The sequence below is a fragment of the Faecalibacterium butyricigenerans genome, assembly GCF_020687345.1.
Classification (GTDB): Bacteria; Bacillota; Clostridia; order Oscillospirales; family Ruminococcaceae; genus Faecalibacterium; species Faecalibacterium butyricigenerans.
The window spans coordinates 57,672-102,328 of the sequence record NZ_JAJEQL010000007.1 but is presented as its reverse complement, the minus strand read 5'-3'; the positions used below and the strand labels follow the sequence as shown (position 1 = coordinate 102,328).

The following is a 44,657-nucleotide window of genomic DNA, read 5'->3' as shown; positions in this document are numbered from 1 at the left end:
CGCCCCCCCCCCCCCCCCCCCCCCCCTTTTCGATGATCTCAGGTCAGCGCTTCACGTTGAAAGCCGCCATGCCGGGGTAAACGGCGCTGTCGCCCAGCTGCTCCTCGATGCGCAGCAGCTGGTTGTACTTCGCCACACGCTCGGTGCGGCTGGGCGCGCCGGTCTTGATCTGACAGGTGTTCAGGGCCACGGCCAGATCGGCGATGGTGGTGTCCTCGGTCTCGCCGGAGCGGTGGGAGCTGATGGCGGTGTAGCCTGCCTTGTGGGCCATCTTGATGGCCTCAAGGGTCTCGGACACAGAGCCGATCTGGTTCAGCTTGATGAGGATGGCGTTGCCCGCGCCCAGAGAGATGCCCTTGGCCAGACGCTCGGTGTTGGTGACGAACAGGTCGTCACCAACCAGCTGGACCTTATCGCCCAGCTCGCGGGTCATCTCCTGCCAGCCCTCCCAGTCCTCTTCGTCCAGACCGTCCTCGATGGAGATGATGGGGTACTTTTCCACCAGCTTCTTCCAGTGGGCGATCAGCTCGCTGGAGGTGAACTCGGTGCCCGCCTTGGGCAGTTTGTAGAAGCCCTTGCCCTTGGGGCTTTTCCACTCGGAGGAAGCAGCGTCCATGGCCAGCATGAAGTCCTTTCCGGGAACATAGCCGGCCTTTTCGATGGCGGCCAGAATGGTCTCGATGGTCTCCTCGTCGCTGGACAGATTGGGGGCGAAGCCGCCCTCGTCGCCGACGGAGGTGGCCAGACCCTTGGCCTTCAGGATGGAGGCCAGAGCGTGGAAGACCTCAGCGCACCAGCGCAGGCCCTCCTTAAAGGAGGGGGCACCCACGGGCATGATCATGAACTCCTGCGTGTCCACGGTGTTGGTGGCGTGTGCGCCGCCGTTCAGAATGTTCATCATGGGGACAGGCAGACGGTTGCCGTTCACGCCGCCGAGGAAGCGGTAGAGGGGCATATCCAGCGAAGCGGCCGCAGCGCGGCAGGCGGCGATGGAGACGGCCAGAATGGCGTTGGCGCCCAGCTTGGATTTGTCCTTGGTGCCGTCGGCGTCGATCATGGCCTTGTCGATGGCATAGGTGTCGGAGGCATCCATGCCGATGACGGCATCAGCGATGACGGTGTTGATGTTCTCCACGGCCTTGGTGACGCCCTTGCCCAGATAGCGGCCCTTGTCGCCGTCGCGCAGCTCCAGCGCCTCGAACTCGCCGGTGGATGCACCGGAAGGGGCGCAGCCCCGGGCTACCGTGCCGTCGGCCAGCGTGATCTCGGCCTCTACAGTGGGGTTGCCGCGGGAGTCCAGGATCTCACGGCCCAGAACGTCTACGATCTCAAGATAGTTCATACTCTGTACCTCCATATATAATAGGAATGGATGCTTTCTTCTCATTTGGATAGTATACGCTAACTAACCGACATTATCCTACCATGATTCGGCCCGGGATGCAAGAGAAAACGATAATGTTAGTCAAAACAAACTTCAATGCAGGAAAGTTGTGTCATCTTTTTGTTACTTGTGAATCGATTTCATGTTCTGTTTTTCTCAGGTGAACAATTTGAAAAAGTAACCAAAAAGCAACCGGTGATTTTGTGAAAAATAGCAAGTTTTGCCGGAAAGCCCTCGGAAACTATGGACGATTTGTGAATTGCAGACTTGCACCGGAGTGCTTATAATAAGACTCAAGATAGCAGAGCCGCTTTGAGGGAAGGGAACTTTGCTTCCTTAGCGGCTTTTCCGGATACCGGCAGCAGGCCGGGCAGGAAAGCCGCCAAAAACACGAATGCTTCCAAATATCAGGAGGATATAGACTTATGAAAAACATGATCTCTCGTCGTAGCTTTCTGGCTGCTGCCGGTGTTGTGACTGCTGCCGGCGTTCTGACCGCCTGCGGCGGCTCTTCCAGCACCGCTGCTTCCACCTCCACCGCTGCTTCCGCAGCCGGTTCCACTGCCGCTTCCGGCGACACCATCAAGGTCGGCGTCATCGGACCTCTGACCGGCGATGTCTCTGTCTACGGTCAGGCCGTCGTCAACGGCGCTACCCTGTACCTGAAGCAGGTCAACGAAAAGGGCGGTGTCAACGGCAAGCAGCTTGAGATCATCACGATGGACGAGCAGGGTGATGCTACGCAGGCTGTCACCTGCTTCACCAAGATGTGCGATCAGGGCATCACCGCTCTGGTGGGCGACGTCACCACCACCCCGACTCTGGCTGTCGTGGCCGAGAGTCAGGATTACAATATGCCCATGGTCACTGCTTCTGCGACCGCTGAGGCTGTCACCTACGATGCCGAGACCGACACCGTCTATGAGAACGTCTTCCGTGCTACCTTCACCGACCCGTTCCAGGGCATCAAGATGGCAGACTACGCTTACCAGAAGCTGGGCTACACCAAGGCCGCCGTTATCTTCAAGAAGGGCGCTGACTACAACGAGGGTCTGGCCGAGAACTTCGTCAACGAGTTCGAGGCACAGGGAGGCACCATCGTCGATCAGGAGAGCTACTCCGACGGCGACGTCGATTACAAGACTCAGCTGACCACCATCCTCGGCAAAGCCCCCGAGACGGTCTTCTGCCCCAACTACTATCAGGAGGTGGGTCAGATCCTGTCTCAGGCAGAGAGCATCGGCCTGACGGTCCCCTTCCTCGGCGGCGACGGCTGGGATGGTCTGGAGGGCTACGCTTCCAACGACCAGCTGACCGACACCTACTTCTGCGCCAACTATGCAAAGGGCTCTAACACCGACTTTGAGGATGCCTACAAGGCAGAGTACGGTGAGGAGTACCCCAACGGCTTCTCTCCGCTGGGCTACGATGCAGCAATGACCATTGTTTACGGCATTCAGGCCGCAGAGGATGCCGGTCTTGAGGCTGCCTCTGACGACTACAAGCAGGCTGTCATCGATGCCATCAAGGGTGGTACGATCAATGGCATCACCGGCACCTTCACCTTCGACGAGCACAACAACCCCGTCAAGCAGACCGCTATCCTGACCTATGTGGACGGCAAGCCGGTCCTGAAGGAGATGTTCTGATCCTGCTCTGGTTCTGCGCACCGGTGTGCGGCATAAGAGCGAGATCCAGAAAGTAAATGACCCATTTGCGGAGACCGCCGGAACAGGTTTACTCGGCAGCCTCCGCTTTTTGTTATATCCGTCCACGACCTCAGAAAGGAAGTATCAGACAATGACAGTGTTTTTCAGCCAGCTCATCAACGGCTTGTCGCTGGGCAGCATCTACGCACTGATCGCACTGGGCTACAGCATGGTGTACGGCATCATCCTGCTGTTGAACTTTGCCCACGGTGATGTCATCATGGTGGGTGCGTATATGTCATGGTTCGTCATGAACCAGCTGGGTCTTGGCCCGGTAACTGCCGTCTGCGCCACCATCATCACCTGTACGCTGCTGGGCGTGGTCATCGAGAAGGTGGCCTACACCCCGCTGCGCAGCGCGCCCCGCATCTCTCTGCTCATCACGGCCATCGGTGTGTCGTTTTTCCTTGAGTACACTGCAGAGCTGGTCATGGGCAGCGGCGCAAAGGTCATCCCCTCCTATTTTGATGCCAAGACCTTCTCGGTCGGCAAGGTGCCTCTGGGCCTGACCTCCATCATCACGCTGGTCGTTACGGTGCTGTCCATGCTGGCGCTGACCTTCCTCGTCCAGAAGACCAAGCTCGGCAAGGCCATGCGCGCCGTCTCGGAGGATATGGATGCTGCCCGCCTGATGGGCATCAACGTCAACAGCACCATCTCCTTCACCTTTGCGGTCGGTTCGGCGCTGGCCGGCATCGGCTCGGTGCTGTACTGCTGCTCCTACCCGCAGGCCACCCCCACGATGGGCTCCATGCTGGGCCTGAAAGCCTTCGTCGCCGCCGTTCTGGGCGGCATCGGCTCCATCCCGGGCGCTATGGTCGGCGGTATCGCCATCGGCCTGTGCGAGTGCTTCGTCTCGGCCATCGGCCTGTCTGCATGGAAGGACGCCGTCACATTTGCCATCCTCATCATCGTGCTGCTGGTCAAGCCCACGGGCTTCCTCGGCCGCAAGGTGCAGGAAAAGGTGTAAGGGGGACTGTAACATGAACAAACTGAAACGCAAGACCCTGAAGATGCCGGTGCGCTATCTGATGAACACCGTGCTGGTGGTGCTGCTGTTCGTTCTGCTCTCCTTCATGACGCAGAATGTCCTCTCCACCTATCAGAACAAAGTCCTGCTCACCGTGGGCATCAATATCATCCTCGCCGTGTCCCTGAACGTGTCCACCGGCTATCTGGGTCAGCTGCCGCTGGGCCATGCCGGATTTATGGCTGTGGGTGCTTATACCTGCGCCCTCTTCACCAAGTACAGCCCGCTGCCCTCCGGCGCGGCGTTTGTCATCGGTCTGGCGCTGGGCGCTGTGATGGCCGGCATCTTCGGCGTCCTCATCGGCATCCCGGCCCTCCGCCTGACCGGCGACTATCTGGCCATCCTGACGCTGGGCTTCGGCGAGATCATCCGCATCACCCTGAACAACATCGACGATGTGCTGGGCTTCAAGCTGTTCTACGGCGCAAAGGGCCTCAAGAACATCCCGAAATACTCCAATTACTGGAACGTCTTCCTCTGCGTGGTCATCACCTGCTTCGCCATCCACGCCATGATGAAGAGCCGCCATGGCCGGGCTGTCCTCGCCATCCGCGACAACGAGATCGCAGCCGAGAGCTGCGGCATCCAGACGACCTATTATAAGGTCATGGCCTTCGCCTTCTCTGCGGCCTTCGCCGGTCTGGCCGGCGGCCTGTACGCCTGCTATCTGGGCGTCCTCGACCCCTCCACCTTCGGCTTCATGAAGTCCATCGAGATCCTGGTCATGGTGGTTCTGGGCGGCATGGGCTCCATGCTTGGCTCCATCCTCTCCGCCACCGTCCTGACCATCCTGCCCGAGGCCACCCGCAGCTTCGAGAGCTACCGCATGGTGGTCTACTCGCTGGTGCTGATCCTCATGATGATCTTCCGCCCGGGCGGACTGCTGGGCAGCTATGACTTCTCGATGAGCCGCATTGTGGAAAAGGCCATGAACGGCGAACTGTTCCGCAAAAAGAATGCTGATAAGGAGGGCGCAGACCATGAGTGAGTTTCAGACGAAGTTACACAGCGTCCCTTCCGGCGGCTTTCTGACCGACCGCGACAAGGACAAGAAGCCCATCCTCGACGTCCGTGAGCTGGGCATCGACTTCGGCGGTCTGACCGCCGTGGACGGCTTCAACCTGATGATCGGCCGCAACGAGATCACGGGCCTCATCGGCCCCAACGGTGCCGGTAAGACCACGGTGTTCAACCTGCTGACCAACGTGTATCAGCCGACCCGCGGCTCCATCCTCATCGATGGTATGCCCACCGCCGGGAAGAAGACCTATCAGGTCAACCGGATGGGCGTGGCCCGCACCTTCCAGAACATCCGGCTGTTCAAAGAGCTGTCCGTCATCGACAATGTGAAGGTGGGCCTCCATGAGTCCATGAAGTATAATCTGGCCTCCTCGCTTCTCCGCCTGCCCAACTACTGGAAGGAAGAGAAGAAGTGCACCGAGCGTGCACTGGAGCTGCTGGACATCTTCCACATGGCCGACCTTGTCAATGCACAGGCCGGCAGCCTGCCCTACGGCGCACAGCGCCGTCTGGAGATCATGCGTGCTCTGGCCACCAGCCCGAAGCTGCTGCTGCTGGACGAGCCTGCCGCCGGCATGAACCCCTCCGAGACTGCGGAGCTGACCGAGACCATCCGCCGCATCCGCGACGAGTTCAACATCGCTGTCCTGCTCATCGAGCACGATATGAGCCTTGTCATGGGCATCTGCGAGGGCATCGCCGTGCTGAACTTTGGCCGTATCATCGCCAAGGGCACGCCGGACGAGATCCGCAATAACCCGCAGGTCATTGAAGCCTATCTGGGCAAGAAGGAGGGCTGAGCGATGGCACAGACTTTACTGAAGGTTGATAACATCAACGTCTTTTACGGCAACATCCACGCAGTCAAGGATGTTTCCTTCGAGGTGAACGAGGGCGAGATCGTCACCCTCATCGGCGCCAACGGCGCAGGCAAGTCCACCACCCTGAAGACGGTGTCCGGCCTGCTCCACCCCAAGACCGGCGATGTGCTCTATAAGGGCAAGAGCATCAAGGGCGTCCGCGCCCATAAGATCGTCGAGGCCGGTCTGGCACAGGTGCCGGAGGGCCGCCACGTCTTCCTGCATATGACCGTGGAGGAGAATCTGGACATGGGCGCTTACACCCAGCCCAACTCCACCATCGCCCCCAACAAGGAAAAGGTCTTCGAGCTGTTCCCCCGCCTGAAGGAGCGCCGCAAGCAGCTGGCCGGGACCATGTCCGGCGGCGAGCAGCAGATGCTGGCCATGGGCCGCGCCCTGATGAGCAACGCCTCCATGCTGATGCTGGACGAGCCTTCGATGGGCCTGTCCCCCCTGCTGGTGCAGGAGATCTTCGACATCATCCGGAACATCCACAAGGAGGGCATGACCATCCTTCTGGTGGAGCAGAACGCACAGATGGCCCTTTCTGTGGCCGACCGCGCCTACGTCCTCGAAACGGGCCGCGTGGTCATGGAGGGCACCGGTGCCGAACTGCTGACCAACGAGCGTGTCCGCAGTGCATATCTGGGCGGCTAAAGTACAGAACGAGGGGCTGTTGCATATGCGACAGCCTCTATTTTTGTACGAATAGGCGTAAGAATCAAACGGTATCAATACCAGAAACAGAAGCATGTGCAACAAATTTTCTCGAAAATCAGAAATTTTCGATGGATTTATGACGCGCATACTCTTTTAAATTGTTTGATTATACGTTTGATTTTGAAAATGGATGCTGCACTTTCGGCTAAAACAATATGTAACAGCTCCATCTATTATCCAAAAGCAAACGCCCTCGGTGCACTGCTGCACAGGGGGCGTTCTGAAGAAGATGAGATGGAAACTTAGTTGTTGTCTTGGGTGGCAGCGAGCTTCTTGGCCCGCTTTTCCTCGAGCTTGGAGACGAGGACGGTACCGGCCAGGTCGCCGAGGCAGTTGTTGGTAGTGGTGCCCATATCGAACAGGCGGTAGAATGCGGCGATGATGCCAACAATCTCAGTGGGAAGGGAGAAAGCTTCGACCATGACTAGCAGCTTGACGATGCCACTGCCCGGGATGCCGCCGCCGCCCGTGGAGAGGATGGCGGAGAGCAGGACGACGCGGAGCATCATTTCGAGGCTGACGCTCTGGCCGCAGACTTGACTGATGAACATAATGACGCAGCCGTAAAGGATGACGCTGCCGTCGTAGTTCATCTGAGAGCCGAGGGGTACGGTGAAGCTGGAGATGCTGTCAGGGACATTGAACTTCTCGCGGGCGACTTTCATGTTGACGGGGATAGCGGCCACACTGGAGCAGGTGGACAGGGTGTAGACCCACAGCTCAGCGCTGTCGCGGATGAAGCGGAGGGGAGAAATGCCTGCTGCAAACCAGAGCACGAGGCCGTAAACCAGCAGCACCTGCAGGATGCAGGCCAGATAGTAGGTGCCCAGCAAGGTGGCCATGGAGGTAAAGATGCTGGTGCCGTACTTGCCAAAGGAGGCACCCATCAGGAAGAAGATTCCGATGGGGGAGGCCTTCATGATCATGCCGATGAGGGAGAAGACCATGCTGCACAGGGCGTTCGCGCCAGAGATGAGCTTTTCACGGTGCTCGTCGTTCTTCACCAGCATGATGGCGACGCCCAGCATCACTGCGATGACGACGGTTTGCAGGATGTTGCTCTCAGAGAAGGTGACGAACATATTGGAGGAGAACATATTCGTGAAGAACTGCGCGATGGTGATGTCAGTCGAGCCGGAGACCTCCTTACTAGCGAGGCCGGTGAAGTTGGCGTGGACGCCGGGCTTGAGGACGGAAGCGGTGGCGAGGCCGATGACGGTAGCCACCAGCGTGGTGAGGACATAATAGACCATGATGCGGACGGCGATGCGACCCAGCGACTTCAGGTCCTTCTGGGAGGTGATGCCGGTGATGATGGTCATGAGTACCATGGGCACGACGATCATCTTGATGCAGTTGAGCCAGATGGTGCCGATGAACTCGAGCTTGACCATGACGCCGCCGAAAAGCAGACCGAAGACAGCGCCAAGGATCATGGCGGAGAAGACCTGCGTGCTCAGGCCGATTTTTTTACCTACGATATTCATACGTTCCTCCTTTTCTGTTGTCTAATGTTTACAACTCGCTGTCAAGCGCCAGCAGGATGGCTGCGGCCTCCTCGGCGTCCTTCCGGGTGATGCCTTTGTAGAAGACGAGGCGGACGCGGTACTGGTTGCGGATGGGGCGGATGAGCAGCCCGCGCTCCTTGGCCCGTTTGCAGAACTCATCGGCAAGGATGCCCGCGTCGGTGAGATTTAGCATGAGGATGTTGGTCTGGACTTCTTCTTGAAGCCTGACCTTGTGCAGCTTACCGCTGAGCTGTTGGTGGACATACTGGGCGTTCTCGATGTCCTCAGTCAGGCGCTCTACGTTATGCTCCAGTGCGTAGATGGCGGGTGCCGCTACGACGCCGGCCTGCCGCATCACGCCGCCGAATAGCTTGCGGTTGGCCCGGGCCTTGGCACAGAACGCCTCGGTGCCGCAGAGCAGAGAGCCAACGGGTGCGCCGAGGCCCTTGGAAACACAGAACATCACTGTGTCCACATACTGGCAGACCTGTTTCACTGTGGTGTGCAGATGGGCCGCTGCGTGGAAGAGCCGTGCACCGTCCATGTGGATGGGGACGCCGTGTCGGTCGGCCACCTTGCGGATAGCCGCCATCGTGGGCAGGTCGATGCAGTAGCCGCCGGAGAAGTTATGGCTGTTTTCCAGACAGATAAGGCTCGCGCCGCTCTCGGTCAGCAGTTTATCCAGCTCGTCGGGGTCGGGCATGTGGCGGCTGTCCTGATGGTAGCAGACCGGGGTAAGACGGCCAAGGTCCTGCTCAAAGGCGAACTTCTCAGTGAGCAGCATATGCTGCTCCTCGTCCACCAGAACGGTCTGCCCCGCGTGGCAGTGGGTCATGACGGCGATGGTGTTGCCGAAGGTGCCGGTGGGCATCAGGATAGCGGCCTCCTTGCCGACCAGTGCAGCGGCCATATCCTCCAGACGGTTGATGGTGGGATCCTCGCCTCGGCCCTTGGCGTCGGTTCGACCGTCGTCGCCCAGCCGTGCCGTCAAAATCGTTTCCAGCATGGGGTAATCGGGCATCGTCAGGGTATCGCTTCGTAAATCGACCATAGTTTTCTGTGTGCCTCCTTTTTTCGAATGTGTTTATGATTTTATTTAATCAACTTCTTGACAAATAGTCAAATATATATGTAAATATAGAAATATAGATAAAAATCTATAATTGATAGCTGTGCATGGAGGAAATACAACGATGTTCCGGAATATGGAGTATGTTTATTGCGTTTACAAGGAGCGCAGCTTCAGCAAGGCGGCCGAAAAGCTGCACATCGCCCAGCCCTCGCTGAGCGCGATGATCCGCAAGGAGGAGGAGCAGGCCGGTGCGCCCATCTTTGAGCGGAAGACCCGGCCCGTCTCCCTGACCCCTTTCGGGATCGAGTTCATCCGGGGAATCGAGCAGATTTACGAGCTGGAAAACCATCTCCACGACATGGCGGACGAGTTGCGCACCCTGCAAAGCGGCATTGTCTCCATCGGCGGCAGCAACCTGAGCAGCGACTACATCGTGCCTGAGCGCATCGCGGCCTTTAAGACCAAGTATCCCAACGTGACACTCCGGGCCAGCGAAGCATCCACCATCCAGTGCAAGCAGATGTTGGACGCGGGCGACCTCGACCTCGTCATCACCAACCGCCCGCTGGACACCGAGAGCTACGAGCGCATCGTCTGCTACCGAGAAAATCTCCTGCTGGCTGTCCCGTCGCATTTCGCCGTTAATGAGGGCCTGCGGAACTACCAGCTCACACAGGCCGAGCGGGGCGAGATGATTTTTCTACTGCCCGAGGAGCGCTGTGCCCCGCTGGAATATTTCTACGACACGCCCTTCATTCTGCTCCACGACGGCAACTATCTGCGATTGTGTTGTGAGCGGATGTTCGAGGAGAACCACTTTCAGCCCCGCCTCGTTATGGAGATGGATCGCTCGATGGTGGCGTACAACTTCGCCCGCTATGGCCTCGGCGCGGCCTTCATCAGCAATGTACTGGTGGAGCACCAGCCCGACGACGGTAGTTTGGTCTTCTATAAGCCCCGCAGTCGCCACGCGGTGCGCGACGCCTATATCTGCTATAAAAAGGGCCGATTCGTGACCTCGGCCATGAGAGGCTTTATCGAGATGATGGTGCGAAAATAAAAAGCGTCCCGAGGGTGTTCTCTCGGGACGCTTTGCATATTAAATCATCATCAGCCCGGATACTTGTGGACTTCCAGCAGCTCCTCGGCCCGCCTGACCTGTTCCGCCGTGGGCGGGACAGCGTCGGGCAGGGGATAGGGGATGCCGAGCTTCTGCCATTTGAAGAGGCCCAGCGTGTGGTAGGGCAGCACCTCCACCCGATGCACCGTCCTGAGGGACGAGATGAACTCCGCAGTCCTCCGCAGGCCCTCCTCGTCGTCGGTCAGGCCGGGCACCAGCACATGGCGGATCCAGAGGGGGACACCGAGGTCGGAGATGTGGCGCGCCATTGCAAGGATGTTGGCGTTGTCTTTTCCGGTGAGCTGGCGGTGCTTCTCCGGGTCGATCTCCTTCAGGTCGAGGATGACGAGGCTGGTGGAGCGCATCAGCCGGTCAAAGTCGGCCAGATAGGCCGCATCGTCGGGGCGGAAGGGCTGACCGGCGGTGTCGAGGGCCGTGTGCACGCCCTTGGAGCGGGCCAGCTCGAAGAAGGCCGTCAGGAACTCCATCTGGCGCAGCGGCTCGCCGCCGCTGACCGTGATGCCGCCCTTCTTGCCCCAGTAGTTGCGGTAGCGCCACACCCGCTGGAAGAGCTGCTCCACCGTCCATTCCTCACCGCCGTCCGCCCATGTCTCGGGGTTATGGCAGTATTTGCACCGCAGGGCACACCCCTGCAGAAAGACGACGAACCGGACGCCGGGGCCGTCCACGGAGCCGAAGGTCTCCAGCGAGTGGACGTACCCGACGGGGGAGTTACAGAGCTGCATGGCAGGTACGGGAGATGACGTCCATCTGCTGCTCGCGGGTCAGGTCGATGAACTTGACGGCGTAGCCGGAGACACGGATGGTGAAGTTGGCGTACTCCTCCTTCTCGGGGTGCTCCATTGCATCGATGAGCTTCTCCTTGCCGAAGACGTTGACGTTCAGGTGGTGTGCGCCCTGATCGAAGTAGCCGTCCATGACCTGCACCAGATTCTCGATCCGCTCGCCCTCGCTGTGGCCCAGAGCGTCGGGGTTGATGGTCTGGGTGTTGGAGATGCCGTCCAGTGCCCAGTGGTAGGGCAGCTTTGCCACGGAGTTCAGAGAGGCCAGCAGGCCGTTCTGCTCTGCGCCGTAGCTGGGGTTCGCACCGGGTGCGAAGGGGGTGAAGGCGGCACGGCCATCGGGCAGAGCGCCGGTGTACTTGCCGTAGACCACGTTGGAGGTGATGGTCAGGATGGAGGTGGTGGCCTCGGAGTTGCGGTAGGTGTGGCGCTTCTTGATCATCTCGAGGAAGGTCTTCAGCAGCCAGACGCCGATCTCGTCGGCGCGGTCGTCATCGTTGCCGTACTTCGGGAAGTCGCCCTCGATCTCGAAGCCGGTAGCAAGGCCAGCCTCGTCGCGGACGACCTTGACCTTGGCGTACTTGATGGCGCTCAGGGAGTCGATGACGTGGGAGAAGCCGGCGATGCCGGTGGCGAAGGTGCGGCGGACATCGGTGTCGATGAGGGCCATCTCAGCCTCTTCGTAGTAGTACTTGTCGTGCATATACTGGATGAGGTTCAGCACGTTGACGTACAGACCGGCCAGCCAGTCCAGCATCTGGACGTACTTGGGCAGGACCTCGTTGTAGTTCAGATACTCGCCGGTGATGGGGGCGTAGTTGGGGCCGCACTGCTCGTGGCTCTTCTCGTCCACGCCGCCGTTGATGGCGTAGAGCAGGCACTTGGCGAGGTTGGCGCGTGCGCCGAAGAACTGCATCTCCTTGCCGGTCTGGGTAGCAGACACGCAGCAGCAGATGGAATAATCGTCGCCCCAGACGGGCTTCATGACGTCGTCGTTCTCGTACTGGACCGAGCTGGTGTTGATGGACACCTTGGCGGCGTACTTCTTGAAGTTTTCGGGCAGGGCAGAGGAGTACAGAACGGTCAGGTTCGGCTCAGGTGCAGGGCCCATGTTCTCGAGGGTGTGCAGGAAGCGGTAGCAGTTCTTCGTGACCATGCTGCGGCCGTCCATGCCGATGCCGCCCACTTCCAGAGTTGCCCAGACGGGGTCGCCGGAGAACAGCTGGTTGTAGCTGGGGATGCGGGCGAACTTGACCATACGGAACTTCATGACCATGTGGTCGATAAGCTCCTGAGCCTCGCTCTCGGTCAGGATACCCTTGTCCAGATCGCGCTGGATGTAGATGTCGAGGAAGGTGGAGATGCGGCCCACGCTCATGGCGGCGCCGTTCTGGGTCTTGATGGCGGCCAGATAGCCGAAGTAGAGCCACTGGCAGGCCTCTTTTGCGTTCTTTGCGGGCTGGGAGATGTCGTAGCCGTAGGCCTCGGCCATCTTCTTCATGCCCTTCAGGGCGCTGATCTGGCGTGCGATCTCCTCGCGCAGGCGGATGACGTCATCGGTCATGGTGCCGTCGCCGCAGTTGGCGAGGTCCTCCTGCTTGAACTTGATGAGGGCGTCGATGCCGTACAGGGCCACACGGCGGTAGTCGCCCACGATGCGGCCGCGGCCATAGGTGTCGGGCAGGCCGGTGATGATGTGGGTGTGGCGGGCGGCCTTCATCTCGGGGGTGTAGGCGTCGAAGACGGCCTGATTGTGGGTGCGGGTGTAGTCGGTAAAGATCTTGTGCAGCTCCGCAGAGGGCTGGTAGCCGTAGGTGGTGCAGGCCTGCTCTGCCATCTTGATGCCGCCGTAGGGCATGAATGCACGCTTCAGGGGCTTGTCGGTCTGCAGGCCGACGATCTGCTCCAGATCTTTCAGGCTCTCGTCGATGTAGCCGGGGCCGTATGCGGTCAGGCTGCTGACGACGTCGGTCTCCATATCCAGCACGCCGCCCTTGGCGCGCTCGGCCTTCTGCAGCTTCTGCAGTGCGCCCCACAGCTTATTGGTCGCTTCAGTGGGGTCGGCGAGGAAGCTTTCGTCGCCGTTATAGGGCGTGTAGTTCTTCTGGATGAAGTCGCGGACGTTGACCTCCTCTTTCCAGATGCGGCCCTCAAAGCCTTCCCACTGTTCAAAATCGATCATTGGAACCTCCTTGCTCCTATCGCAATCCAACACCACAGCTGCTTTGCAATAGCTGGTTAGGATTGCCTAACTAATCTGTCTTAAAAAAGCCGCCGATTGCGGTCTTTTGAAGGCAGGGCGGTACTTCACGCAGAGGTATTTGGATGGCAACCTCCACGCTGCAAAAGCGGCTGCGGGCGGGCAATCGAGTCGGCCAGCAGCGGCTTTGACACTATAATAACAGTGATTCTCAGAAAAAGCAAGAGGAAACCTGTGGATTTTCCACAAGCGCGGGTACTTTTTGTTATGAAAAATGCTCATGGAGGCCATGGATAAAAAAATTGCAGAAAATTTGAAAAACAGGCTTGACAGTCATGACAAACTATGGTATCCTGTTGTCACGGCGAGGTTAGTTAAATCTAACCGAAGCTCCTCCGACTCCTCCGAAGAGATGCCTGCAACTCTCTTTGCGGAGGGCCGGTTCCTCCATTCCATTCTCCTATTCATAAAAAGGAAAGCGGCTTATGGTTTGCTCCGCTTTCCCTGCGCGCAGCGCAGGCGCTCTGGTACGGCGTCCTGTGCAAAAAAGAAACAAAATGCGGGACACACAGACTTGACCACCTGTGCGTCCCGCTTTTTGTTTGCCAAGGCTCTCCCTTTGGGGGAGGCTTTTTGCTGCGGAGGGGTTGTCTCTTGACACCCAAAGGGAGAGTACTATAATAAAGTATATCGGAAAAACGAGAAAAGTCGTTTTTCTCTGAAACGGCGAAAAAATGCTCTTTGGGAGGAAATGAATGAAAAAACTAGCGCGGGCCATCGTGCGGATGCGCAGGCTCATCCTCATTGCGGCGGTGCTGCTGCTCATCCCGGCGGCAGTGGGGGCCGTCGCCACGCCCATCAACTACGACATCCTCTCCTATCTGCCGCAGGAGCTGGACTCCCGGGTGGGGCAGCTGCTCTTAGAGACGGACTACCATCTGGCGTCCACCAACATGATCACCGTGGAGGGGATGCCCACAAACGACCTGCTGGCCATGAAGGCCGAGATCGACGAGGTGCCGGACGTGCTGAACACCTTCTGGCTCAGCGATGTGCTGGACCCGGCGGTGCCGGTGGAGATGCTGCCGGCAGACCTTCAGCAGTTCCTGTTCGGCAAGAACGACTCCACCATCCTCATCGTCCAGCTGGGTGGTTCCAGCGTCAGCGAGGAGACGATGGGGGCCGTGGCTCAGATCAAAAAAATACTGCGGAAGAACTGCTTCTTCGGCGGCATCAGCGTCATCCTGAGCGACACCAAGGAGCTGGTCATGGGGGAGATGCCCCTTTATGTGCTCTGCGCTGTGGCGGGGTGTCTGCTGGTGCTCTTCCTCTCGCTGGAAAGCTGGCTCACGCCCTTCCTCTTCATGCTGGGGCTGCTCTTCCCGCTGGTGTATAACTTTGGTACGAATATTTTTCTGGGGCAGGTCTGCTTCATCACCGAGGCGCTGGCGGCAGTTTTGCAGCTGGGCGTGACGATGGATTTTTCCATCTTCCTGCTCCACCGCTACGAGGAGGAAAAAGCCTCCTGTGCCTCCAACGAAGAGGCGATGGAGAACGCCATCTGCAAGACCATGAGCTCCATCGCGGCGTCCAGCCTCACCACCATCGCGGGCTTTCTGGCCCTCTGTGCCATGCAGCTGACGCTGGGCGCAGACCTTGGCGTCGTCATGGCGAAGGGCGTGGCGCTGGGCGTTCTCTGCACCATCGTCATCCTGCCCTCGCTCATCCTCTTCTTTGACCGGTGGGTGGAAAAATACCGCCACCGCACCTTCATGCCGCGGCTCACCCATCTGAGCCATTTTGTCTCCAAGCACCCGGTGCCTGTGGTGGCGGTCTTTCTCCTGCTGATGATCCCCTTCGGGCTGGCCCAGAGCAGGACGGACATCTACTACAATATTTTTGCAGCTCTGCCGCAGGATATGCCCGGCATCGTGGGCACGAACAAGCTGGGCGAAGACTTTGGCATGATGACCAACCACTTCATCCTCGTCCGGGAGGAGCTGACGGCCTCGCAGGTATCCGGCCTCTGCGACGAGATCAAGGGGGTGGACGGCATCACGCAGGTGGTCAGCCTCGACTCCATCGCAGGCCCCGGCTTTGAGACGGAGCTTTTGCCTGACGAACTGATGAACATCGTGCAGAACGGCGGCTATAAGCTCATCCTCGCCAACGGCTGTTACAAATCCGGCAGCGACGCCCTCAATGCGCAGGTGGACGAGCTGGTCCGCCTCGTCAAGACCGCAGACCCCGAGGGCCTCGTCACCGGCGAGGGAGCCATGATGAAGGACCTCGTGGAGATCGCGGACGAGGACTTCAAAAACGTCAACATCTGGTCCATCGCGGCGGTGCTGGTCATCATCGCGCTGTCCTTCCGCAGCCTGTCGGTGCCGGTGCTGCTGGTGGCCAGCATCGAGGCGGCCATCGCCATCAATATGGGCATTCCTTATTTCATCGACGACTCACTGCCCTTCATCGCCAGCATCGTCATCGGCACCATCCAGCTGGGCGCGACGGTGGACTACTCCATCCTCATGACCACCCGCTACCGCGAAGAGCGGCTGGCCCTCCGCTCGCCCAAGGCCGCAGCCCAGCAGGCGCTGGAACATTGCAGCCAGAGCATCCTGACAAGCGGCCTGACCTTCTTCGCAGCCACCTTCGGCGTCGCGGCCATCAGCAAGGTGGAGCTGCTGGAAAGCATCTGTATGCTCATCTCCCGAGGCGCGCTCATCAGCATGGCGGTCATCCTGCTGGTGCTGCCCGCCGCGCTGATGCTGCTGGACGGCCTCATCTGCCGCACGACATACCACTGGCTCACCGCCCCCAACGCTGCAAAGGAGTGAATCATATGAAAAAAACGCAGGATCTTCTGCGCCGCGCTGGCGCTGCGGCGCTTGCCCTGACCATGACGGTCGGCCTCTGTCGGCCCGCTTTTGCGGCGACGAAAGCCCCCTTTTCGAAGGATGAGACGGTCTACGCCGTCATGGCAGCAGACGGCTCGGTCCAGAAGACCACCGTCAGTGAGCACCTCTACGCTGCCGACGGCCTCGCCGGAGTGGAGGACAAGTCCACCCTGAAGAACATCGTGAACACCGAGAGCTTCGCCGAGTATACCCGGAACGGCGACACGCTGGTCTGGAACACCGACGACACCGACGTCTACTATAAGGGCGACACCGACCGGCAGCTCCCCATCTCCGCGAAAGTGACCTATACGCTGGACGGCAGGACCGCCCCCCTGAGCGAGCTTCTGGGCCGGAGCGGCCACCTCGTGCTTACCATCGACCTGACCAACAACGAGAAGGGAACGCTGACGGTGGACGGAAAAGAGCGCACCGTCGTCACCCCGCTGGTGACAGCGGTGGGTGTCGTGCTGGGCGGGGACGCCCGCAACGTCAACGCCGTGAACGGCCTGCTGGAAAGCGCGGCCAAGAGCAGCGTGGCAGCCTTCGTTGCCCTGCCGGGCGTGAGGGCGTCCCTCGACGGCCTTCTGCCCCAGCAGGTGGACGGTGTGACCCGGTACTTACAGGACAGCGTGACCGTGGAGGCCGATGTAGAAGAGCTGACAGCACCTCAGATCCTGCTGGCCTGTGCTGCCACCGCCGAGGCGCTGGGGCAGGGGGATGAGGTCTTCGACCTCGACAGCCTCAACGGCCTGACCGACGGCATCGCGGCCCTGAACGATGCCATGAGCCAGCTTCTGGACGGTGCTTCCCAGCTGAAGGCGGGCGCGGCCCAGCTTGCCGCTGGTTCGCTGGCCCTACTGGATGGCGTGAATCAGCTGGACGGCGGTCTCGGCCAGTTGACGGAGGGGCTGGACACCCTGACCTCCAACAATGCCGCCCTGACCTCCGGCGCACAGCAGGTGGCCGACGGCGTGCTGGACTCCGCCAACCAGACCCTCATGGAAAATGGTCTCATCGACACCCCCATGACGTGGGATACCTACGAGGCCGTCATCGACGACATCCTCTCGCTGGGGGAGAAAACGCTGGCGGCAGGCCGCAAAAAGATGGTGCGCACCATCTGGGAGCAGGCTCCTCAGTTCAAGGCCAGCCAGCTGGACATCGCCCTCTACCTCGCGGCCACCAAAACGGGGCACGACCTTGAGGCTGCGCTGCGCCTGATGCAGAGCTTCTCCCCCGATTTCATCGTGGGCTGGCTGAAAAAGCTCACCGACAGCGACGCCCAGCAGAAGATCCACGATGAGCTGGTCTACCAGACCGCCAACAGTGAGGACATGGCCAGCGTCCGCGCCTTGAAAGAGAATCTGGGACAGATCCGGCTCTTCGTGTCCAGCGTCGGCCAGTACGCCGACGGCGTGGCTGCAGCCGCCGAGGGCGCTCACATCGCCAAGGAGGGCAGCGCCCGGCTGGCCGGCGGCGCATCCGCCCTGTATGACGGTGTGCTCCAGCTCCAGAACGGCACCGACCAGCTCAACGGCGGCCTCGTGCAGTTCAATGAGGAGGGCATCTCTCAGCTCACCGGCGCACTGGACGCCGACCAGCTCCACGCTCTGCAAGCCGTAGTGGAAGAGATGACCAGCCGCCTCGCCGGTTACACCAGCTTCGCCGGTGCGCCCGAGGGGGCAGAGCAGAGGGTGAAGTTCATCTACAAGACCGCCGAGACGCCCGCCGAAACGGCCCCGGTGGAGACGGCAGCAGACAACGCCTCGGAGGGCAATTTCTTCGTCCGCCTGTGGCACCGCCTGCTGGCGCTGTTCGGGCTGTAAAAATCAGAATAACGTAAAAAACAAGCCCCCGGAGAGTGAAATCTCCGAGGGGCTTGTGCGTTATATGGTCAAAGCTTTTTGATTAGCGGTCTACGATGGAGCCGTCCTCGTGCTGTACAAACTTGCCGTATCTTCCTTTGAAGGGGAACACTGTGCCAATGTCGTCCAACAATTCGATGCCAAGACCCGGGCCGTCCGGGATTTGGATGTAGCCATTTTTGATGGCAAACGGCTGCTTCATTTCTTTGTCCAGACGGCAGTGACCCTCGTCGTCCACCGGATATTCCTGAATCTCAAAGTTGGGGATGCAGGCATCCAGCTGCAAGCAGGCTGCGGTGGAAATCGGACCAAGCGGGTTGTGCGGGATAATGTAGATGGATTTTGCCTCAGCCAGCGCAGCAATTTTTTTGCCAGCCGTGATGCCGCCTGCAACGCACATATCCGGGCGCACATAGCGCACATGGGAGGCAGTCATAAACTCGTCGAACTCCATCAGATTGATAAAGCGTTCGCCCGTGGCAACCGGTAAATCGATTTCCTCGGTCAGCTTGGTCATCGCCGCCATATTGTCGGGGATGGGGTCTTCGTAGAAGTAGGGGCGGTACGGTTTCAGAGCGTGTGCGCACTCGATGGCTTGAGCCGGAGTCAAGCCGCGGTGGCACTCAATGGCAATGTCCGTCTCCCAGCCCACAGCCTCGCGGATAGCGGCCATCTGACGCTCCATACGGTACACGACCTGCGAGAAGTTCTCGCCGCACCGACCGTTTTCGTCCTCGGGGTGGCCGATGGAGTACCGGATGGCAGTGTAGCCCTGATTTTTCAAATCCAGTGCCTTCAAAGCGAAGTCTTCGGGAGTCTTCGCTTTGAAGTTGACATAAATGCGTGCCTTGTCGCGCACTTTTCCGCCCAGAAGCTCATAGATGGGGGCGTTGTAATATTTGCCCTTCAAATCCCACAGAGCAATGTCGATGCCGGAAATCGCCGCCATGACCACGGAGCCGCGGAAATGCATACAGCGGGTCAGGCCATTGTTGATATATTCGATGTTCAGCGGGTCGAGGCCGATGAGGTGGTGCTCCATTGCGTGGATACACTCGGCGGTTGCTTCCTGATAGCACCATGCACCGCATTCGCCGTAGCCCACAAGTCCGGTGTCGGTATGAACTTTGACGAAAAGATAGCGCTGTCCTGCCAGAATTGTTTCGATATTTGTGATTTTCATAGAGTTGCTCCTATCAGAATGCCGGGAACACGGTCATGATGAAGAAGATATAGCCGACGCACAGCAGCACAGAAATCAGCCAGCCCTGCTTGAGCAGAGACTTCTGGTCGTAACCGCCTGCGGCCATTGCCATAGGAATGGCGGGGGTAGCCATAGGAGTCAGAATGGCGGACATCGAGCCGGAGAAGCAGAGCAGGATGGGGCCGATGGGATTGGCGCCCAGAGCCTGACAGGTCATGATGGCAATGGGGATAAAGATGCCGTAAACTGCCTTGTTCAGCATGAGTTGGGTGAACAGGAAGCTGACAATGAAGAAGGCTGCGCCCAGCAGATAGCCGTTCTGGGAGTTGGCCAGCAGGCCGGAAACGGCATTACCTACAATATCACCGGCACCAGTGTTGGTCAATGCGGTTGCCATTGCAAGGCAGCCCACATAGATGCAGGAAGTGGAAACAGGGATGGCTTTGATGGCTTCTTTCTCACTCAGAACGCCGCAGAGAACAGTCAGAAGCGCAGCGGTAAAGGTGATTTTCCAAGTGGCGATGCCGTGGAACTCGCGGGTGATGAGCAGCAGGATGGTGCCAAAGAAGATGACGACACCGGCAGTCTCGGAGAACTTGCTCAGGGGCTTTTTGTCTTCACGCTTCTGCGCTTTGACCTCGATGGGGATAATCGGCTGCTCGGGAGCATTCTTGTAGCCGTAAAAATAAGCCCACAGCAGCGTCAGAATTGCCAGGGGCAGACGGGCAATCATAAAGTCCATCGGAGTCAGAGCCACATCGGTGATGCCGTAGCCTTCCAGATAGCCGTTGAACATACCGGCGTCGGTGATTGCAGCGCTGAGGGGCAGTGCGCAGCAGCAGACGATGGATACGACGCACAGGGGATACATGGTTTTGGACGGGCTGACGCCGAAGGATTCGCTCATGGCAAAGCACATGGGGAAGACGATGGCATAAACGGTCAGCGGGCTGTTGAGGAAGTTGGTCAGAAGGAATGCGATAATCAGATAACCGAGATAGGCTCGCTTGAAGGAGCCGCCGGAAATCTTCACGATTTTGTCAGAGAGCTTGTCAATAAACTGGGTACGGTTCAGGCCGGCGGCCACGACGAACATCGTGACAATTACGATGTTGTTGGTGTTGCTGAAACCGGCTAGAGCGTCCTTGCCGCTGATGCATCCGGTGAACACCAGAACAATCAGAGTAGCCAGTGCAGTGATGCCCATAGGGAACTTGTTCCATGCAAAACAGAGCATGGAAAGCACGAATACGATGATACAGATGGTCAGTGTGCTCATAATTGCCTCCAATTTTTTCCGTTCAGAGCAGAGACCCCTGCTGGCGCCCGCCGGGGAGCTTGTTGCCGCAAAACGTATTTTATGGCATTATTTTACCGTATCTTCGTGCCTTTGTCTTTCCGCTTTTTTAGGCTTGTCCAAAAATAAACAAAGTTTTCATCATGCGGTCTTTGCAGAGCCGCTCACAGAAAAAAGCCATAAAATCACCCACCGAAATCTATGCTTGGGCAGAAAAAACAAGAATTATGCCACAAAATGAAACATTCTTGTGCTTTTTCCGCACCAAAGAAATCGGGTGGGGGATTTTTCAGATTTTGCGGTTCTGAATCTGCTTTGTGATTTTCTCGAGTTGCAATGCAATTTCGTCCAGAAGCTGTCTGTCCAGCTCAAGCGACCGCAAGGGAGGAAAGGCGTTTTCAGAGGTGGACATATCAACGGATTCCAGATGAAGATAACTTTTCAGCTTTTGCTCCACAAAGGAATTTTCCCGTTCCACATAGGCGTGAGAGCTTTCCGACCAGCGTGGAACGGTAATCTCGGTAAGGGAGCGGCGGTATTCGGAAGGTGTGCGCCCGAATACTTCTTTGAATTTGGTGTTGAACGCTTTGATGTCCTGAAAACCGCTGTCGGCAGCAATGTCCAGTATTTTTTTGTCGGTCTGCTGCAGGGCAAATATTGACTCCCTCAGACGCTTCCGGGTGACATAATCGTAAAAATTGACACCGACATTATCCCGGAACAGCTGAGATAGATAACTCGGGTTATAGCCCATCTGCTCGGCGAGGCTGTTCAGCATGACTTTTTCCTGATAGTGCTTTTCAATGTATTGAATCATCTGCTGTACCAACAGCCTGCTTCGGCTGCTGCTGATGCCCGATTTGCCGGAAGCAGTCTGTCGAAACTGGCTTTGCAGCAGCTCCAAAAGCGGGTACAAGCCGCTTTGCATCTGAAGAAGATTTTTCTGTTCATCCGTTTCCATCGCAAGCAGCATTTTGGTCATGTACATTCGCAGCAGCCGATATGGCAGCTGTGCGCGGGAGCTGCTGTCTGTGAGCAGCTGAAACCGTAATGCACGATAATTCGCATCATATGCTTCAAAGACCGTCGGCGAAAAACGAATCAGAAAGGCGAGACAGTCTGCACTGCGTGCCAGTGTTGCATGACCTTCGTTGGAATTAATCAGAATCATGTCGTCTTCTTCCAGCTGATAGACACAGCCTCCGGTGCAGATGTCCGCTCTGCCGCGCAGAATGACGAGAAGTTCGATTTCATCGTGCCAATTATAATGGAAGGTTCCGAGCGCATAAACGTATTCCCGCAGGAACAGTTTCTGTGCGTCGTCTCTGTATTGGAAGAAATACTTTGGCGTTTCCATCGTCGGCCAGCTCCTTTTTATTGTCTAGGCTGCTTTTTCTTCTCCGGTGTCATTCTGGACAGGGCACATACCACCTCACAATGAGCGCTGTGGGGGAACATATCCACCGGGGTAAAGCCCTCGGCACGGTAGCCCTTCTGGGTCAGGAGGGCGAGGTCGCGGGCCATCGTCTCGGGGTTGCAGCTGACGTAGACGATCCGCTTCGGGGCCATGCGGGCTACGCTCTCAATAAAAGCGGGCGTCGAGCCTTCCCGGGGCGGGTCCATGAAGACGACATCGGCCTTCTGGCCCGCGTCGGCGGCTTCCCGGATCCATGCTGTGGCGTCGGCGGCGAAGAAGCGGGCGTTTTTCACGCCGTTGTGCTTTGCGTTGCCGATGGCATCCCGGACGGCGTCCCGGTTCAGCTCCACACCCACCACCTGACGGGCCTTGTCGGAGGCCGTCAGGCCGATGGTGCCGATGCCGCAGTAGGCGTCGAGGACGACCTCTCTGCCGGTGAGGCGGGCGGCGTCCACGGCCAGCCCGTAGAGCACGGCGGTCTGGATGGGGTTGACCTGATAGAAGCTGCGGGGGCTGAGGGCGTAGGTCTTGCCGCAGAGGGTGTCGAGGATGAAGCCCTTGCCGTAGAGGACTTTTTCGTCCTCGCCCAGAACGACGCTGGTGCGGCGGGGGTTGTAGTTCTGGACGACGGTGGTGACGGGGACGCCCCGCTTTTCGGCCTCGGCCAGCAGGGCCTTGACGAAGTTCTTTGCGCCGGGCAGGACGGGCTGGGCAGTGACCAGCACGACCATCACCTGACCGGTGGCGACGCCCCGGCGGAGCAGACAGTGGCGCAGCAGGCCGGTGCCCTTGTCCTCGTGGAAGGGCTGGTAGCGGCAGGCGTTGGCGGCGGCGCGGACGGCCAGCATCACCTTGTCCAGCACCTCGTCCTGAAGCAGGCAGCTCTCCACCGGAAGCACCTTGTGGGTGCGGGCCGCGTAGATGCCGGAGGTGAGTTTTCCACCGGGGGCGGGTGCAAAGGTGGAGATCACTTTATTGCGGTAGTGATAGGGCGTCTCCATCCCCCGGATGGGGGCGACAGGGCCGTATTTGCCCAGCAGGGCGCGGACGGCGGATTCTTTCTTTTTGAGCTGTTCGGCGTATTCGGTGCTCAGCATCGGGCAGCCGCCGCAGTTTTGGGTGCGCAGTTTGCAATCCATAAATAATATCCTCCAAAAAAGCCAGACCGGAAGGCCCGGTGCCTTACGGATGGCAGTACATTGGCTCGACCTCTGGGAGAGGGCTAACCGTAGGGGTCGTACAGATCGTATTCTTCCGCCTCTGCGTGCTTTTCGTTCAGCACGGCGATGGCCTGTTCCAGTTCGCTCTGGGAGCAGCCGCTCTCGCTCACCAGCGCCCGCACGGCCTGTGCGAGGTCGCCGCCGAAGACGGTGTCCAGACGCTGGCGCATGGTGAAGACGCCGTAGGCCCGGCGGGTGACGGTGGGGGAGTAGAGGTTGCGATTCTGCTCCTTGGTGCAGATGACCCAGCCTTTTTCTTCCAGCCGGTACAAAAAATTCAGCACGGTGGCAGCGGCCCAGCCTTTTGCGGCCAGACGCGCCCCGATGTCCCGCCGCGACGCAGGCGGCTTGCAGTCCCACAGGGCCAGAAGCACCTGCTCCTCTGCCGCCGAAAGGGGCTTCAATCGGTCCGGAATGCCATACATGGGGCGTTTCTCTCCTTTTCTGAGCGAAAACTTGATTTTACATTTGTCTTAGATACTGCCATTATAACAGAAATCGACGGAGAGAGCAAGGGCGGAAAATCCAGCATTCATGCGGGAATAGGGCATATATTTTACAGATGTCTCTGAAAACGTCCCTGTGGCAAAGACATTTGTGCGCTTCGTGCTGATGGCCCGGACTTTGGAGGCCGAACTTTGTGCAAAGATGCTCTTGTTTTGCACCCCCTGAAACCATTATACTACGGACAAATCCAGAGCACAACGCCCGAAGGGGCCGTCAGGAAGAGGAAAAGGAGAGTGCGATCCATGGCACGAGTTTATAATTTCAGCGCAGGTCCCAGCATGTTACCCGAAAAGGTGCTCAAGCAGGCTCAGGCAGAGCTGCTCGAGTATGGCGACAGCGGCCAGAGCGTGATGGAGATGAGCCATCGCAGCAAGTGGTTCGACGCCATCATCACGGACACCGAAGCCACCCTGCGCCGGGTGATGAACATTCCGGATAACTATAAGGTCGGCTTCTTTCAGGGCGGCGCGACCCAGCAGTTCGCCATGGTGCCCCTGAATTTTATGACCACCGGCAAGGCCGACTACATCGTCACCGGCAACTTCTCCAATCTGGCCGCCAAGGAGGCCGCAAAGTTCGGCGAGGCAAAGATCGTCGCCTCCAGCAAGGACAGGAACTTCACCTATATCCCCGATGTGAACGCCATCGATTACGACAAGGACGCCAGCTACATCCACATCTGCCAGAATAACACCATCTTCGGCACCCAGTACGTCGAGCTGCCGCAGGTGGAGGGCGTGCCGCTGGTGGCCGATATGAGCTCCATGATCCTCTCCAAGCCCGTGGATGTGACGAAATACGGCTGCATCTACTTCGGCGTCCAGAAGAACGTCGCCCCCGCTGGCATGGCCATCGCCATCGTCCGGGACGACCTGCTGGGCCACGCGGCCGACACTGTGCCCACCATGATGAACTACACCACCCTGCTGGCCAAGGACAGCATGTACAACACCCCGCCCTGCTGGTGCATCTACATGACCGGTCTGGTGCTCAAGTATCTGGAGAATGACATCGGCGGCCTCGCCAAGATGCAGGAGATCAACGAAGCCAAGGCAAAGGTCCTCTACGACTACCTCGACGGTCAGGACTTCTTCAAGAACCCCGTCGAGCACCGTTACCGCAGCACCATGAATGTCACCTTCACCAGCCCGGACCCCGACCTCGACAAGAAGTTCTGCGCCGAGGCCGCAGACGCCGGCTTCGTCAACCTGAAGGGCCACCGCCTCGTGGGCGGTATGCGCGCCTCCATCTACAACGCAATGCCCGCCGAGGGCGTTGACAAGCTGGTGGACTTCATGGAGAAGTTCCGCAAGGAGAATGCGTGATTCGTACCGTCCTCGCCCTCTCAGTCACCTTCGGTGACAGCTCTCCCAAAGGGAGAGCCTAAACCTGACCGTCAGGCCAAAGCCTCTCCCTTTGGGAGAGGTGGATTTGCGAAGCAAAGACGGAGAGGGCAAGCCCGTTTGAAAAAGGAGATAAAGCAATGTTTACGATAAAAACCCTGAACGCTATCAGCCCGGTGGGTCTGACAAAGCTGAACAAGAACCTCTTCGACGTGTCGGTGGACGCTGACGCCCCGGACGGCATCCTCGTCCGCAGCGCTGACCTGCTGAACACTACCTTCAACGACGGTCTGCTGGCCATCGCCCGCGCCGGTGCAGGCGTCAACAACATCCCCCTCGACCGGTGCAGTGAGCAGGGCATCGTGGTCTTCAACACCCCCGGCGCCAACGCCAATGCCGTGGCCGAGCTGGTCATCGGAATGCTCATCGCAGGCAGTCGCAACGTGCCTGCCGCTGCCCAGTGGACGCAGGGCCTTGCCGGAGATCCCGCCATGGCAAAGAGCGTGGAGAAGGGCAAAAAGCAGTTCGTGGGTAACGAGATCAAGGGCAAGACCCTCGGCGTCATTGGTCTGGGTGCCATCGGCTCCCGCGTCGCCAACTGTGCCATCGAGCTGGGCATGGAGGTCTACGGCTACGACCCCTACATCTCCATCGATGCTGCGTGGAATCTGAGCAGTCAGGTCCGCCACTGCGTCAACCTGAACGATATGCTGCCTCTCTGCGACTACATCACCATCCATGTGCCCTATCTGCCCACCACCAAGGACACCATCAACGCCCAGACGCTGGCCCTCTGCAAAGACGGCGTCAAGCTGCTGAACTATGCCCGCGGCGAGCTGGTCAACACCGACGCCCTGCTGGAGGCCCTCGACACCGGCAAGGTGTCCGACTACATGACCGACTTCCCCTCCGAGGCTCTGCTGGGCCGTCCGGGCGTCATCTGCACGCCCCATCTGGGCGCGTCCACCCCGGAAGCGGAGGACAACTGCGCCGTCATGGCCGCGCAGGAGATCAGCGACTACCTCAAGAACGGCAATATCACCCACTCGGTGAATATGCCCGAGGTGCACCAGCCCCGCGCCGGAGGCAAGCGCATCTGCATCATCCACAAGAATGAGCCGGGCATGATCAGCCAGATCACTGCCCTGACCACCGAGGCGGGCCTGAACATCGAGAACATGGTCAACAAGAGCAAGAAGAACATGGCCTACACCATGCTGGACGCCACCGGCGCAGTGGACGCCGCGCTGGCTGCAAAGCTCTCGGCGATCCCCGCCGTTATCCGGGTGCGCATCCTGTAAGAGAACGGAGAAGGGCCGCTGCCATCCAGAGCAGCGGCCCTTTTGCTTGAATCCCGTTATTGACCCTGACAGGGATTTGCGGTAAAATTATCCTAGCTGGGTCATGGGCACCAGCCCGCCCGGCGAAGATGATGAATACAGGAGGTTTGTCCATATGAAGGCCAAAAGAATGCTCTCGCTGCTCCTGACAGCAGCCCTCATGCTGAGCATGATGACTCCGGCGTTTGCCGCAGCGGCCCAGACCGAGCTGCCCCCCGCTTCGCAGACTCAGATGGAGGAGACCAACGAGGCCGTCTCCATCCGCCTGCAGGCCACCGGCAAGCTGGTCTATGGCTCCCCGTTCGAGCTGTCGGTGGTCACCCGCCCGGCAGACGTACAGTATATCGGCGTGGTGCTGGGCGTCAAGGGCGAAGCCAAAGGCTACGTCACCCTCGTGCTCTCCGATAAGCTCCGCACCCTGCTCAAGATGATACCCCTGCCCCGCAAGATGTCCAAGACCCCCGATCAGGTGGAGGAGTTCAACGTCTATGCCTACGTCAAGCAGCTCATCGACGGAAACGACGTCAGCGTGCTTCTGAGCGTGGCCGATGAGGTCGTCAAGGTGATGGATGCCCTGAAATTCTATATCCCCACCCTGAAGGATATGTCGCTGGGCCTTAAGCTCTCGCTGGAAATGATCCGCCGCTACCTGCCTGAGGGCGTGTTCAGCCGCATCTATCTGGATGAACAGCCGGTGGATTCGGGCCGGTACATCGCGGGTGCTGTGGCGCTGCAATCCGGCGACCTGAACACCGCCGGTGTGGCCATGTTCCGGATCAAGCCCAAGACGGAGGGCGTCCGCCTCTACTGGGCCGAGGAGCTGCCCGCTGTGACGCTGGCCGAGGCCGAAGCCCACAACACCGGCGCTCTGCTGGAGTCGGACGGCGTGGTGGCCAATGACGCAAAGGTCACTTACACCTATAAGAAGAAGGGCCTGTTCAGCAGCAAGTCCACCGAGTTCCCCACCGAGCCGGGTACCTACACCCAGACCGCTCAGGCCACGGGCAACTACTCCTGCGAGAAGATCACCCGCACCATCGTGATCTATTAACGTCAACAGAAAAACCTCCCGTACGCCAGTACGGGAGGTTTTTTCTGTCTTGCTTACATCCGGAACCGCCAGCCCCAGCCGCCTCCGCAGCAGCAGTTGCACAGCAGGTTGAGCAGGATCATGCTCCAGCACCAGCGCATCAGCCCGCCGGGCTGGGCGTAGGTGGTCTGGGTGCGGTAGGTCTGGCCGGGGTTCTGCATCCGGCGCAGGTGCATCTGATATTCGGTGTTATTGGGGTCCAGCTGGACAGCGCGGCGGGCGTCCTGCAGCGCGTCGATGCTGTTGCCGAGGCCCTGATTGGCCAGCGAGGAGAGGTAGTACCACCGTGCCGAGCGGCTGTTCATGCCATCCAGCACCCGGCGGGCCTCCGCGTAGCGGCCATTCGAAACAAAGTTGCGGGCCGCCTGCATCTCGGGGCTGTCCGAGCCGGAATAGCTGGCCCCGCTCTGCTGCTGATAGCCGCCGAAGCCGAACCCAAAGCCAAAGGGGTCGAACCCGAAGTCGAAATCGCCCTGCTGCCAGCCGTTTGAGCCGTAGCCCTGCTGGTAGCCGCTGTACCCCTGCTGGTAGCCGCCGTAGCTCTGCTGGCCATAGCCGGACGGGCCGCCCATCTGAGGCCCGGTCTCGCCTTTGGTGATGGCGTCATAAGCCGCCTGCACCTCCTTGAAGTGCTCCTCTGCGGTGGGGTCGTTGGGGTTCAGGTCAGGGTGCCAGCGCTTGCACTTGGCCCGATAGGCTTTCTTTATCTCGTCGTCGGTCGCGCCGCGCTGGATGCCCAGCACCTCATAGGGATCTCTCATGGGTCTACTTCCTCACGTCTCTCTCAGGCCTTGCGCGGCCCTTTCGTTCCATACAGTATTACAGTCTACAGGACAGCGCCTGTAAAATCAAGCGCAAATCAAAAGAATATCCGCCTTTTGGGCGGAATCGTTTATTTTTTTCCGGCTTCCTTGGCCTGTTTGCAGTTGTATTTGAGCCATACACCGGAGTACAGGATGTTCCGCAGCAGGTCGGCATCCTCCACACAGGGCAGACGCTCGAAGCTTCTGGCGCACCGGGCCAGAAGCAGCTCGAAGATGTCCCGCATCTCCTCCTCATAGTCGGGCTGGCGGCTGAGGGAGCGCAGCGGGTTGTACGCCCCTTTTTTCTCGTCCCGGGCGAGGTCGTCGTAGGCATCCAGCAGGTAGATGAACTTGCCCAGATGGAAGCCGATGCTTCGCAGCTCGGGGGACCAGTGATCCTGCCGGTAGTCGAACAGCTCGGCCATCAGCTCCCCGAAGCAGCCAGACACTGCATCGAGGTCTTCGCTGCCCTCGGCTTCCAGCCGGGCCAGACGGTCGAGGCAGGAGCGGATGGCGGCGCACTGACGAGGCCAGCGCTTGGCGGCCTCCTGCGTGGGGGCGTCCAGCAGCCTTTCGAAGCCGAGGCCGAGGAGGCTGCGGTCGTCGTTCCACTTGTCGGCGGCGTTGTAATAGTGGAGGGCCACGCTCAGATCGGCGCAGTAGTCGGTGGGGCCGCTGTGCCGCCAGCTCACCTTCCGGATGGGGTGGATGGGGCAGTGGCTGCTGCCGGTGATGCACGCGCTCTCGCCCTCATAGAGGCTGGAGAGCAGCAGGTTCAGGAAGGTCAGGTCATAGCTCAGGGTCAGACGGCCCCGCAGCCCGTGGAGCGCGCCGATACGGCGGCAAAGCCCGCAGTAGGCCGTGCGGTAGCGGGCCTTGGCCGCATCGTCCAGTGCGGCCTGATCAGGGATGACGTATCCAAACATGGCTCAGCTCTTCTTGATGAACTGGGTGCCGCAGCGGGGGCAGGAGATCTGGATGCGGCCCCGGCCCCGGGGCACCCGCAGCTTCTGGCGGCACTGGGGGCAGCGGTAGTAGTGGTAGAGCTTGCGGTTGTTCCACTGGTCGCGCAGGCTGCTGAATTTGCTGCGGATGCGGTCCTTCACGGCGTAGTATCGATAGTTCTCCTCGGTGCGCTTGGAGATGTTGCGGCTGAACATCCGGTAGTAGCAGAAGCCCAGCAGCACCACGCCGACATACAGCAGCAGAGGAAGCCGGGTGAGGATATAGGCCAGCACCAGCACAAGGGATGCGATGTTCAAAAACTGGTTCAGGCCGTCGGTGCCGTAGCGGCCGATCATGAACTGGCGGATCTTTTCTTTCATAAACGTCCTTCCTCATAAAAGAGGGGCGGGTGCGCCGCCCCTCGGTATTTTTCTGCTCTCAGGATACCATGCAACCATGAGAAAATTTTGAACAGAGTGCAAACCTATCGTAAAGAGACGGGATTTAACCCCTCTCCTCCTCCCGGCGGCGGATGGTAAGGGAGGCTTCGGTGTCCAGCGCACCTTCCATCCGGCAGCGCAGCCGGGCCGGGCCGGCCTCGCCGGTGGTGGCAAGATAGGTGCCTGCCATGCCGCCCCGCAGGGGCACGACGCTGGGGCCGAGGATGCGCAGCGGCCCCTCCACGCTCAACTGGACGGCCTCGCCGCAGTAGGGCAGGAGGTTGCCGTTCTGGTCGATGGCCCGGAGGCTGACGGCGGCGCAGTCCCATGTGGGGCCGTCGGTGAGGATGGGGTTGTGGACGGTGCATTCCAGCCGGACGCTCTGCACCGGCTCTTTCACGACGGTGCGGACGGCCCGGCCATGCCACACCGCCTCGAAGCGGTAGACGGCGGAGGGACTGCCCAGCACACCGATATATTTGTAGTAGAGCTGCAGCAGCTCATTCCAGCTCAGACGCAGCGAGTACATCCGCGCCCGGGACAGGGGCGAAAGCTCCATGGCGTCCCGGCGCATCTCGTTGAGGATGGCGGCTACCTGCGGCGCAGCGGCCCGGTCGAGGCCCTCATACTTTTCCAGCAGCAGGCCCACGAAGTCGTGGATCTCGATGGGCGGGTGAGGCAGAGCCGCGAAACGGCCCCGGCGGTCGGGTGCGAACTCGGCCACGAAGTCGTTGTCCCGGTAGAACCGCAGGCTGTCGGCGTTGGTGAAGGCCCAGCACGCCCCCGCAAAGCCGCCCGGATGATCGCCCAGCGCCATGGTGGACGAGACCTCCAGCACGATGTCAGAGGGGGAGCGGGGGAGCTTCTGGCTGGCGTAGACAGCGGCAGAGAGCTTGGGGTTGCGGAACAGGTCCATCACGCCCTGATAGCTGATGCGGTCGCCGCTGCCGAACTCCCGATGGGTGTTGTAGTCGGTCATGCACCAGCCGAAGCTGCCGGCCACCCCCTGCTGGGCGATGGTGTCGTTGAGGACCGCGGCATAGCGCAGCGCCTGTGCCAGACGGTGCGGCTCGTCGTCGAAGGGCTTGGCCGGGAACTGTGCTCCCTCGAACTCGCTGATGAGGTAGCCTTTCCGGGGGTCGGGGGTGACGGCAGTGCGGGCCTCGCAGCCGACGCCCCGGCCCCGGTAGGAGTAGTCGGTGTAGGCGTAGACGTCCTCCAGAAGCTGGCTGCGGCGGGTGCTGCGGGTGCCCGCCGTGGGGCGGGTGGGGTCGAGGCGGCGGACCGTCTCGTTGGTGCGCTTATAGAAGCTCTCGTCGTCGGCGCTGCCGCAGACCCGGACGCCCCAGAGGAAGATGCTGGGATGGCTGCGGCACTGGCAGACCATTTCGCGGCAGTTCTGCAGCGCCTGCGCTTTCCAGATGTCGTCGCCCACATACTGCCAGCCGGGCATCTCCACAAAGACCAGCAGACCCAGCTCGTCGCAGGCGTCGAGGAAGGCGGGGCTGGGGGGCATCGTGAGCCGGACGGCGTTGCAGCCCAGCTGCTTTTTCAACAGCTGGGCGTCCAGACGCTGGATGCTGTCAGGCATGGCATAGCCCTGATAGGCGTAGCTCTGGGGGCGGTTGAGGCCCCGCAGCTCCACCCGCTGGCCGTTGAGATAAAGCCCTCCGGCCACGAACTGTAAGGTGCGGAACCCGAAGCGGCAGCTCTTTTCGTCCAGCACCCGGTCGGGCAGACCGCCGGTGCCGGGCCGGATGAGCCGGACGGTGAGGGTGTAGAGGGTGGGGTGCTCGATGCTCCACGGATGGACGCTGTTCAGCGCGCCGGTGATGGGCAGCGAAAGCTCACCGGTATAAAAAGCCCGGCTGCCCGAGGGGCTTCGGATCTCGGCCTGTAGCGTGCAGCCCACCGTCTCGCCCACGGTGGCGGTGTAGATGCGGAAACCGCCCTCGGCCTTCGTCTCGATGAAGATGTCCCGCAGGTAGGCAGTTTCCTTGACGTCAAGGCAGACGGCGCGGCAGATGCCGCCGTAGGTGAGAAAATCCATCTGCCCGCCGAAGGGCGGGATGTTCAGGTCCTCGCGGCTGTCGCAGCGGACGGCCACCACGTTTTTCTGGCCCAGATGGAGGGCGCTGGTCAGGTCTACCGTAAAAGCGGTGTAGCCGCAGCTGTGGTGGAACACCCGCCGCCCGTTGCAGAACACCGTGGCGTCGTGGGCCACGGCCCCGAAGGTGAGCAGGACGGTGCGGCCCTCCCATTCTCTGGGCGCAAAAAACTCCCGCCGGTAGCCCGAAAGCTTCTGGTAGTCGTTCTCATTGCAGTAATTGTAGGGCAGAGTCTTGACCGTGTGGGGCAGGCGCACCTCTTCCAGCTCCAGCTCCGGGGACTCCGGCCGCACGATGGCGGGGGCGAAGACCGGGGTGAACTGCCAGCCGTCATTCCAATCGTAGTGTTCCATCACAAATGCTCTCCGTGGCAAAGAATACTTTTGTTCTTATGCTACCACAAAGTTATGAACGAAAAAAGAATCCGGGCCGGTTTTTATCGGTTTTGGAATAAAAATTCAAAAAAGAAGGGGGCGCTCCCCCGGCGGGAAAGCAGCCCCTTGGAGAAAACCTCTCCGTCACGCCTACGGCGTGCCACCTCCCCTAAAGAGGGGAGGCCTTGGCATTTCGCAAAGCTTTTCCTCTTCGCCAGAGGCTCCCCTCGGTAGGGGAGCTGGCAAAGCCGTCAGGCTTTGACTGAGAGGTTTATCGGATAAAATTCGTCATCGGGCGGCGGGGGTTCTCCGGGTGGTCGATGCCGGCGGCCCGGCCCGCCTCGATGCATCGGAGCAGCCATGCCATGTTGCGGCCCAGCTCCTGCATCACGGCGCAGCCCTCGGCGTCCTGCAGCACCTGCTCCGGGTTCGAGCCGTGGACCATCGGCCAGTAGGAGCCGCTCACCAGCGGCATATGGAAGAACTCAGGGTACTTCACCAGCTGGTCGAGGGTGGTCGTCGTACCGGCGCGGCGGGCCGAGCAGCAGATGGCGGCGGGCTTGTAGGCCAGATATTTGCCGCCTGCGTAGGCGAGGCGGTCCATGAAGCTGGTCATGTTGCCGGAGGCAGAAGCATAGTGCACCGGCGTGCCGAAGACGAAGGCGTCGGCGGTCTTGGCCTTCTCGATGGCCTCGTTGACCACGCCGCCGAAGACGCAGCCCTTGCCGGCGGCACAGCCGCCGCAGCCGATGCAGCCGCCCACGGGCTTGGTGCCGATGTTCAGGATCTCCGTCTCGATGCCGGCAGAGTTCAGCTCTCCGGCGATGAGGGTCAGTGCGGTATAGGTGCAGCCCTTTTCGTGGGGGCTGCCGTTGATGAGCAGGACTTTCATGATGTATACTCTCCTTCTTACGCCCGAAAAAGCGGCGTTCTGGGATAATTTTAGCACATTCAGGCCCGGAACGCAACGAATCTTGGTGCTGCCCTTGACAAAGAGCGGCGGTATGACGATAATATGAAGTTACGATAACAGGAAAGACCAAAGGAGGCCAAAACATGCGAGTCATTGCAGGAGAAGCCCGCGGCAGACGGCTGGAAGCACTGCCCGGCACGGATATTACCCGCCCCACCCTCGATCAGGTGAAGGAGGCGATGTTCAGCATCGTCCAGTTCGACCTGCCCGGTGCCCGTGTGCTGGACCTGTACGCAGGCAGCGGCCAGCTGGGCATCGAGGCGCTGAGCCGGGGCGCTGCCCGGTGTGTATTTCTGGATGAGAACCGCGAGGCCGTCGGCATCGTGATGAAGAACTGCAAGAGCTGCGGCGTCTTTGACCGCAGCCGGGTCAACATCGGCGAGGCAGCGCGCTTCCTCTCTGCCTGCCGGGAGCAGTTCGATCTGGTGCTGCTGGACCCGCCCTTCCACAACGGCACGCTGGAAAACATCCTCCCCCTCGTGGACAAGTGCGTCGCCCCCGGCGGCATCGTCATCTGCGAGAGCGAAACGAAGCTCGTCCTCCCCGCTGAGGTGGGCGGCTTGCAGCTGAAAAAGCAGTACAAGTACGGCAAGGTCCTGCTTTGGAAATATGGCAAGCCGGTGGCAGACGCCGCCGAGGAAGAAGGAGAAGCCTGATGAACGTCAACGAGCTTTTGGATACCATTGAGGATCTGCTGGAAGAGAGCACGGGGATGCCCCTCTCGGGCGGCAAGCGCATCGTGGATGTGGAGCAGATCCGGGATTATCTCGACGACATCCGCGCGAACCTGCCGGTGGAGCTGCGGCAGGCCCAATCCATCGTCAGCGACCGTGCCCAGCTCATCGAGTCGGCCAACGCACAGGCGCAGGCCATCGTGAAGAAGGCCGAAGAGCGTGCCCGCATCCTTGTGAGCGAGGCCGAGATCGTCCGCGCCGCCCAGCAGCGTGCGTCGGAGATCGTCTCCGCCGCCCAGACCGAGGCCCGCACCGTCCGCCAGACCGTGACGGATTACTGCGACAATATGCTGAAAACCACCGAGGAGACCATGGCCGAGAACGCCGCACAGGTGAAAAATGTCCGTGCGAACCTGCGCCAGACGCCCCGCCGCGGCGCGTAAGAGGGCTTCCAAGTCCCTGCGAGTCAAAGTGACGATTCGCAGGGGCTTTTTTTGTGCGATTTTGTAGGAAAAAAGCGAAGGAAAAAACTTGCATTCAGCGCTGTGATTTGCTACAATAAAACAGAGTCGTCGGGTATCTTGACAGCACTTAAACGGGACAAACTCCCGGAGAGATGTCCGGCGTATCGGACGGCTCGGAACACGAAACGAAGGGAGGCTGGGCACGATGACACAGAAAGAAGAGATGGCGCAGTTCGACCCGGCCTCGTTTGAGCATATCCCTGTGCTTCTGAACGAGTGCCTCGACGGACTGAACATCGACCCGGCAGGCATTTATCTGGACGGCACGGCGGGCGGCGCAGGGCACTCCCGCCAGATCGCCCTCCGCCTCGACGGCACAAAGGGCGGGCGGCTCGTCTCGCTGGATCAGGACCCCGACGCGGTGCAGACCGCCCGGGCGCGTCTGGCGGGGCTTCCGGCCACCGTGGTGCAGATCAATTTCCGCTATGCCGGACAAGCCCTCGAGGGCCTCGGCATCGAGAAGATCAACGGTGCGCTGCTGGATCTCGGCGTTTCCAGCCATCAGCTGGATGACGCGGCCCGGGGCTTTTCCTACCGGGCGGACGCTCCGCTGGATATGCGGATGAGCCAGCAGGGGGAGACGGCGGCAGACCTCGTGAACACCGCCAGCCGGGAAGAGCTTGCCCGCATCCTGCGGGACTACGGCGAGGAACCCTATGCATGGCAGATCGCCGGGCATATCGTGGAGGCACGGGAGACGGCCCCCATCGAGACGACCTTGCAACTGGCCGACATCGTGGCCAGCGCCATGCCGCCGGCAGAGCGGCGCAAGAACAAGAACCCGTCGCGGCGCACCTTTCAGGCGCTGCGCATCGCAGTCAACCATGAGCTGGACGCTCTGGAGGAGGGGCTGGACACCATCTTCGACCACCTCGCCCCGGGCGGAAGGCTGTGCGTCATCACTTTCCATTCGCTGGAAGACCGGCTGGTGAAGAACAAATTCCGCCGCTGGTCCACGGCCTGCACCTGCCCGCCGGAGTTCCCGGTCTGCGTGTGCGGCGGCAAGGCGAAAGCAAAGCTCATTACCCGAAAGCCTATCGAGGCCGACCAGCAGGAACTGGAGGAGAACCGGCGGAGCCGTTCTGCCCACCTGCGCGTTTTGGAAAAGCTCTGAGCCGGACAGGGCACCGCTCAGGGTGAGAGGAGGAGATCACTATGGGTCAGCCAGCCTATGATATGTCGTCTGAGGTGCGCCGCAGAAAAGCACCTCAGACGCAGCGCAAGGTCGCGCTGCGGGTGGAAAAGGGCGGCAAGCGCCGTCTCAACCCAGTTCAGGCGGCCATGCAGCATCTGCTTCAGCTGATCTCGATGGCACTGCTGGCGGGCCTTGCGGTCAGCCTGCTCTGGAGCGAGGCCCAGTTGGTGGAGGTCAACGACCAGATCCAGAAGGCCAAGGCAGAGCTGGTGAGCGAGCAAAGCCAGTACACCTACTACAACAGCGTCCTCAACAGCAAGACCAACATCACCAGCGTGGAAGAGGTGGCCGGTCGTCTGGGCCTGATGAAGATGGACCAGAGCCAGATCACCTACATCCGCCTCGACAGCGAGAGCGTGCTGGTGCGCAGGGAGTCGGCTGTCCACCAGTGGACGGATTTTCTGCACGACGGCGCAATGACCGTTCTGGCCTCCGTCGGCAGCATAAAATAAGCAAACAGACAGAAAAGCGTGCGGCAGCGCACGCTTTTCTGGTTTCTGCAGGAGAATACCATGCAAAACAAGCCCTCCAAAAACCAGCACAGGAACGTCTACTACCGCCTTCGCCGCAGCGACCCGCACGAGCGCCTCAGCGCACGGCTGCGGCGTTTCAGCTTCGGCGCGGCGGTATTTTTTGTCATGGCGGCTGCGGGCATCGTGACCTACAGCCTGTATAAGATCCAGATCGAACAGGGTGCAACCTTTCGCCAGTATGCGGCCGAGCAGCAGCTGCTGGACAGCACCATTCAGGCGACGCGGGGCGAGATCTACGACGCCTCCGGCATTACGCTGGCCTCTACCAGCGTAGTATGGACCATCTGGGCCGACCCCAGCTATTCCACGGCCCTCTTCACCAGCCAGACCGCCGAGGAGACGGGCGAAGTCCTCAAGACGGTGGACGAGACGACGCTGGCTGAGGTGAGCCGTCAGATCACCCTGCGGCTGCTCTCCGGCGACGGGGAGAGCCTTGACCGCGTGGACACCTCTTCGGCGGAGTACCAGACCCAGTACCAGACCGTCCACGACGCGCTGGCGAAGAATACTTCCTCCTATCAGGTCCTTGCCACCAAGGTGAACAACGCCGTCAAGCTCTCCATCGAGAAATACGTCAGCACCTACAACAAAGAGCACACCAAGGCCAAGACGCTGGAGGACGGCACCACCGTCCGGAAGGGCCGCATCTCCGTCTCCTCGTCCAAGAGTTTCCAGCGGGATTACCCCTACGGCGCATTCGCTGCGTCGGTGCTGGGCTTCTGCAACGGCGATGGCGAGGGTTTCTATGGGCTGGAAAAGTCCTACGACTCCACCCTTGCGGGCGTCAACGGCCGCACCATCACCCGCCGCAACGCCTACGGCAACGCCATCGCCGACGCCAACGCCACCACCTATGCCGCCAAGGACGGCTCCAATCTGGTGCTGTCGCTGGACGTCAACGTGCAGGAGGTGGTGGAGCGCTACCTCAACGAGGCGGTCTACGCCAACAACGTCGAGAACCGCGGTGCGGCCATCGTCATGAACGTCAAGACGGGTGCCATCCTTGCAATGGCCTCCAAGCCCGACTTCGACCCCAATGACCCGCTGGATTTCAGCGCGAACCTGACCTATCTGAGCGAGCAGGTTCAGGCCGAGCCGGAAATCTATACCATCTACCTCAAGGACCCGGACGACCCCAAAAAATTCCTGCTGGACGAGAACGGCAAGAAAGTCCCCGACCCGGACCCGGACTACACCGGCACCTACCGCGACATCCAGTGGAAGAACAAGGCCATCACCGAGCTGTACTACCCCGGAAGCGTCTTTAAGGTCATCACGGCGGCGATGGGGGTGGACTCGGGCAAGGCCACCTATTACACCACCCTCAACTGCTCCGGTGCTTACGGCGTGGCGAAGGAGACCTACCACTGCGCCGGAAAGAAGTCCCACGGGGTCCAGAACCTTGCCGAGGCCCTCCGCAACAGCTGCAACATCTACTTCATCCAGCTGGGGCAGCGGCTCGGCTCCAGCGTCTTTTATGACTACTTCGACGCCTTCGGCTTCACCGAGCGCACCGGCGTGGACCTGCCCAATGAAACGGGCATGATGAAGTATTACACCAAGAACCAGCTGGGGGAGGTCCAGCTTGCGTCCTCCGCCTTCGGTCAGGCCATGGCCGTGACCCCGCTGCAGGTCTGCACCGCCATCTCGGCGGCGGTCAACGGCGGCTATCTTGTCACCCCCCATGTGGTGGATAAGATCACCGACCAGAACGGCAATGTGGTCGAGGAGGTCGGCGCGAACGTCCGCCGTCAGGTCATCAGCGAGAGCGCCAGCGAGACCATCCGCCAGATCATGGAGTACGAGGTGGGCGACGGCTCCACCAACGGCGGCGGCTCCAATGCCTACGTCGCAGGCTACCGCATCGGCGGCAAATCCGGCACCTCCGAGCAGCTGAACATGGAGCGCCGCGCCGACGGCGACTACAAGAAGGTCGCCTCCTTCGCGGCGGTCCTGCCCGCCAACGACCCGGAAATTCTGGTCTATGTCATGCTGGACGACCCCAACAACGCCCGCACCGACTACTCCTCCATTCTGGCCGCGCCTGTGGTCGGCAACATCATCAGTGAGATCGCCCCCTATCTGGGCATCGCCACCGACGGCATCGACCGCAGCCAGACCACCGTGAAGGTGCCCAACCTCGTGAGCAAGGAGTGGAGCAACGCGCAGGTCGCCCTGAACAACAAGGGCCTCAAGCACCAGCTGGTGGAGAGCGAGAGCAGCCAGGCCGCCGCCGTCGTCACCTACCAGTACCCTCATGCGGGGGCAGAGGTGGCCAGCGGAACCACCATCTATCTGTATACCGATACCTATTCCGGCAGTCACACCGAGGTGCCGGACGTCAGCGGCAAGAGCGCCGACTTTGCCCGCCAGATGCTGACCGCCGCCGGACTGAACTGTCAGGTGGCAGGGGAAGGCACCGGCACGGTGCAGAGCCAGAGCGAGGCCGCAGGCGCCAGTGTCCAGAAGGGCACCGTCGTTACCATCACCTGTGGATAATGGAGGGAGGCTCTCCCGAAGGGAGAGGCTTCCGGAAGTCGTTACATCATCTTAATAAGGGGAGAATGATCTATGGAACATATTGCAGCAGATCTGCTTTTGAAGGGCCTTGCCCCCGAGGGCTTCGCCGACGGCCAGCCCATCGGCCTTGTGACCACCGACAGCCGCGAGGTCTGCCCCGGCTGCATCTTCGTGGCTTTTCCGGGCGAGCGGTTCGACGGCCACGATTTCGCGGCCAAGGCGCTGGAAGAGGGGGCGGCCTATGTCGTGCTGAACCACCCGGTGGAGGGAGTCCCGGCAGAAAAGGCGGTCATCAGCCCCGACAGCTACCACGCCATGATGGTCATGGGGGCGAACTACCGCAGCCAGTTCCACCCCAAGGTGGTGGGCGTTACCGGCAGCGTGGGCAAGACCACCACCAAGCAGATGACCTATGCCGCCATCGCGGGCTTTGGAGATACCATCAAGACCGAGGGCAATCAGAACAACGAGCTGGGTCTGCCCCGCACCCTGTTCCGCATCGGGAAGGAGACCGAATACGCCGTGGTGGAGATGGGCATGAGCCACGCAGGCGAGATCGAGCGTCTGGCCCGCTGTGCCCGGCCCGATGTGGGCATCATCACCTGCATCGGCGTGTCCCACATCGGCAATCTGGGCAGTCAGGAGAACATCTGCAAGGCGAAGCTGGAGATCTGCGCGGGCCTTGCGGAGGGTTCGCCCCTCGTGCTGAACGGCGACGACCCCTTCCTCCGCAAAGCCGCTCTGCCCGGCCACGTCCGTCCGGTGTGGTTCAGCCTCGGCGACGAGAGCGCCGACGTCTGTGCCCTCAATGTCCGGCAGGAGGGGGACGGCATGGCCTTCACCCTCTGCGACAGGGCCGCAGGCCGCTATGAAGTGACCATCCCCGCCATGGGCCGTCACAACGTGGCGAATGCGCTGGCCGCGTATGCCGCCGCCACCCGTCTGGGCCTCGCACCCGAGGGCGTTATCGCGGGTCTGGCCGATTTCGAGCAGACCGGTATGCGCCAGAAGGTGGTCCACGCAGGCGGCATGGACGTCATTGAGGACTGCTACAACGCCAACCCCGACAGCATGAAGGCCGCATTGGCCATGTTCAGGGAGTACCCCTGCAAGCGCCGCTTTGCCCTGCTGGGCGATATGCTGGAGCTGGGGGAGATGAGCGCCTCTGCCCACGAGGAGCTGGGCCGTCAGGCGGCCGGGGCCGGGCTGACTACCCTCGTCACCTACGGCCCCGAGGCTGCACGGACGGCGGAGGCCGCAAAGGCGGCGGGCCTTGCCGACGTGGTCCACGCCGGGGACTACCAGCAGGCGGCCGACGCCCTGCTGGCCCGGATGAAGGCCGGAGACGCTTTGCTGGTCAAGGCCAGCCGCGGCATGGCGCTGGAAAAGGCGCTGGCCCTGTTCTATCCCGTCTGCGGGAAGTAAAGAAATACTTGGAGTATTATTATGATTCGTTTTGCCTTGATCGTCGCCTCGACGCTGGGATTTTTCCTCACGGCGGCGCTCGGGAATTTAATGACCCCGCTGCTCCGGGCGTTCCACGACCGGCAGCAGCCTCAGAAGGAAGCCGAGCCGCCCACGATGGGCGGGCTGTGCCTCATGACGGGCACGATGGCGGCGGTGGGCGTCGGCTGGACGGCGGCCTGCGTCGCCCAGCCTGAGCTGCTGGGCAGCGAGAACCTGCTGACCACCCGGCTGCTCATCGCCCTCTTCGGGGCGCTCTGCTTCGGGGGCGTGGGCCTCGCGGACGATCTGGCCCGGCTGCGGCATCGCTCGCCGCTGGGGCTGCGCCGTCCGGTGCGGCTGGGGCTGGAAGCGGCCTCCGGCGCGCTGGTGCTGGCCCTGCTGGGGCTGAACGACTGCCTGCCCGACGGGCTGGCCGTTCCGGGCCTTGGCTACTGCACCCTCGGGCCGCTGGCCCCGGCGGTCTGGCTGGTGCTCCTCGTGGCGCTGGCCGAGAGCGTCCGCACCGCCGACGGGATGGACGGCACGGTCTGCGGCTGCGCCTTCATCGCCATGCTGGGCCTCATGACGGCCATGACGCTTCTGGGCTGGTTCCCGCTGGGCGTCCTCCCGGCGGCGCTGGCCGGGGCCCTGATGGCCTTTCTGCTCTGGAACTTTTATCCCGCAAAGCTCCGCCCCGGCGCGGTGGGATGCCAGTTCCTAGCCGGTGCGCTGGGCTGTGTGCCCCTGAGCATCGGCTGGCCCGGGCTGACCCTGCCGCTGGCTCTGCCCTACTGGCTGGAGGGCGGCATGGTGGCGCTGCAGATCGTCGTATGGAAGGCCTCCGGCGGGCGGCGGCAGCTGTTTGGCACTGCGCCGCTCCACCGCTGGCTCGAGAAGCGGGGCTTTGATCCGGTGAATATCTTTTATATCTTTGGAGTTCTGGCCCTGCTGGGCCTCGCGCTGACCTTGCAGGCGGCGCGGGCCAGCTGAGCGGCCCATAAGGAGGGAGTGCGGATGGCGACCATCCGAAGAAAAAAGTCTGAGCCGTTTGCCATCGTCCAGAAAGACCCCGGCCCATGGCCGCAGGTGCTCATCAACTGGCTGGCGACGCTGGCGGTCATCATCGTGTTCGGGCTGATCATGCTGTTCAGCGCCAGCTACACCACGGGCTATCTGCGGATGGGGGACAGCTTCTACTACATCAAGTCCCAGATGTTCTGTCTGGGGCTGGGGCTGGGGGCGATGCTGCTCTTCTCCCGCATCGACCACCGCTTCCTGCGCAGGCTGGTCTGGCCGGGCTATTTTATCTGCATCCTCATGCTCATCGCGGTGCTCTTCAGTGCGCCCCTGAACGGCTGCCGCCGCTGGCTGCGTGTGGCCGGTGTCACGGTTCAGGTGTCGGAGATCGCCAAGTTCGAGATGATCCTGCTCACGGCCCATCTGGCCGCGAAAGCACCCCATCTGGAAAAGCTCGACCCCTCCTCGCCCCGCCGGGTCCCGGTGCGGAAATGGCTCTACCAGCGCATCGTGCGGGAGCTGGTCATCCCGCTGCTGCCCCTCGTCCCGGTGGTGGGCCTGCTGGTGCTGGAGCCGCATATGTCGGGCATCGTCCTGACGACGGCCATCGTGGGCACCATCCTCATGCTGGGCGGCAGCGGCGGCGTCATCACATGGGCGTGTGCCGGCCTCGGCGCAAGCCTGCTGCAGACGCTGCTGGGGCATATCGACTCCATCCCCTACCTGCAGAGCCGCCTCGACGGCTGGACGCATGACCTTGCCAAGATGACCGACCAGACCCTGCAGAGCCTTTACGCCATCGGCTCCGGCGGCGTGACGGGCCTCGGCCTCGGCAACAGCATCGAAAAGCAGCTCTGGCTCCCCGAAAGCACCAACGACTTCATCTTCAGCGTCGTCTGCGAGGAGCTGGGCTTCGTGGGGGCTGTGGTGGTCATCCTGCTCTTCGTCCTCTTCCTCGTGCAGGGGCTGTGGATGGCGTTCCACGCCGAGAACCGCTACTGCTCGCTGGTGGGCATCGGCATCATGGCCCAGATCGCGTGGCAGGTGTTCTGCAACATCGCGGTCGTCACCAACACCCTGCCCAACACCGGCATCTCACTGCCCTTCTTCTCTTCCGGCGGCACCAGCCTCATCCTGCTGCTGGCCGAGATGGGCGTGATGATCAACATCGGCCGGGGCGGTGAGCGCGCCCGCCTCGAGCGGGAAAACCGCCGCGCCCTGCGGGAGCAGCAGGAAAAGAAACCGGATAACACCATTGTACTCAGACCCGATATGGGTCTCTGACCGTTCAAGGAGGAAATCATCATGCGTGTACTCATCGCAGCCGGCGGTACGGCCGGACACATCAACCCGGCTCTGGCCATCGCGGGAGCCATCAAAAAAGCCGACCCCGCCGCAGAGATCTATTTTGCAGGCCGGAAGGAGGGGATGGAATACCGCCTCGTGACACAGGCGGGCTATCCCTTCCACCACATCGAGATCACCGGCTTCCAGCGGAAGCTCTCCCTCAACAACATCAGACGGAACCTCATCACCCTCTGGAATCTGGCCCTTTCCGGCCCGAAGGCCAAGGCGATGATGAAGGAGGTCCAGCCTGACCTTGTCATCGGCTGCGGCGGCTATGTCTCCGGCCCGGTGGTGCGCTGCGCCGCCAAGAAGGGCATCAAGACCGCTATCCACGAGCAGAACGCCTTCCCCGGTGTGACCAACAAGCTGCTGGCCCCCGATGTGGACATCGTCTTTGCCGCCGTGCCCGCCGCTGTGGAGAAGCTGGGCGCTCCCGAAAAGACGCAGGTGGTGGGCAACCCGGTCCGGCCCGAAGTGTTCGAGAAGGCCGGGGAACGGGACGCCATCCGCACCCAGCTGGGCGCAGGCGACCGCACCGTCATCCTCTCCTTCGGCGGCAGTCTGGGCGCGCGCCGGGTCAACGAGGTGGTGGCCGACCTCTGCGCATGGGAGCAGAAGGAAAATAAGCCTGTGCTCCACATCCACGCCACCGGACAGTACGGCGTGGAGCTGTTCAAAAACCTTGAGAAGGAAAAGGGCTTCGCCCCCGGCGAGAGCCTTGAGGTGAAGGAGTACATCAACAATATGCCTGAGCTGCTGGCCGCTGCCGACCTCGTCATCAGCCGTGCCGGTGCTCTGACGCTGGCCGAGCTGGAAGCCGAGGGCCGTGCTGCCATCCTCATCCCAAGCCCCAATGTGGCCGAGAACCACCAGTATTACAACGCCATGGAGCTGCAGAAGGCCGGGGCCGCTGTGGTCATCGAGGAAAAGGACCTGACCGGGGAGAAGCTCATCTCCACCGTCTCCGCTCTGCTGTCTGAGCCGGGCAAGCTGGCGGCGATGGGCCGGAATGCCCGCAGCCTCTCGGTGGACGACAGCCTCGACCGCATCGTGGACGCCCTGCTCAAGCTGGTCAAAACCCCGTGATTGATTCGACGGCCCTCTTGTGATAAAATCAGACGGAAAGGAGGCAGCGCCGCACCATGACCCAGAACCGAAATGACCGCCGTGCCGGGCCGCAGAGCAGCGCCCGGCCCCGCAGGCCGCAGACCCAGAACGGCTCCCACAGAGCCTACGACTGGACACAGGACCGGCGAGCCTCCGCCCCGCAGCGCCGCACCCGGCCGCAGGGCTATCAGGAACAGACGCTGGACTTCTCCGGCGGGGATGGGAGCTTCGAGCACTACGGGGACAACAGCATCCAGTTCCCTCAGCAGACGGCTCGCCGCCCCAACGGCCAGAGCCGGGCAGGACAGGCCCGCCGTCCGGCCCGGTCGCAGGGCCAGAGGCCCCGCCGCCAGAACACACAGCCATATCTCCGCAGCGGCCAGCGGCCCGGCAGCGCACAGAACAATGGCCGCTACCGCCCCACCGAAGCGAACCTTCGTAGCCCGGCCCGGCGGGAGGGCAAAAAGAAGCGCCGCCTGACCCGGGCCGCCATCCGCCGCCGCAGGGCCATCCGCCGCCTGACTGCGCTGGCGCTGCTGCTCTGTGTCATCGGAGTGGGCGTCTACCTCACTGTGACCATGCTTTTCAAGATCAACACCCTGCAGGTGGTGTCCGACGGAGCAGTGGTGAGCGAGGTGGGCGGCTATTCCAGCGCCGAAATTCTGGAAGCGCTGGGAGTCCACGCCGAGGAGAACATCTTCAGCTTCGACCCGGCAGAAAAGTCCGCCGCGCTGGAACGGCAGTTCCCTCTGCTGGAGAACATCCATGTGGAGCGGGATTATCCCAATACGGTGGTGGTGCGGGCCGATGCGGCCACCGCCGCCTACGCCATGCAGACCTCCGGCGGCTGGCTGAGCCTCTCCGCCGGCCTGAAGATCTTGGATAAGACTGCCGCCCAGCCGGAGCTGCCCGTCCTCTACGGCGGCGAGCCGGAGTCTGCGACGCCGGGCGTCCAGCTGGAATTTGCAGCGGATACGTCGGCAGCGTCGGACAGCGCCGCGTCCAGTGAGGCCGCAGCCCCCGCCGATAAGCGCCTCGA

At 60.9% G+C, this 44,657-nt stretch carries 37 protein-coding genes (1 of these 37 only partly in view); 22 read left to right on the top strand and 15 right to left on the bottom strand.

Annotated features, from left to right (window positions below):
- Nucleotides 1–43: 43 nt before the first annotated feature.
- Complete coding sequence (gene eno, locus LKD23_RS04650) at nucleotides 44–1,342, bottom strand: phosphopyruvate hydratase (RefSeq protein ID WP_227620632.1); 1,299 nt, start codon at nucleotides 1,340–1,342, stop codon at nucleotides 44–46.
- Between the two features lie 467 nt (nucleotides 1,343–1,809).
- Between eno and LKD23_RS04645 the strand changes: the two genes are divergently transcribed.
- From LKD23_RS04645 to LKD23_RS04625, 5 genes are all read left to right on the top strand, one after another.
- Nucleotides 1,810–3,033: an ABC transporter substrate-binding protein gene (locus LKD23_RS04645; protein WP_227620631.1), complete on the top strand. Its 1,224-nt coding sequence runs from the start codon at nucleotides 1,810–1,812 to the stop codon at nucleotides 3,031–3,033.
- Between the two features lie 151 nt (nucleotides 3,034–3,184).
- The gene (locus LKD23_RS04640) at nucleotides 3,185–4,063 is read left to right on the top strand and encodes a branched-chain amino acid ABC transporter permease (RefSeq protein WP_227620630.1); all 879 of its coding nucleotides are present in this window, start codon (nucleotides 3,185–3,187) and stop codon (nucleotides 4,061–4,063) included.
- Between the two features lie 13 nt (nucleotides 4,064–4,076).
- Nucleotides 4,077–5,111, top strand: coding sequence for a branched-chain amino acid ABC transporter permease (locus LKD23_RS04635; protein WP_227620629.1), 1,035 nt, complete (start codon nucleotides 4,077–4,079; stop codon nucleotides 5,109–5,111).
- Complete coding sequence (locus LKD23_RS04630; protein WP_227620628.1) at nucleotides 5,104–5,943, top strand: ABC transporter ATP-binding protein; 840 nt, start codon at nucleotides 5,104–5,106, stop codon at nucleotides 5,941–5,943. Before LKD23_RS04635 ends, LKD23_RS04630 begins: the two co-directional genes overlap by 8 nt.
- Nucleotides 5,944–5,946: 3 nt before the next feature.
- Nucleotides 5,947–6,660, top strand: coding sequence for an ABC transporter ATP-binding protein (locus LKD23_RS04625; protein WP_227620627.1), 714 nt, complete (start codon nucleotides 5,947–5,949; stop codon nucleotides 6,658–6,660).
- A gap of 305 nt (nucleotides 6,661–6,965) precedes the next feature.
- On the opposite strand, the gene LKD23_RS04620 is transcribed toward LKD23_RS04625, so the two are convergent.
- On the bottom strand, nucleotides 6,966–8,210 hold the full coding sequence (locus tag LKD23_RS04620) for a dicarboxylate/amino acid:cation symporter (protein ID WP_227620626.1): 1,245 nt from the start codon (nucleotides 8,208–8,210) through the stop codon (nucleotides 6,966–6,968).
- A 28-nt stretch (nucleotides 8,211–8,238) separates the two neighbouring features.
- Complete coding sequence (locus LKD23_RS04615) at nucleotides 8,239–9,282, bottom strand: threonine aldolase family protein (protein WP_227620625.1); 1,044 nt, start codon at nucleotides 9,280–9,282, stop codon at nucleotides 8,239–8,241.
- 154 nt (nucleotides 9,283–9,436) lie between these two features.
- On the opposite strand from LKD23_RS04615, the gene LKD23_RS04610 reads away from it, so the two are divergent.
- Complete coding sequence (locus LKD23_RS04610; RefSeq protein ID WP_187299051.1) at nucleotides 9,437–10,363, top strand: LysR family transcriptional regulator; 927 nt, start codon at nucleotides 9,437–9,439, stop codon at nucleotides 10,361–10,363.
- 50 nt (nucleotides 10,364–10,413) lie between these two features.
- On the opposite strand, the gene pflA is transcribed toward LKD23_RS04610, so the two are convergent.
- Both pflA and pflB read right to left on the bottom strand, forming a co-directional pair.
- Nucleotides 10,414–11,169, bottom strand: coding sequence for a pyruvate formate-lyase-activating protein (gene pflA / locus LKD23_RS04605; RefSeq protein ID WP_227620624.1), 756 nt, complete (start codon nucleotides 11,167–11,169; stop codon nucleotides 10,414–10,416).
- On the bottom strand, nucleotides 11,156–13,408 hold the full coding sequence (gene pflB / locus LKD23_RS04600; protein ID WP_227620623.1) for a formate C-acetyltransferase: 2,253 nt from the start codon (nucleotides 13,406–13,408) through the stop codon (nucleotides 11,156–11,158). Before pflB ends, pflA begins: the two co-directional genes overlap by 14 nt.
- A gap of 773 nt (nucleotides 13,409–14,181) precedes the next feature.
- Here pflB and LKD23_RS04595 point away from each other — a divergent pair.
- Together LKD23_RS04595 and LKD23_RS04590 are read left to right on the top strand one after the other, a co-directional pair.
- On the top strand, nucleotides 14,182–16,266 hold the full coding sequence (locus LKD23_RS04595) for an efflux RND transporter permease subunit (protein ID WP_227620622.1): 2,085 nt from the start codon (nucleotides 14,182–14,184) through the stop codon (nucleotides 16,264–16,266).
- 5 nt (nucleotides 16,267–16,271) lie between these two features.
- Entirely contained in the window at nucleotides 16,272–18,155 is a 1,884-nt protein-coding gene (locus LKD23_RS04590) for a hypothetical protein (RefSeq protein WP_227620621.1), read from the top strand.
- A gap of 82 nt (nucleotides 18,156–18,237) precedes the next feature.
- Here the strand turns inward: LKD23_RS04590 and LKD23_RS04585 are convergent, their stop codons facing one another.
- Nucleotides 18,238–19,377, bottom strand: a complete 1,140-nt coding sequence (locus tag LKD23_RS04585; RefSeq protein ID WP_227620620.1) for a mandelate racemase/muconate lactonizing enzyme family protein — start codon at nucleotides 19,375–19,377, stop codon at nucleotides 18,238–18,240.
- Nucleotides 19,378–19,390: 13 nt separating this feature from the next.
- On the bottom strand, nucleotides 19,391–20,677 hold the full coding sequence (locus tag LKD23_RS04580) for an SLC13 family permease (RefSeq protein WP_227620619.1): 1,287 nt from the start codon (nucleotides 20,675–20,677) through the stop codon (nucleotides 19,391–19,393).
- Here LKD23_RS04580 and LKD23_RS04575 point away from each other — a divergent pair.
- Entirely contained in the window at nucleotides 20,652–20,936 is a 285-nt protein-coding gene (locus LKD23_RS04575) for a hypothetical protein (RefSeq protein ID WP_227620618.1), read from the top strand. The genes LKD23_RS04580 and LKD23_RS04575 overlap by 26 nt on opposite strands.
- Before the next feature lie 48 nt (nucleotides 20,937–20,984).
- On the opposite strand, the gene LKD23_RS04570 is transcribed toward LKD23_RS04575, so the two are convergent.
- The 3 genes from LKD23_RS04570 to LKD23_RS04560 form a co-directional block, all read right to left on the bottom strand.
- The gene (locus LKD23_RS04570; RefSeq protein ID WP_227620617.1) at nucleotides 20,985–22,052 is read right to left on the bottom strand and encodes a helix-turn-helix domain-containing protein; all 1,068 of its coding nucleotides are present in this window, start codon (nucleotides 22,050–22,052) and stop codon (nucleotides 20,985–20,987) included.
- Nucleotides 22,053–22,069: 17 nt separating this feature from the next.
- Nucleotides 22,070–23,251, bottom strand: a complete 1,182-nt coding sequence (gene rlmD / locus LKD23_RS04565) for a 23S rRNA (uracil(1939)-C(5))-methyltransferase RlmD (protein ID WP_227620616.1) — start codon at nucleotides 23,249–23,251, stop codon at nucleotides 22,070–22,072.
- An 83-nt stretch (nucleotides 23,252–23,334) separates the two neighbouring features.
- Nucleotides 23,335–23,757 carry a BlaI/MecI/CopY family transcriptional regulator gene (locus LKD23_RS04560; protein WP_227620615.1) on the bottom strand — a complete coding sequence of 141 codons (423 nt, stop codon included), beginning with the start codon at nucleotides 23,755–23,757 and terminating at the stop codon, nucleotides 23,335–23,337.
- A gap of 324 nt (nucleotides 23,758–24,081) precedes the next feature.
- On the opposite strand from LKD23_RS04560, the gene serC reads away from it, so the two are divergent.
- From serC to LKD23_RS04545, 3 genes are all read left to right on the top strand, one after another.
- On the top strand, nucleotides 24,082–25,164 hold the full coding sequence (gene serC, locus LKD23_RS04555; protein ID WP_227620614.1) for a 3-phosphoserine/phosphohydroxythreonine transaminase: 1,083 nt from the start codon (nucleotides 24,082–24,084) through the stop codon (nucleotides 25,162–25,164).
- 158 nt (nucleotides 25,165–25,322) lie between these two features.
- Nucleotides 25,323–26,483, top strand: coding sequence for a phosphoglycerate dehydrogenase (locus tag LKD23_RS04550; protein ID WP_227620613.1), 1,161 nt, complete (start codon nucleotides 25,323–25,325; stop codon nucleotides 26,481–26,483).
- A gap of 154 nt (nucleotides 26,484–26,637) precedes the next feature.
- Nucleotides 26,638–27,573: a hypothetical protein gene (locus LKD23_RS04545; protein WP_227620612.1), complete on the top strand. Its 936-nt coding sequence runs from the start codon at nucleotides 26,638–26,640 to the stop codon at nucleotides 27,571–27,573.
- Between the two features lie 53 nt (nucleotides 27,574–27,626).
- Here LKD23_RS04545 and LKD23_RS04540 read toward each other — a convergent pair whose 3' ends face one another.
- The 5 genes from LKD23_RS04540 to LKD23_RS04520 form a co-directional block, all read right to left on the bottom strand.
- Nucleotides 27,627–28,373 (bottom strand): J domain-containing protein, encoded by a 747-nt coding sequence (locus LKD23_RS04540; RefSeq protein WP_227620611.1) that lies wholly within the window; start codon nucleotides 28,371–28,373, stop codon nucleotides 27,627–27,629.
- Nucleotides 28,374–28,504: 131 nt separating this feature from the next.
- The gene (locus tag LKD23_RS04535) at nucleotides 28,505–29,341 is read right to left on the bottom strand and encodes a DUF5685 family protein (RefSeq protein WP_227620610.1); all 837 of its coding nucleotides are present in this window, start codon (nucleotides 29,339–29,341) and stop codon (nucleotides 28,505–28,507) included.
- A 3-nt stretch (nucleotides 29,342–29,344) separates the two neighbouring features.
- The gene (locus LKD23_RS04530; protein ID WP_227620609.1) at nucleotides 29,345–29,740 is read right to left on the bottom strand and encodes a hypothetical protein; all 396 of its coding nucleotides are present in this window, start codon (nucleotides 29,738–29,740) and stop codon (nucleotides 29,345–29,347) included.
- Between the two features lie 124 nt (nucleotides 29,741–29,864).
- On the bottom strand, nucleotides 29,865–32,261 hold the full coding sequence (locus LKD23_RS04525; protein ID WP_227620608.1) for a glycoside hydrolase family 2 protein: 2,397 nt from the start codon (nucleotides 32,259–32,261) through the stop codon (nucleotides 29,865–29,867).
- 292 nt (nucleotides 32,262–32,553) lie between these two features.
- The gene (locus LKD23_RS04520) at nucleotides 32,554–33,174 is read right to left on the bottom strand and encodes a flavodoxin family protein (protein WP_227620607.1); all 621 of its coding nucleotides are present in this window, start codon (nucleotides 33,172–33,174) and stop codon (nucleotides 32,554–32,556) included.
- Nucleotides 33,175–33,338: 164 nt separating this feature from the next.
- On the opposite strand from LKD23_RS04520, the gene rsmD reads away from it, so the two are divergent.
- The 10 genes from rsmD to LKD23_RS04470 form a co-directional block, all read left to right on the top strand.
- Complete coding sequence (gene rsmD / locus LKD23_RS04515) at nucleotides 33,339–33,911, top strand: 16S rRNA (guanine(966)-N(2))-methyltransferase RsmD (RefSeq protein ID WP_227620606.1); 573 nt, start codon at nucleotides 33,339–33,341, stop codon at nucleotides 33,909–33,911.
- Nucleotides 33,911–34,372, top strand: a complete 462-nt coding sequence (locus LKD23_RS04510; protein ID WP_227620605.1) for an ATP synthase subunit B family protein — start codon at nucleotides 33,911–33,913, stop codon at nucleotides 34,370–34,372. Before rsmD ends, LKD23_RS04510 begins: the two co-directional genes overlap by 1 nt.
- Before the next feature lie 226 nt (nucleotides 34,373–34,598).
- Complete coding sequence (gene rsmH / locus LKD23_RS04505) at nucleotides 34,599–35,567, top strand: 16S rRNA (cytosine(1402)-N(4))-methyltransferase RsmH (RefSeq protein ID WP_227620604.1); 969 nt, start codon at nucleotides 34,599–34,601, stop codon at nucleotides 35,565–35,567.
- A gap of 41 nt (nucleotides 35,568–35,608) precedes the next feature.
- On the top strand, nucleotides 35,609–36,100 hold the full coding sequence (locus tag LKD23_RS04500; protein WP_227620603.1) for a cell division protein FtsL: 492 nt from the start codon (nucleotides 35,609–35,611) through the stop codon (nucleotides 36,098–36,100).
- A 60-nt stretch (nucleotides 36,101–36,160) separates the two neighbouring features.
- Nucleotides 36,161–38,680: a penicillin-binding transpeptidase domain-containing protein gene (locus tag LKD23_RS04495; RefSeq protein ID WP_227620602.1), complete on the top strand. Its 2,520-nt coding sequence runs from the start codon at nucleotides 36,161–36,163 to the stop codon at nucleotides 38,678–38,680.
- Between the two features lie 72 nt (nucleotides 38,681–38,752).
- On the top strand, nucleotides 38,753–40,126 hold the full coding sequence (locus LKD23_RS04490; RefSeq protein ID WP_227620601.1) for a UDP-N-acetylmuramoyl-tripeptide--D-alanyl-D-alanine ligase: 1,374 nt from the start codon (nucleotides 38,753–38,755) through the stop codon (nucleotides 40,124–40,126).
- Between the two features lie 21 nt (nucleotides 40,127–40,147).
- Nucleotides 40,148–41,137, top strand: a complete 990-nt coding sequence (locus LKD23_RS04485; protein WP_227620600.1) for an MraY family glycosyltransferase — start codon at nucleotides 40,148–40,150, stop codon at nucleotides 41,135–41,137.
- 24 nt (nucleotides 41,138–41,161) lie between these two features.
- Nucleotides 41,162–42,448, top strand: coding sequence for an FtsW/RodA/SpoVE family cell cycle protein (locus LKD23_RS04480; RefSeq protein WP_227620599.1), 1,287 nt, complete (start codon nucleotides 41,162–41,164; stop codon nucleotides 42,446–42,448).
- A gap of 21 nt (nucleotides 42,449–42,469) precedes the next feature.
- Complete coding sequence (gene murG / locus LKD23_RS04475; RefSeq protein WP_227620598.1) at nucleotides 42,470–43,597, top strand: undecaprenyldiphospho-muramoylpentapeptide beta-N-acetylglucosaminyltransferase; 1,128 nt, start codon at nucleotides 42,470–42,472, stop codon at nucleotides 43,595–43,597.
- 56 nt (nucleotides 43,598–43,653) lie between these two features.
- On the top strand, nucleotides 43,654–44,657 hold the 5' portion of the coding sequence (locus LKD23_RS04470) for a cell division protein FtsQ/DivIB (RefSeq protein ID WP_227620597.1). It continues 439 nt past the right edge of the window; only the first 1,004 of its 1,443 coding nucleotides appear in the window; the start codon lies at nucleotides 43,654–43,656; its stop codon lies beyond the right edge, outside the window.

What these genes read in the sequence shown, in the direction of transcription:
- eno (WP_227620632.1), bottom strand. Translation starts at nt 1,342, where the DNA reads ATGAACTATCTTGAGATCGTAGACGTTCTGGGCCGTGAGATCCTGGAC.
- LKD23_RS04645 (WP_227620631.1), top strand. Translation starts at nt 1,810, where the DNA reads ATGAAAAACATGATCTCTCGTCGTAGCTTTCTGGCTGCTGCCGGTGTT.
- LKD23_RS04640 (WP_227620630.1), top strand. Translation starts at nt 3,185, where the DNA reads ATGACAGTGTTTTTCAGCCAGCTCATCAACGGCTTGTCGCTGGGCAGC.
- LKD23_RS04635 (WP_227620629.1), top strand. Translation starts at nt 4,077, where the DNA reads ATGAACAAACTGAAACGCAAGACCCTGAAGATGCCGGTGCGCTATCTG.
- LKD23_RS04630 (WP_227620628.1), top strand. Translation starts at nt 5,104, where the DNA reads ATGAGTGAGTTTCAGACGAAGTTACACAGCGTCCCTTCCGGCGGCTTT.
- LKD23_RS04625 (WP_227620627.1), top strand. Translation starts at nt 5,947, where the DNA reads ATGGCACAGACTTTACTGAAGGTTGATAACATCAACGTCTTTTACGGC.
- LKD23_RS04620 (WP_227620626.1), bottom strand. Translation starts at nt 8,210, where the DNA reads ATGAATATCGTAGGTAAAAAAATCGGCCTGAGCACGCAGGTCTTCTCC.
- LKD23_RS04615 (WP_227620625.1), bottom strand. Translation starts at nt 9,282, where the DNA reads ATGGTCGATTTACGAAGCGATACCCTGACGATGCCCGATTACCCCATG.
- LKD23_RS04610 (WP_187299051.1), top strand. Translation starts at nt 9,437, where the DNA reads ATGGAGTATGTTTATTGCGTTTACAAGGAGCGCAGCTTCAGCAAGGCG.
- pflA (WP_227620624.1), bottom strand. Translation starts at nt 11,169, where the DNA reads ATGCAGCTCTGTAACTCCCCCGTCGGGTACGTCCACTCGCTGGAGACC.
- pflB (WP_227620623.1), bottom strand. Translation starts at nt 13,408, where the DNA reads ATGATCGATTTTGAACAGTGGGAAGGCTTTGAGGGCCGCATCTGGAAA.
- LKD23_RS04595 (WP_227620622.1), top strand. Translation starts at nt 14,182, where the DNA reads ATGAAAAAACTAGCGCGGGCCATCGTGCGGATGCGCAGGCTCATCCTC.
- LKD23_RS04590 (WP_227620621.1), top strand. Translation starts at nt 16,272, where the DNA reads ATGAAAAAAACGCAGGATCTTCTGCGCCGCGCTGGCGCTGCGGCGCTT.
- LKD23_RS04585 (WP_227620620.1), bottom strand. Translation starts at nt 19,377, where the DNA reads ATGAAAATCACAAATATCGAAACAATTCTGGCAGGACAGCGCTATCTT.
- LKD23_RS04575 (WP_227620618.1), top strand. Translation starts at nt 20,652, where the DNA reads ATGATACAGATGGTCAGTGTGCTCATAATTGCCTCCAATTTTTTCCGT.
- LKD23_RS04580 (WP_227620619.1), bottom strand. Translation starts at nt 20,677, where the DNA reads ATGAGCACACTGACCATCTGTATCATCGTATTCGTGCTTTCCATGCTC.
- LKD23_RS04570 (WP_227620617.1), bottom strand. Translation starts at nt 22,052, where the DNA reads ATGGAAACGCCAAAGTATTTCTTCCAATACAGAGACGACGCACAGAAA.
- rlmD (WP_227620616.1), bottom strand. Translation starts at nt 23,251, where the DNA reads ATGGATTGCAAACTGCGCACCCAAAACTGCGGCGGCTGCCCGATGCTG.
- LKD23_RS04560 (WP_227620615.1), bottom strand. Translation starts at nt 23,757, where the DNA reads ATGTATGGCATTCCGGACCGATTGAAGCCCCTTTCGGCGGCAGAGGAG.
- serC (WP_227620614.1), top strand. Translation starts at nt 24,082, where the DNA reads ATGGCACGAGTTTATAATTTCAGCGCAGGTCCCAGCATGTTACCCGAA.
- LKD23_RS04550 (WP_227620613.1), top strand. Translation starts at nt 25,323, where the DNA reads ATGTTTACGATAAAAACCCTGAACGCTATCAGCCCGGTGGGTCTGACA.
- LKD23_RS04545 (WP_227620612.1), top strand. Translation starts at nt 26,638, where the DNA reads ATGAAGGCCAAAAGAATGCTCTCGCTGCTCCTGACAGCAGCCCTCATG.
- LKD23_RS04540 (WP_227620611.1), bottom strand. Translation starts at nt 28,373, where the DNA reads ATGAGAGATCCCTATGAGGTGCTGGGCATCCAGCGCGGCGCGACCGAC.
- LKD23_RS04535 (WP_227620610.1), bottom strand. Translation starts at nt 29,341, where the DNA reads ATGTTTGGATACGTCATCCCTGATCAGGCCGCACTGGACGATGCGGCC.
- LKD23_RS04530 (WP_227620609.1), bottom strand. Translation starts at nt 29,740, where the DNA reads ATGAAAGAAAAGATCCGCCAGTTCATGATCGGCCGCTACGGCACCGAC.
- LKD23_RS04525 (WP_227620608.1), bottom strand. Translation starts at nt 32,261, where the DNA reads ATGGAACACTACGATTGGAATGACGGCTGGCAGTTCACCCCGGTCTTC.
- LKD23_RS04520 (WP_227620607.1), bottom strand. Translation starts at nt 33,174, where the DNA reads ATGAAAGTCCTGCTCATCAACGGCAGCCCCCACGAAAAGGGCTGCACC.
- rsmD (WP_227620606.1), top strand. Translation starts at nt 33,339, where the DNA reads ATGCGAGTCATTGCAGGAGAAGCCCGCGGCAGACGGCTGGAAGCACTG.
- LKD23_RS04510 (WP_227620605.1), top strand. Translation starts at nt 33,911, where the DNA reads ATGAACGTCAACGAGCTTTTGGATACCATTGAGGATCTGCTGGAAGAG.
- rsmH (WP_227620604.1), top strand. Translation starts at nt 34,599, where the DNA reads ATGACACAGAAAGAAGAGATGGCGCAGTTCGACCCGGCCTCGTTTGAG.
- LKD23_RS04500 (WP_227620603.1), top strand. Translation starts at nt 35,609, where the DNA reads ATGGGTCAGCCAGCCTATGATATGTCGTCTGAGGTGCGCCGCAGAAAA.
- LKD23_RS04495 (WP_227620602.1), top strand. Translation starts at nt 36,161, where the DNA reads ATGCAAAACAAGCCCTCCAAAAACCAGCACAGGAACGTCTACTACCGC.
- LKD23_RS04490 (WP_227620601.1), top strand. Translation starts at nt 38,753, where the DNA reads ATGGAACATATTGCAGCAGATCTGCTTTTGAAGGGCCTTGCCCCCGAG.
- LKD23_RS04485 (WP_227620600.1), top strand. Translation starts at nt 40,148, where the DNA reads ATGATTCGTTTTGCCTTGATCGTCGCCTCGACGCTGGGATTTTTCCTC.
- LKD23_RS04480 (WP_227620599.1), top strand. Translation starts at nt 41,162, where the DNA reads ATGGCGACCATCCGAAGAAAAAAGTCTGAGCCGTTTGCCATCGTCCAG.
- murG (WP_227620598.1), top strand. Translation starts at nt 42,470, where the DNA reads ATGCGTGTACTCATCGCAGCCGGCGGTACGGCCGGACACATCAACCCG.